Source organism: Mariprofundus ferrinatatus (assembly GCF_002795825.1).
Lineage (GTDB): Bacteria > Pseudomonadota > Zetaproteobacteria > Mariprofundales > Mariprofundaceae > Mariprofundus > Mariprofundus ferrinatatus.
The window spans coordinates 626310-683276 of record NZ_CP018800.1 but is presented as its reverse complement, the minus strand read 5'-3'; the positions used below and the strand labels follow the sequence as shown (position 1 = coordinate 683276).

The 56967-nt window shown below is 53.5% G+C and carries 59 protein-coding genes (2 of these 59 running past the window's edge); 32 read left to right on the top strand and 27 right to left on the bottom strand.

The annotated features are described in order from the left end of the window. Positions 1 to 772, bottom strand: partial view of a thiolase family protein gene (locus Ga0123462_RS03320; RefSeq protein ID WP_100264986.1) — the 5' portion only. The gene continues 557 nt to the left of window position 1, outside the view; 772 of the gene's 1329 nt are visible here — the first part of the coding sequence; its start codon is at positions 770 to 772; the stop codon falls past the left edge of the window. 205 nt (positions 773 to 977) lie between these two features. Between Ga0123462_RS03320 and Ga0123462_RS03315 the strand changes: the two genes are divergently transcribed. Further along, entirely contained in the window at positions 978 to 1316 is a 339-nt protein-coding gene (locus Ga0123462_RS03315; protein ID WP_100264985.1) for a hypothetical protein, read from the top strand. Between the two features lie 64 nt (positions 1317 to 1380). Here Ga0123462_RS03315 and Ga0123462_RS03310 read toward each other — a convergent pair whose 3' ends face one another. Beyond that, positions 1381 to 2034, bottom strand: coding sequence for a site-2 protease family protein (locus tag Ga0123462_RS03310; RefSeq protein WP_100264984.1), 654 nt, complete (start codon positions 2032 to 2034; stop codon positions 1381 to 1383). A 126-nt stretch (positions 2035 to 2160) separates the two neighbouring features. On the opposite strand from Ga0123462_RS03310, the gene Ga0123462_RS03305 reads away from it, so the two are divergent. After that, positions 2161 to 2811, top strand: coding sequence for a hypothetical protein (locus tag Ga0123462_RS03305; RefSeq protein ID WP_100264983.1), 651 nt, complete (start codon positions 2161 to 2163; stop codon positions 2809 to 2811). Here Ga0123462_RS03305 and carA read toward each other — a convergent pair. From carA to trmB, 5 genes are all read right to left on the bottom strand, one after another. After that, the gene (gene carA / locus Ga0123462_RS03300; RefSeq protein ID WP_100264982.1) at positions 2798 to 3916 is read right to left on the bottom strand and encodes a glutamine-hydrolyzing carbamoyl-phosphate synthase small subunit; all 1119 of its coding nucleotides are present in this window, start codon (positions 3914 to 3916) and stop codon (positions 2798 to 2800) included. The genes Ga0123462_RS03305 and carA overlap by 14 nt on opposite strands. Positions 3917 to 4014: 98 nt before the next feature. Next, complete coding sequence (locus Ga0123462_RS03295) at positions 4015 to 7311, bottom strand: DEAD/DEAH box helicase (RefSeq protein WP_100264981.1); 3297 nt, start codon at positions 7309 to 7311, stop codon at positions 4015 to 4017. Further along, on the bottom strand, positions 7304 to 9286 hold the full coding sequence (uvrB, locus tag Ga0123462_RS03290; RefSeq protein ID WP_100264980.1) for an excinuclease ABC subunit UvrB: 1983 nt from the start codon (positions 9284 to 9286) through the stop codon (positions 7304 to 7306). Before uvrB ends, Ga0123462_RS03295 begins: the two co-directional genes overlap by 8 nt. A gap of 102 nt (positions 9287 to 9388) precedes the next feature. Then, complete coding sequence (locus Ga0123462_RS03285; RefSeq protein WP_157821250.1) at positions 9389 to 9739, bottom strand: hypothetical protein; 351 nt, start codon at positions 9737 to 9739, stop codon at positions 9389 to 9391. Positions 9740 to 9867: 128 nt separating this feature from the next. Then, positions 9868 to 10569 carry a tRNA (guanosine(46)-N7)-methyltransferase TrmB gene (gene trmB / locus Ga0123462_RS03280; protein ID WP_100266469.1) on the bottom strand — a complete coding sequence of 234 codons (702 nt, stop codon included), beginning with the start codon at positions 10567 to 10569 and terminating at the stop codon, positions 9868 to 9870. Positions 10570 to 10670: 101 nt separating this feature from the next. Between trmB and Ga0123462_RS03275 the strand changes: the two genes are divergently transcribed. Together Ga0123462_RS03275 and Ga0123462_RS03270 are read left to right on the top strand one after the other, a co-directional pair. Next, positions 10671 to 10997: a hypothetical protein gene (locus tag Ga0123462_RS03275; RefSeq protein WP_100264978.1), complete on the top strand. Its 327-nt coding sequence runs from the start codon at positions 10671 to 10673 to the stop codon at positions 10995 to 10997. Positions 10998 to 11193: 196 nt separating this feature from the next. Beyond that, the gene (locus Ga0123462_RS03270; RefSeq protein WP_100264977.1) at positions 11194 to 11514 is read left to right on the top strand and encodes a heavy metal-binding domain-containing protein; all 321 of its coding nucleotides are present in this window, start codon (positions 11194 to 11196) and stop codon (positions 11512 to 11514) included. A gap of 12 nt (positions 11515 to 11526) precedes the next feature. Here Ga0123462_RS03270 and Ga0123462_RS03265 read toward each other — a convergent pair whose 3' ends face one another. Both Ga0123462_RS03265 and Ga0123462_RS03260 read right to left on the bottom strand, forming a co-directional pair. Then, positions 11527 to 12081, bottom strand: a complete 555-nt coding sequence (locus Ga0123462_RS03265; RefSeq protein WP_100264976.1) for a DJ-1 family glyoxalase III — start codon at positions 12079 to 12081, stop codon at positions 11527 to 11529. A gap of 1 nt (position 12082) precedes the next feature. Then, complete coding sequence (locus Ga0123462_RS03260) at positions 12083 to 13030, bottom strand: anthranilate phosphoribosyltransferase (RefSeq protein ID WP_100264975.1); 948 nt, start codon at positions 13028 to 13030, stop codon at positions 12083 to 12085. Between the two features lie 41 nt (positions 13031 to 13071). Between Ga0123462_RS03260 and Ga0123462_RS03255 the strand changes: the two genes are divergently transcribed. Together Ga0123462_RS03255 and Ga0123462_RS03250 are read left to right on the top strand one after the other, a co-directional pair. Further along, positions 13072 to 13773 carry a type 1 glutamine amidotransferase gene (locus Ga0123462_RS03255; RefSeq protein ID WP_100264974.1) on the top strand — a complete coding sequence of 234 codons (702 nt, stop codon included), beginning with the start codon at positions 13072 to 13074 and terminating at the stop codon, positions 13771 to 13773. A gap of 108 nt (positions 13774 to 13881) precedes the next feature. Continuing rightward, positions 13882 to 15738, top strand: a complete 1857-nt coding sequence (locus Ga0123462_RS03250; RefSeq protein WP_100264973.1) for a sensor domain-containing diguanylate cyclase — start codon at positions 13882 to 13884, stop codon at positions 15736 to 15738. Between the two features lie 73 nt (positions 15739 to 15811). Here Ga0123462_RS03250 and Ga0123462_RS03245 read toward each other — a convergent pair whose 3' ends face one another. The 5 genes from Ga0123462_RS03245 to Ga0123462_RS03225 all read right to left on the bottom strand — a co-directional run bounded on the left by Ga0123462_RS03245 (position 15812) and on the right by Ga0123462_RS03225 (position 18703). After that, entirely contained in the window at positions 15812 to 16294 is a 483-nt protein-coding gene (locus tag Ga0123462_RS03245) for a single-stranded DNA-binding protein (RefSeq protein ID WP_100264972.1), read from the bottom strand. A gap of 112 nt (positions 16295 to 16406) precedes the next feature. Next, entirely contained in the window at positions 16407 to 17123 is a 717-nt protein-coding gene (locus Ga0123462_RS03240; protein WP_100264971.1) for a DsbC family protein, read from the bottom strand. A gap of 59 nt (positions 17124 to 17182) precedes the next feature. Then, positions 17183 to 17737 carry a thioredoxin family protein gene (locus Ga0123462_RS03235; protein ID WP_100264970.1) on the bottom strand — a complete coding sequence of 185 codons (555 nt, stop codon included), beginning with the start codon at positions 17735 to 17737 and terminating at the stop codon, positions 17183 to 17185. Between the two features lie 25 nt (positions 17738 to 17762). Next, positions 17763 to 18149, bottom strand: a complete 387-nt coding sequence (locus tag Ga0123462_RS03230; protein WP_157821249.1) for a SirB2 family protein — start codon at positions 18147 to 18149, stop codon at positions 17763 to 17765. Further along, on the bottom strand, positions 18146 to 18703 hold the full coding sequence (locus tag Ga0123462_RS03225; protein WP_100266468.1) for a class II aldolase/adducin family protein: 558 nt from the start codon (positions 18701 to 18703) through the stop codon (positions 18146 to 18148). Before Ga0123462_RS03225 ends, Ga0123462_RS03230 begins: the two co-directional genes overlap by 4 nt. A gap of 124 nt (positions 18704 to 18827) precedes the next feature. Here Ga0123462_RS03225 and Ga0123462_RS03220 point away from each other — a divergent pair, with 124 nt between their 5' ends. Continuing rightward, entirely contained in the window at positions 18828 to 19709 is an 882-nt protein-coding gene (locus Ga0123462_RS03220; protein ID WP_100264968.1) for a delta-class carbonic anhydrase, read from the top strand. A 441-nt stretch (positions 19710 to 20150) separates the two neighbouring features. Next, positions 20151 to 21560 (top strand): diguanylate cyclase, encoded by a 1410-nt coding sequence (locus Ga0123462_RS03215; RefSeq protein WP_100264967.1) that lies wholly within the window; start codon positions 20151 to 20153, stop codon positions 21558 to 21560. Here Ga0123462_RS03215 and Ga0123462_RS03210 read toward each other — a convergent pair whose 3' ends face one another. From Ga0123462_RS03210 to Ga0123462_RS03200, 3 genes are all read right to left on the bottom strand, one after another. Next, positions 21561 to 22667, bottom strand: coding sequence for a sensor histidine kinase (locus tag Ga0123462_RS03210; RefSeq protein ID WP_198507385.1), 1107 nt, complete (start codon positions 22665 to 22667; stop codon positions 21561 to 21563). Between the two features lie 62 nt (positions 22668 to 22729). Next, positions 22730 to 23485: a response regulator gene (locus Ga0123462_RS03205; RefSeq protein WP_100264965.1), complete on the bottom strand. Its 756-nt coding sequence runs from the start codon at positions 23483 to 23485 to the stop codon at positions 22730 to 22732. Continuing rightward, the gene (locus Ga0123462_RS03200) at positions 23485 to 23997 is read right to left on the bottom strand and encodes a Crp/Fnr family transcriptional regulator (RefSeq protein ID WP_100264964.1); all 513 of its coding nucleotides are present in this window, start codon (positions 23995 to 23997) and stop codon (positions 23485 to 23487) included. The genes Ga0123462_RS03205 and Ga0123462_RS03200 overlap by 1 nt, the downstream gene beginning before the upstream one ends. A 188-nt stretch (positions 23998 to 24185) precedes the next feature. Between Ga0123462_RS03200 and Ga0123462_RS03195 the strand changes: the two genes are divergently transcribed. From Ga0123462_RS03195 to phoU, 7 genes are all read left to right on the top strand, one after another. Beyond that, on the top strand, positions 24186 to 25316 hold the full coding sequence (locus Ga0123462_RS03195; protein ID WP_198507384.1) for a hypothetical protein: 1131 nt from the start codon (positions 24186 to 24188) through the stop codon (positions 25314 to 25316). A gap of 172 nt (positions 25317 to 25488) precedes the next feature. Next, complete coding sequence (locus tag Ga0123462_RS03190) at positions 25489 to 26628, top strand: hypothetical protein (RefSeq protein ID WP_100264963.1); 1140 nt, start codon at positions 25489 to 25491, stop codon at positions 26626 to 26628. A gap of 270 nt (positions 26629 to 26898) precedes the next feature. After that, a complete protein-coding gene (locus Ga0123462_RS03185) occupies positions 26899 to 27948 on the top strand; it encodes a substrate-binding domain-containing protein (protein WP_100264962.1) in 1050 nt (349 codons plus the stop codon). 133 nt (positions 27949 to 28081) lie between these two features. Next, entirely contained in the window at positions 28082 to 29326 is a 1245-nt protein-coding gene (gene pstC, locus Ga0123462_RS03180; RefSeq protein ID WP_100264961.1) for a phosphate ABC transporter permease subunit PstC, read from the top strand. Then, positions 29319 to 30494, top strand: a complete 1176-nt coding sequence (gene pstA, locus Ga0123462_RS03175) for a phosphate ABC transporter permease PstA (protein ID WP_198507383.1) — start codon at positions 29319 to 29321, stop codon at positions 30492 to 30494. The genes pstC and pstA overlap by 8 nt, the downstream gene beginning before the upstream one ends. 7 nt (positions 30495 to 30501) lie before the next feature. Further along, the gene (gene pstB, locus Ga0123462_RS03170; RefSeq protein WP_100264960.1) at positions 30502 to 31293 is read left to right on the top strand and encodes a phosphate ABC transporter ATP-binding protein PstB; all 792 of its coding nucleotides are present in this window, start codon (positions 30502 to 30504) and stop codon (positions 31291 to 31293) included. Positions 31294 to 31303: 10 nt separating this feature from the next. Then, entirely contained in the window at positions 31304 to 32014 is a 711-nt protein-coding gene (gene phoU, locus Ga0123462_RS03165) for a phosphate signaling complex protein PhoU (RefSeq protein WP_100264959.1), read from the top strand. A gap of 81 nt (positions 32015 to 32095) precedes the next feature. On the opposite strand, the gene Ga0123462_RS03160 is transcribed toward phoU, so the two are convergent. The 9 genes from Ga0123462_RS03160 to ppk2 (Ga0123462_RS03120) all read right to left on the bottom strand — a co-directional run bounded on the left by Ga0123462_RS03160 (position 32096) and on the right by ppk2 (Ga0123462_RS03120) (position 41918). Further along, a complete protein-coding gene (locus Ga0123462_RS03160; RefSeq protein ID WP_100266465.1) occupies positions 32096 to 33322 on the bottom strand; it encodes an inorganic phosphate transporter in 1227 nt (408 codons plus the stop codon). 51 nt (positions 33323 to 33373) lie between these two features. Beyond that, positions 33374 to 34054 carry a TIGR00153 family protein gene (locus Ga0123462_RS03155; protein ID WP_100264958.1) on the bottom strand — a complete coding sequence of 227 codons (681 nt, stop codon included), beginning with the start codon at positions 34052 to 34054 and terminating at the stop codon, positions 33374 to 33376. Between the two features lie 208 nt (positions 34055 to 34262). After that, the gene (locus Ga0123462_RS03150) at positions 34263 to 34520 is read right to left on the bottom strand and encodes a hypothetical protein (RefSeq protein ID WP_100264957.1); all 258 of its coding nucleotides are present in this window, start codon (positions 34518 to 34520) and stop codon (positions 34263 to 34265) included. A gap of 121 nt (positions 34521 to 34641) precedes the next feature. Then, positions 34642 to 36465, bottom strand: a complete 1824-nt coding sequence (locus Ga0123462_RS03145) for a Na/Pi cotransporter family protein (RefSeq protein WP_100264956.1) — start codon at positions 36463 to 36465, stop codon at positions 34642 to 34644. Positions 36466 to 36568: 103 nt separating this feature from the next. Then, positions 36569 to 36841 (bottom strand): hypothetical protein, encoded by a 273-nt coding sequence (locus Ga0123462_RS03140; protein ID WP_100264955.1) that lies wholly within the window; start codon positions 36839 to 36841, stop codon positions 36569 to 36571. Between the two features lie 18 nt (positions 36842 to 36859). After that, positions 36860 to 38677: a Na/Pi cotransporter family protein gene (locus tag Ga0123462_RS03135; protein ID WP_198507381.1), complete on the bottom strand. Its 1818-nt coding sequence runs from the start codon at positions 38675 to 38677 to the stop codon at positions 36860 to 36862. A gap of 104 nt (positions 38678 to 38781) precedes the next feature. Further along, the gene (gene ppk2 / locus Ga0123462_RS03130) at positions 38782 to 39693 is read right to left on the bottom strand and encodes a polyphosphate kinase 2 (RefSeq protein WP_100264954.1); all 912 of its coding nucleotides are present in this window, start codon (positions 39691 to 39693) and stop codon (positions 38782 to 38784) included. A gap of 232 nt (positions 39694 to 39925) precedes the next feature. Then, positions 39926 to 40780 (bottom strand): polyphosphate kinase 2, encoded by an 855-nt coding sequence (gene ppk2, locus Ga0123462_RS03125; RefSeq protein ID WP_100266463.1) that lies wholly within the window; start codon positions 40778 to 40780, stop codon positions 39926 to 39928. A gap of 223 nt (positions 40781 to 41003) precedes the next feature. Next, positions 41004 to 41918, bottom strand: a complete 915-nt coding sequence (gene ppk2, locus Ga0123462_RS03120) for a polyphosphate kinase 2 (protein ID WP_100264953.1) — start codon at positions 41916 to 41918, stop codon at positions 41004 to 41006. Between the two features lie 169 nt (positions 41919 to 42087). Here ppk2 (Ga0123462_RS03120) and Ga0123462_RS03115 point away from each other — a divergent pair, with 169 nt between their 5' ends. The 15 genes from Ga0123462_RS03115 (at position 42088) to Ga0123462_RS03050 (ending at position 54898) form a co-directional block, all read left to right on the top strand. Then, on the top strand, positions 42088 to 43656 hold the full coding sequence (locus Ga0123462_RS03115; protein WP_100264952.1) for a Ppx/GppA phosphatase family protein: 1569 nt from the start codon (positions 42088 to 42090) through the stop codon (positions 43654 to 43656). Positions 43657 to 43794: 138 nt separating this feature from the next. Continuing rightward, positions 43795 to 43944 (top strand): hypothetical protein, encoded by a 150-nt coding sequence (locus Ga0123462_RS11315; protein ID WP_157821248.1) that lies wholly within the window; start codon positions 43795 to 43797, stop codon positions 43942 to 43944. A 52-nt stretch (positions 43945 to 43996) separates the two neighbouring features. Beyond that, positions 43997 to 45409 carry an exodeoxyribonuclease VII large subunit gene (xseA, locus tag Ga0123462_RS03110; protein ID WP_232726584.1) on the top strand — a complete coding sequence of 471 codons (1413 nt, stop codon included), beginning with the start codon at positions 43997 to 43999 and terminating at the stop codon, positions 45407 to 45409. After that, on the top strand, positions 45406 to 46257 hold the full coding sequence (locus Ga0123462_RS03105; RefSeq protein WP_100264950.1) for a M23 family metallopeptidase: 852 nt from the start codon (positions 45406 to 45408) through the stop codon (positions 46255 to 46257). The genes xseA and Ga0123462_RS03105 overlap by 4 nt, the downstream gene beginning before the upstream one ends. Before the next feature lie 34 nt (positions 46258 to 46291). Further along, positions 46292 to 46675: a response regulator gene (locus tag Ga0123462_RS03100; RefSeq protein ID WP_100264949.1), complete on the top strand. Its 384-nt coding sequence runs from the start codon at positions 46292 to 46294 to the stop codon at positions 46673 to 46675. A gap of 16 nt (positions 46676 to 46691) precedes the next feature. Beyond that, entirely contained in the window at positions 46692 to 47285 is a 594-nt protein-coding gene (locus Ga0123462_RS03095) for an SPOR domain-containing protein (protein WP_100264948.1), read from the top strand. Next, a complete protein-coding gene (locus Ga0123462_RS03090) occupies positions 47282 to 48877 on the top strand; it encodes a gamma-glutamyltransferase (RefSeq protein ID WP_100264947.1) in 1596 nt (531 codons plus the stop codon). Before Ga0123462_RS03095 ends, Ga0123462_RS03090 begins: the two co-directional genes overlap by 4 nt. Next, positions 48874 to 49371, top strand: coding sequence for a 2-amino-4-hydroxy-6-hydroxymethyldihydropteridine diphosphokinase (gene folK, locus Ga0123462_RS03085; RefSeq protein ID WP_100264946.1), 498 nt, complete (start codon positions 48874 to 48876; stop codon positions 49369 to 49371). Before Ga0123462_RS03090 ends, folK begins: the two co-directional genes overlap by 4 nt. Continuing rightward, positions 49365 to 50036: a deoxynucleoside kinase gene (locus tag Ga0123462_RS03080; protein WP_100264945.1), complete on the top strand. Its 672-nt coding sequence runs from the start codon at positions 49365 to 49367 to the stop codon at positions 50034 to 50036. The genes folK and Ga0123462_RS03080 overlap by 7 nt, the downstream gene beginning before the upstream one ends. An 8-nt stretch (positions 50037 to 50044) precedes the next feature. After that, on the top strand, positions 50045 to 50734 hold the full coding sequence (locus Ga0123462_RS03075) for a glycerophosphodiester phosphodiesterase family protein (protein ID WP_157821247.1): 690 nt from the start codon (positions 50045 to 50047) through the stop codon (positions 50732 to 50734). 91 nt (positions 50735 to 50825) lie between these two features. After that, on the top strand, positions 50826 to 51614 hold the full coding sequence (gene panB, locus Ga0123462_RS03070; protein ID WP_100264943.1) for a 3-methyl-2-oxobutanoate hydroxymethyltransferase: 789 nt from the start codon (positions 50826 to 50828) through the stop codon (positions 51612 to 51614). After that, positions 51611 to 52471, top strand: a complete 861-nt coding sequence (gene panC / locus Ga0123462_RS03065; RefSeq protein ID WP_100264942.1) for a pantoate--beta-alanine ligase — start codon at positions 51611 to 51613, stop codon at positions 52469 to 52471. The genes panB and panC overlap by 4 nt, the downstream gene beginning before the upstream one ends. Next, complete coding sequence (gene panD / locus Ga0123462_RS03060; RefSeq protein WP_100264941.1) at positions 52468 to 52845, top strand: aspartate 1-decarboxylase; 378 nt, start codon at positions 52468 to 52470, stop codon at positions 52843 to 52845. Before panC ends, panD begins: the two co-directional genes overlap by 4 nt. Before the next feature lie 21 nt (positions 52846 to 52866). Beyond that, the gene (locus Ga0123462_RS03055) at positions 52867 to 54480 is read left to right on the top strand and encodes an NAD(P)/FAD-dependent oxidoreductase (RefSeq protein ID WP_100264940.1); all 1614 of its coding nucleotides are present in this window, start codon (positions 52867 to 52869) and stop codon (positions 54478 to 54480) included. A gap of 28 nt (positions 54481 to 54508) precedes the next feature. Continuing rightward, positions 54509 to 54898, top strand: a complete 390-nt coding sequence (locus Ga0123462_RS03050) for a 3D domain-containing protein (RefSeq protein WP_100266462.1) — start codon at positions 54509 to 54511, stop codon at positions 54896 to 54898. Positions 54899 to 54908: 10 nt separating this feature from the next. On the opposite strand, the gene Ga0123462_RS03045 is transcribed toward Ga0123462_RS03050, so the two are convergent. Beyond that, the gene (locus Ga0123462_RS03045) at positions 54909 to 55682 is read right to left on the bottom strand and encodes a hypothetical protein (RefSeq protein WP_157821246.1); all 774 of its coding nucleotides are present in this window, start codon (positions 55680 to 55682) and stop codon (positions 54909 to 54911) included. A gap of 472 nt (positions 55683 to 56154) precedes the next feature. On the opposite strand from Ga0123462_RS03045, the gene Ga0123462_RS03040 reads away from it, so the two are divergent. Together Ga0123462_RS03040 and Ga0123462_RS03035 are read left to right on the top strand one after the other, a co-directional pair. Then, entirely contained in the window at positions 56155 to 56370 is a 216-nt protein-coding gene (locus Ga0123462_RS03040) for a hypothetical protein (protein ID WP_100264938.1), read from the top strand. 142 nt (positions 56371 to 56512) lie between these two features. Beyond that, positions 56513 to 56967, top strand: partial view of a DNA-deoxyinosine glycosylase gene (locus Ga0123462_RS03035; RefSeq protein WP_100264937.1) — the 5' portion only. It continues 61 nt past the right edge of the window; the window shows 455 of its 516 coding nt (coding positions 1–455); it begins with the start codon at positions 56513 to 56515; the stop codon falls past the right edge of the window.

Here is a 56967-nt window from a genome sequence, read left to right as displayed (position 1 = left end):
GTCTGGCCAGCGCCTCCATACTCTGGCCTGAACGAATACCTTCATCGCGGTGTACGGAAGCAAAGGATGGCGGGGCGAACAGATGCATCACCTCATCGTCGAACCAGCCACGATCCCATGCCGCCGCAGCCCGTTGATGGCTCTGCAGTGCGAACGCATCCTGCTCGGCGCGTGCAATGGAAAATTCCCGCGCCAACAGTTCAGCGGTCTGCCCCATACCCATCTTGACGGTCGGATCGGTGAGCCCTTCGAGCAGGGCAATGCGAGGTTTCAGCGGTGATTTCGCTATCTCAGCAAAAGCGGCAAGTTTCTGCTGCAGGTTGCGCGCCCTGGACAGCTTGGCCATGGCAGCCCGGAACTGGTCGTGAAATAGCAGCGGTGAATGTGTCATCGACTCCACGCCACCAGCCAGCACCACTTCGGCACGACCCGCCTGGATCTTCTCCGCCGCATCGGTGACCGCCTGCATACCCGAAGCGCAGTTGCGGTGAACCGTATGGGCAGGTGTTTTTCGCGGGATACCGGCTGTCAGGGCAATGACCCGCGAGATATTGGCCGCTTCGGCGGGCTGGATCACATTGCCGATAATCACCTGATCGATGTCATCACTTTTTACCGGTGAGCGGGCAAGCACCTCCCGAACTGCCATGGCACCCAGATCGACCGCAGAGAGCTGATCAAATGCGCCGCTGACCTTTCCCATCGGTGTGCGGATACCGGCCACGACAACCACCTCGGTCACACTGCTCTTTGATGACCCACGTTTCACCATACGAACTCCTTCGCCGCTCGGGAAAAGCTATACCCTATGTGTAGCTTACATGGTGTTGATCCGCAAGTAAGCCCCTGACCAACTCCTCTTTAAAAACGATCATATAAACAGTGACTTGGAACACATCTGGAGACCTGAACAGCCGCCATCATGAGCGACTGTCCTGCCGTTACTGGAAGTGACTTCCCTACCAAGGAGAACGTAAATGACAAACTCCAATAGAAAGAGCATCAGGTTCATGTCGGCCATCTTTTCTGCCGCAGCGATTATCCTGCTTGCATCCAGTAGTGCCTATGCAGGGCATTCAGAAAAAGTAAAAGTGTGCCACCTGCCTCCAGGGAATCCTGACAACGTGCAAAGCATTGAGGTTGGTGAATCAGCTGTGCAAGCGCATCTGGCACATGGTGATACGCTTGGTTCATGTGCACATGTAGATGAAGAAACCGAACATTCTGAATCTGCTGATGAAGCAGCAGCAGGCGGCGGCACCCCCAACGCCAAACCCATCAGGGTTTATAGTATTCGCTCAATTCAGGGCTGGTAATAATTCAAACCGAAGCACCATCGGACAGATGGTTCCTGATCGATAGTGCACTTTCAATTCACACTTATAAAACCAGATTGATCAGCCAGAAGGAGCTGCCCATTATCAGTGGGCCGATAACGCTCTGCAGTACACCTAAAACCAACAATACGATCACAATCAGGAAACCGTAAGGCTCGATGCGAGAGAGTTGCCAGGCCATCGGGCCAGGCAGAAGTCCAACCGCTATGCGACCGCCATCGAGTGGAGGCAGAGGCAGCAGGTTGAAGATACAGAGCACCATGTTGATGATTATCGAGGCCTGACACATCAGCGCCAGCGGCTCAATCACCCAGAACAGAGAATGTGGCAGCTGCACTACAAGAGCCAGAATCAGGGTAGAGAGAAGAGCCAGAATCAGGTTGGTGGCAGGACCCGCCAGTGCAACCCAGACCATGTCCCGCTTGGGGTTATTAAGCTTGCGGAAATCGATCGGCACCGGTTTGGCGTAACCGAAAAGAAATGGCGAGCCCATGATCACGAGTCCAAGCGGGATCAGCACGGTGCCGACAGGATCAATATGTTTGAGCGGATTGAGCGTAATGCGACCCATCCAGCGGGCGGTATTATCGCCAAGCTTCTCCGCTACCCAGCCGTGGGCCACCTCATGCAGGATAATGGCAAGAAGCACCGGCAACGCCCAGATGCTGATTTTCTGAATAATCCCGTCGATATCCATACTGTTACCGCTTCCCCCTCATCTTTGCAGCAGGCAGTAGACCAGAAATGTCCGGGAAATTCACCTCCCGATTCACCCGCACAGATCAATCGGGAAATTTTCTATATTGCCTGTAGTATCCATGCCATGAACAGAACCGTCCGGATCTCGCTCCTGCTTCTGCTTTCAGCCACCGCTTCCCTGATCTGGCTGAGGCCTGCACCAGCGCCTGTGCCTCCCACGGTACGTATCACCATACCGGTGTCATTGTCTGATAACAGCGCTCAGAGGGATAATGCCGACGGGCTCTGGCGGGTCGTCACACAGCGTGTGCTCACGCAAGATGCCATAAGGTCACTGCAAAACCAGCTAAAAGCAATGGGACTGACTCCGCTCACACTTCGTACAAAAGAGGATGTTACCCTGCACGCATTCGATGACCCGGGACATTACACAACCTATGAGGAGGCGGAGAAGGCCGGAAATATATGGAAGGGGCTCGGCATCCAGGCAGATGTCATCAAATCGCAGGAGGGCATCTACGTTGCCGGACTTGGTCGCTTCTATCAGAGCCATTATGCCGAAGGGCTTCTGATCCGCCTCAAGGAAACAGGAAAACCATTTCGCTACGAACAGCGCACCATTCCGATCCCGGTCTGGCGATTTACCTTTCCGGCAGCAGAAAAAACAGCTGCTGAAAAACTCTGGAAGCAACTCAGCGAGAGTGGCGTGATCATGCCTGTGCTGATTCCCGAAATCCGTTACCGGGAACTATACGGCGATATCAGCCCCGAATAACCTCAGCAAAACGATCAAACAGGTAGTCGGCATCCTGTGGCCCGGGGCTCGCTTCCGGATGATACTGCACCGAAAAGACCGGCTTGCCCTTCACTCGCAACCCCTCAACCGTGCCATCGAAGAGCGAGCGGTGGGTAATTTCGACATTCGCCGGAACATTATCGTCGCGCACAGCAAAACCGTGGTTCTGACTGGTTATCTCGATCTTACCGGTTGTCTCATCCTTGACCGGATGATTACCACCGCGGTGGCCGAATTTCAGTTTGAAGGTGGAGAGGCCAAGTGCCTGGCTTAACAGCTGATGCCCCATGCAGATGCCGAAGATCGGCACATCCGAGTCCAAAAGCTTGCGGATCTCTTCAACCGCATAGCCAACCGCTGCAGGGTCTCCCGGGCCGTTGGAGAGGAAGATTCCGTCAGGATTCATGGCAAGAATTTCAGAGGCAGATGTCTGGGCCGGCACAATTGTCACATTAAGGCCCCGATCGGCCAGCTTGCGGAAAATATTGCGTTTGCAGCCGAAATCGAAAGCAACGACATGCTTGTCTGCACCGGGAGAGGTAAACTCAGCCGCATCCAGATCATAGGTGCCACCCTGCTGCCACTGACTGGCCGCATCACAACTTACCTGACCGCACAGGTCACGACCCTCAAGCCCTTCCCATGCCTTCGCCATCGCCACTGCATCAGACTCGCTCATGCCATCGGATGCAATGACGCCATTCTGGGCGCCGTTATCACGCAGGTGACGGACAAGAGACCGGGTATCAATGCCGGAGATACCGACCACACCGTTTTTCTGCAACCAGCTGTCGAGGTCGCCTTCGGCACGGTAGTTGGATGTGATACGGGAAGGTGCGCGAACGATGCAGCCTCGAACCGAGATGCTTTCAGACTCCATGTCTGCATCGTTAACACCAACATTACCTATATGAGGGTAGGTGAATGTGATAATCTGATCGGTATATGATGGATCGGTGAGAATTTCCTGATAGCCGGTCATGGACGTATTGAAACATACTTCTCCGACTGTATTACCCGTCGCACCGAATGCTTCGCCGTGAAAAACCCGTCCGTCCGCCAGTGCCAGAATCGCCTTTGCCATCGCTAAAACCACCTCACTGTTAAGCCCGGCGCAGGGTACGAAAATTCGGAGCCAAAGTCGAGTTGAAAGGCGGCATGTGCATGAATCCGGAGCCCACCTTATGCCAATGGCGAAAAGAGATTGTCAAAATCCTGCGGTGACCAGAGTGCCCTCTGCTCTCCTTCGCGTGCCTGAACCGTACCCTCAGCCAACTGCCGCTTGCGCTCCTGCAGCTCGAGAATCTTCTCCTCTACCGTGCCTTCGGTAATCAGCTTATAGACAAACACCGCCTTATCCTGACCGATTCGATGTGCCCGATCCGTCGCCTGCGCCTCGGCAGCGGGATTCCACCATGGATCGTAGTGGATAACGGTATCGGCAGCAGTCAGATTCAAACCCACGCCGCCAGCCTTCAGGCTGATCAGGAAAAGCGGCACCTCGCCGTTCTGGAATGCCTCGATCGGCTGTTCCCGATCACGCGTCTGGCCAGTCAGCTTCACATATTTGATCCTGCGCTTTTTCATCTCCTTCTCGATCAGCTCGAGCATGGTGGTAAACTGGGAGAAGAGCAGCACCTTGCGCCCCTCTTCGATCATCTCCGGCAACATATCGAGCAGCATCTCAAGCTTCGCCGAAGGCGGGGCATCATCATGCCCGATACCCGCCACAAGACGGGGATCACAGCAGACCTGCCGCATTTTCAACAGTGCATCGAGCACAACAATCTGACTCTGTGCCAGCCCCATCGATGCCACGGCATCACGCACCCGTTTCTGCATCGCCAGTCGCACACTCTCATAGAGTTCGCGCTGAGCACCCTCGATCTCGATACTGCGAATCATCTCTGTCTTCGGTGGCAACTCCAATGCCACCTGTTCCTTGGTGCGACGCAGCATAAAGGGGCGAATGCGTACATTGAGCGCCTCCTGCCTTGCCATATCCCCCTGGATTTCTATCGGTTTCCTGAACAGTCGCGAAAAGCCACGCTGGTCATGCAGGTAACCGGGCATGAGGAAATCAAACTGCGCCCACAACTCTCCGAGATGGTTTTCCATCGGGGTGCCGGTCATGCATAGCTTGTGATGGGCATTTAGTTTTCGCACCAGTTGAGAGCCTTTGGCACGAGGGTTCTTGATATTCTGCGCCTCATCGAGAATCAGCAGATGCCACGGCTGCTCCACCAGCACATCGAAATCGCGGGCCAGCAGCGGATAGGTTGTGAGAACCAGGTCATATGAGGTCAGCTGCTCAAAGTGTTGGGCTCGTGTAGGGCCATGCACCACCAGCACCGAAAGATCGGGGGTGAATTTCGCAGCCTCGCGCCGCCAGTTGTGCATCAGGCTGGTCGGCGCAATCACCAGTGCCGGTGACTCAAGCCGCCCCTCCTCCTTCTCTTTGAGAATATGGGCTAGCGCCTGTACCGTTTTTCCGAGTCCCATATCGTCTGCAAGAATTCCAGCCAACTGCATCTCACGCAGAAACTGCATCCAGTTTAATCCTGCCAACTGGTAGTCACGCAGGTCCGCCTTCAATCCATCCGGCACGCCGCATTCGGGAATCGTTTCGATGTTCGCCAGCTGACTCATATGTTTTAGCCATGCACTACTGCTGATCTGCACTGGCACGCTGGCATTGCTGATACTCTCTTCCAGTGCCAGCAGCTGCGGTGCAGTGAGCTGCGCTGTTTCGATCTTGTCACCGGCAAACACGTCGAGCATAAAGCAGAGAATATTCGCCACCATCTCGCCCGGCGCAGAGAGCAAGCGTCCATCAGGCAGAGGCAGCGGCACCTGATCTTTACCCTTCAGTTCTCCCAGTGACGCTTTACTCAACAGTTCAGGCTGTTTACCTACCCATCGCCCCATGGCAGAGATCAGATCAACCTCTTCCCCATCGGCAAGGGTGACGGTAAGGCTCGCCTGCCCCATCAGGCCACCTGCCTTGCCGGAACTGCTCTGGTTGATATCAAGCTGCCAGCCGGTGGCATGTTCTATCTGGAAGGCGAAATTATCGGCAACATTGACCACAAACCCCTTCGCTTCGAGTTCCGGCACACCATAGAGCATCCATTCCGGCCAGTAATTTTCATCATCGAGTGTAAACATATGCTCTTCAAAATCGAACAATTCGGCCAACCTGTTCTCAGTCAGCGGCATCAGTCCGGCCATATCGAATGCCGCGCGTGCCCGACGTTCAACCTCCATGTCCCGGTGATAGTCGATCACGCGCTCTCCGCGAATCGTGCGAATGCTTTCGGCATCGAATCGACAGGGCGTTTTTTTACCATCGTAATCAAACCACAGTTCGGCAATATGACAGGCCTCCGGGGTACGGTACCCCCAGCGCTGAGCCAGCTTTCTGGTATAGAGCTTGATCACAGGAAGCGGCCTCACCCGCCGCTGCTCATGAATCAGGCGCACCGGTCCAGGCACATCTGCGGGCAACTGTTCCGATACCCTGGCCATCACATCATCATCACAGTCCAGCTCCACGGCAGGCATATTCAGCAGAATCTCAGCCACACTTGATGGCTGCCCTGTTTCAATCGGCCCTGAATAATGGTGCTCGAAGTCGATATACCATGGCGGTGAGGTTGGCACGATCACCTCATCATCTTCCAGATGCAGGGAGAGGTGCTGGTCACCTCGCCGGTTAAGCTTCCACTGCCAAACACCTGCACGCTTATCGCCGCGTTTCATGGCCGGCTGATCCTTATCCTTCCAGTGACAGCGCCCTGTGGAGAGTGCGCGCTTGAGAATACTTAGCCCCTCTTCTCCCTTGATACGGTAGCCGCGCAGGGATGCGAGTGAACGATCAGTCGCAACCTCCCTGAGAATTTTTTCATCAATTGATAGAATATATTTCGGCGCGCTGTACTGAAGAATATTGGCAGCCTCATATGCTACCGCCTTACCATAACCGCCTGATTTCAAAAGCCTTGCAGTAACAAAGTGCAGGCGCACATCCTGATCGCCATCCGGTTCAAGAATATAGAGCAGGCGCTGTTTGATGCTCTCCTGATATTCGCTGCTGGGTGAACCCTCCTCCTTCACACTCTCAAGTGCCCCCAGCCACTGCCCGAAGGCAAATGGAACAGCCGGAGGGATTGAAGCCTCTTCTGTCAAACCATCCAGTTCCTCCATCCAGGCAAACAGCACTGCCGCCACATGCCTGCAACTCTCGCCCATTGGACAGTTGCAGCGGCTCGTTATCCCATCCTCAGCTGAGAGGTCGACACACACCTGAAATGGCGCAATATCTTCGCCGCGCACACTCGCTTCCACATGCAATTCATCTTCACTCAGGTCGAAGTCGTTGATACGGCCCTGCTCGAAGAGCTCTTCGCCCTTCTCGGCGGCCGCCTCACCGACCCAACATCGGATCTTCTCTTCTGTAATCTCAGGCATCTCAGCCATAGCTGTGTTGCTCCTTTAGTTTCATCAGTTCATCACGATATTTTACTGCATCCTCAAAACGCAGATCAGCGGCTGCTTCGGTCATCAGCCGCTCAAGCTCACTGATTCGATGCTGTTTCTCGGCTTCAGTCGCCGGAGCGGGCTCGGCCACCTCCGGAATATGTCCGTAGTCCAGTTCATAAACGGAGCCCAGAATATCCTTGATCTCGGACTTTACAGTTTCCGGCGTAATTCCGTGCCTGCTGTTGTAGGCCAGCTGCTTTTCACGCCTGCGCATCGTTTCATGCATGGCCCGCCGCATCGAGTCGGTGATCTTATCCGCATAGAGGATGACGCGACCCTCACTGTTGCGCGCGGCCCTGCCGATCGTCTGGGTGAGCGAGCGTTCGGAGCGAAGGAACCCCTCCTTGTCGGCATCGAAGACGGCCACCAGCGCCACCTCCGGCAGATCAAGCCCCTCCCTTAGCAGATTGATGCCAATCAGCACATCAAAGGCACCGAGCCTGAGGTCGCGCAGGATCTCCATACGCTCTACTGTATCGATGTCGGAGTGCAGGTAGCGCACCCTCATACTGAGATTATTCAGGTACTCGCTAAGATCCTCGGCCATCCGCTTGGTCAGGCAAGTGGCCAGCACCCTGAAACCGCGTCCGATAACGCCGTTCGCAGCAGAGACGAAATCATCCACCTGCGAGATGGCCGGACGCACTTCAATCTCCGGATCGACGAGCCCTGTAGGGCGGATAATCTGCTCAACCACAACCCCTTCGCACTTCTCAAGTTCATAGTTGCTTGGGGTGGCAGAGACGTAAATTGCCTGCGGCACCACCGCCTCAAATTCATGGAACTGCAGCGGCCTGTTATCGAGTGCCGAGGGAAGTCGGAACCCGAAATCGACTAGTGTCTGCTTGCGCGAGCGGTCGCCTTTGAACATACCTCCGATCTGCGGCACCGTGACATGTGATTCATCAATCATCACCAGTGCATTGTTGGGCAGATAGTCGAGCAGTGTCGGTGGTGCCTCGCCGGGCGCGCGTCCTGTGAGATGGCGAGAGTAGTTCTCCACTCCGGTGCAGTAACCCACCTCCTGAATCATTTCGAGATCGAAGATGGTGCGCTGCTCAAGCCTTTGGGCCTCCACAAGCTTGTTCCTGTCATGCAGCTCGGCCAACCGCTCGGCCAGCTCATCCCTGATCGCATCCATCGCCCTGACCAGCTGATCACGCGGCGTCACAAAGTGGCTTTTCGGGAAAAAGGTGTACTTGTGCAGGCTCTCGATGCGACGACCTGTCAGCGGATCAAAACTGGATATGGCATCCACCTCATCGCCAAAAAACTCGACGCGTATGGCGAAATCCTCGGCATGGGCAGGAAACACCTCGAGCACATCCCCGCGCAGACGAAATGTGCCGCGATGAAAATCGGTGTCGTTGCGCTGGTACTGTAGCTCAACGAGCTTATTCACCGCTGCGCGCTGGTCGCTCTCCCTTCCAACCTCAAAGTAGAGCAACATACCCGCATACGCCTCGGGACTGCCAAGACCGTAGATACAGGAAACGGAGGCGACAATAATCACATCCTCGCGCTCCAGAAGTGCACGCGTAGCGGCATGACGCATGCGGTCTATCTGCTCGTTGATTGAACTGTCCTTCTCGATGTAGGTATCCGATTGCGGCACATAGGCTTCAGGCTGGTAGTAGTCGTAGTAGGAGACGAAATATTCTACCGCATTGTTCGGAAAGAACTGCTTGAACTCGCCGTAGAGCTGGGCGGCCAGCGTCTTGTTCGGGGCCATGATCAGGGTCGGCTTCTGGGTACGCTCGATCACGCAGGCCATGGTGTAGGTCTTGCCGGAACCGGTGACGCCCAGCAAAGTCTGATGTCTGTTACCGGCCTCAATGCCCGCAACAAGTTCGGCTATCGCCTGCGGCTGGTCGCCGCTCGGCTCATAATCTCCGGCAAGTTCAAAACGCATCGCGCGAGTCTAACCCCGAAGAAAAAGGACGCCACCCCGTATTAACAAAAAGGGCCCTCCGAAGAGGGCCCAATCTGCATGGCACTTATCAGGCACATTACATCATCTGTTCAAGAAGGGGTGTTTGACCGGATCTGTGCGGGTCTTCGCTTTTGGCAAGCTCTTTGGATCCACATGGTTCTGTACCTTTTTCGGTTGCTGCACATGGTCACGATCCCGCTCATTGTCTCTGCTGCGCTCACGATCCTTGTCCTTATCATCGTCGCGCTCCTGATCCTTGTAACCATCCTTGTCTTTGCGGCGCTCTTTATCCTTGTCCTTGCTTTCGTGTTTTTCCTTGTTCTTATACTTCTCGCTCTTCTCATAGCGCTGTTTGTCCGGATCGGCGGCGGCGGGTGCGATATTCACCGAGAGCGCGAACAACATTGCTAGAATTGCAGTTAAATATTTCATCGATTTACTCCTTGCTGGTTCAATAGTACCACTCAGGTAAGGCCGAGGTTAATCGCCACAGAAGAGAGGGAAAGAATTTTTTTCTCCGCTACAGGGTGCGAATATCGCAACCTGCCCGGCCAGAGGGCCTATGCCTTGACGTAGTGCAGGAACTGACTGATACGCCCCTCTTTAATACCTCGCTCTTCGAACTTGGTATGCGGACGATCCTCATCACGTTCGATAAAACCACCGACACCGGCCACGTTGGTTAGCCCCGGCGTGGCATCGAGAATGTCGCGCATCCACTCGGCGAGGTCCGGCTTGTCGGTGGCCAGCTTGATAAAACCTCCCGGTTTCAGCCTGGTCACCATCAGTTTGGCAAACGCCTTCTGGATAATACGCCGCTTATGGTGGCGCACTTTCGGCCATGGGTCGGGATGATTGATAAAGATACCATCAAGCTGCGCCTCATCCACCTGATGCTCCAGCACAAACTGCGCCGGCAGCTGGGTGATCCGGCAACGCTCAATAAATCCGGCATCATCCATGCGACATACCGCCTTGGCGACACCGGGAAGGTAGATTTCAACACCGACCAGCAGCCAGTCAGGATGTGTTGCGGCAAGGTGCACTAAAAAATCGCCATTGCCGAAACCGATCTCCATCACCAGCGGTGCAGCAGCTGGAAGATCAGCATCAGCAAGCCGTTTATCCTTCGGCAGACCGATTCTCGGCAGCCATTTGCTCAGGCGCGCCTCCTGCCCAACCGTTACAAAGCCGTTTTTGCGTCCATGAGTACGCATCTCGTGCTGGATATACTGATCCCTGAATTCACGTGTCAATCGCATGCGGCGCATGGTACGGCCCAAATACGATTAGCCAACATAAAACTGACTTGGTATGAGCGCCTCTCTGTGTAGCATGCGAAAAAACATCAAGGAGAATTCCCATGCTGAAAAAATCCATTATCGCTGCAATAGCGCTGTTTATGACTTCTGGCACAGCCTCCGCCACCGAATACGCCTACCTGATCGACCACGGCACACCCGGGGTAATCTCCAGCGAAAGTAAAATGGCGCGTATCGTCATCCAGGGATCGGGGGATTGCTCGAATATTCCCTACGAAATCATAACCGACGGCGTGAAATCACTCTCCGGCACCATGAACCTCAGCAAGCCGCTATCTCTGCCGCTTGATCTGACCACGGTCAATCTCTCCTGCAACAGCGAAGGGGTTACCGCCAAGATTAACCGCAAGGGCGAAGGCCTGTTTTAAGCGCTGACAAGCTCCATGACAACCATCAGGGCAACGATTATCAGTAATCCGACCAGAATCTGCAGACGTTCGAACCACTTTGCCATCCTGAACGCCTCCTTGGGCCAATTGTGGCAAATATAAGGTCCATGGTGACATCCTGATGGCATTGTCGTGGTAGAAACTGCAAGCACGATAGAATACGCAGGAGGTATCTATGCTGTTAAGCACCACCCCCACCATCCAGGGGAAAAACATCACAGACTATAAAGGGATCGTGGTTGGCGAAGCGATCCTCGGAGCCAACATCTTCCGCGACATGTTCGCCAGCATCCGCGATATCGTAGGCGGTCGCTCCGGCGCCTATGAGAAGGAACTGGCCAGGGCACGCGAAATTGCTTTAGAGGAGATGCAGCAGCGGGCCAGCGAGCTGGGCGCCAACGCCATTGTGGGCATCGACCTCGATTACGAGGTCATCGGCAAGGATGGAAGCATGATGATGGTCAGCGTCAGCGGCACCGCCGTCACGCTTTCATAAACGGAGAAGCACTCAGGCGACGATCGACTGGCGTACCTCTTCCGACTTTGACTCGTTGCAGAGCCTGGCAATCAGGCGAAGTGCGAACTCGACTGCGGTTCCGGCGCCGCGGCTGGTGGTGAGAAAGTCATCCTCGACCACGGCCTCATCGACATAGACAGAGGATGGTTGCAGCCGCTCCATCTCACCCCTGCATCCGGGAAAAGAGGTGACCCGCATACCGTCGGTGATGCCGTAAGCAGCGAGCGCCGTGGGGGCAGCACAGATGGCCGCAATTGATTTTCGTTCACTTCTTAAGCGTTCCACCACTGATTTAACATTGCCATCGTCACGAAGCAGATGTGCATTGGGCATCCCTCCCGGCAGCACCACCATATCCCAACCGTCATGCATTACATCGGCCAGTGCAGCATCGGCCGCAATGGTAATTTTGGAGCGCCCGGTGACTCCCCTTCCATCCAGACTGGCGGTCACCACTTCAATGCCGGCACGCCTAAGCAGATCGACTACCGCCACAAACTCGACCTCTTCTACACCTGTGGCAAACGGGACCAGTACTCTTGCCATGCTAAACCTCCTCACTCCAGCCTGCGGCGAGCGACTCGCCTGCCGCCCACTCAAACGCCTCGCACATGCGTCTGACCACGGCCGCTTCCCGCCTGTCAAACGCTCCGGAAAGCATAGTCAGACTCTGCCGCTTTAACAGCGATAACGTCATCGGCTCACGAGGATAGGCCTGCCCCCCTTCCTCATCGTAACTCACCCTGAAACTGTCTCCCCCCTGCTGCATTACGATCAGTTTCTGGCGATCGGCATAGAGCTCCGGCTCCCCTTCCGCCCCCATAAAGATAAGTGATCGTTTCTGGTCCAGAAGCATATTGGCACCGGCCATCAGCTCGCCATATGGGGTGTGAAAAAAACCGTTCAGCTGTCCGGCGCAACGAAGCGGATTAAGCAGGCGGGCCACGCTGTTGGCAAACGAGCGTACTCCGAGTCGCGGCCGCAGGTTATAAATACGGAACAGATCAGGAGACAGCTCCGCCAGGTCGATATAGGCCATGCCTTCCGATCGCAACAGATCAGCCGCCCCGGACAGCGTGTTGGCACGTGTCACCCCTGCACTTTGAAGTACCTGCCATGCCGTTACCCGGCCTTCAATATGCGCAATGCCATGCACTAGGATGGGAACTCCGGCATCGCGCATCTTGATGGCCGCGGCCAGATAGGCGTGGCCTCCCCTTCGCTTGCCGGCATAACAGGGGAGATCGACACTGTTTTCGGGAGCCGTGGCTTCGCCGAATCCTTTCACAGATGAACGCACGGCCTCGACAAAGCCGGCCAGCTCTGCGCTGCTCTCCCCTTTCATACGCTGTGCGACAAGGAAAGCCCCGAGTTGCAATTGATCCGCATCGGGCTGCAACAGCTGTGAAAAAACAGCTTTCGCCTCATCCTGGCCAAGATGTTGTGAACCGTATTTGCCACGCGCTACGCGGGCGATCAGAGGTGCGATATCCATGTGCGACTTGTACCACAACGACTAGCGAATAGGCTAGCAGCATGCATTTTCTGGTAATCCGACATCTCGATATCGAACCCTCCGCCCTGATCGGCGAAACGATTATGGCAGCGGGCCATCTGCTGAGTGCGATCAACCTCAACCGAGGAGAAACACTTCCTGATGCAAGTCACTTCGATGGTGTCGTGATCATGGGTGGCCCGCAGTCGGCCAATGATGAGATCGACTATATCAAGGCCGAACTTGCATGGGTCAAAGATGCGCTGGCAGCAGAGATGCCGATGCTCGGCATCTGCCTGGGTGCCCAGATCATGGCAAAGGCAGCCGGCGCTGAGGTTTACAGGTCACCGGTGCGTGAACTGGGCTGGTATCCTGTATATCGCACGCTCGACACTGCAGCCGATCCGCTGTTCGGTGACATGCCGGATGGGTTGACCATTTTTCACTGGCACGGAGAAACCTTCTCCATTTCGGATCGAATGTGCCTGCTTGCCACCCATCCCGATGTGCCTGCACAGGCTTTCAGGCTGGCTCCCAACCAGTATGGTCTGCAGTTCCATATCGAAGTACATGAACAGATCATCGATTCATGGATCGATTTTGGTGCAAGCGAGCGTGAGTGCCTCGGTACGGATGGCACAGAGAAACTCCACGCAAACACATCGAGGTATCTCAAGCCGATGCAGCGCTTCTGTATACAGATGGTAACCAACTGGCTGGATGAGATACTCAGCCAGCATTGACTCTTAGGACAACAATGACGGAGTCAGAGTGTTATTGTATGCTTCGTCAAGGTATAAAGAGGCTTTGGCAGATATTAAGGAAGTAAATTTCGTCAAAGGATTGACAGATTGGACAGACGCACACCTTCATTCAGGATATTCCGATATGCGGCTTTTTACTGCAAAGCCGCACTTCTGTGTCTCTGCCTTATTGCCGGGCTGTTCATCTCGATCCAAGCTCAGGCAGCAGCAACGCTGCAACTGCAGGCAAGCGAACCGATCTACTCCCTGGGAGACCGGGTAGAGTACCTTGAGGATCGGGATGGCACTCTTGAAATCTCTACAATTCTGAATGAGCCTGAACAGACATGGCAAAAGCACTCTGCCGACATTCCCAGCTTCGGTTTCAGTAACTCGGCCTTCTGGTTCCGCCTCACCATAACAGCCGACAAAACGGAGGAACGCCTGCTTGATATAAGCCATCCTTTACTGGATGAGGTTTCACTCTACCTGTTATCCAAAGGGCACCTTATCCGGCAGTTCCATACTGGAGACCTGAGACTCTACAAAGACCGTCCCTTGAACCATCTGGGCTTCGTCTTTCCGGTCACGCTAGAAGCGCAAAAGCCGCTTACCCTCTATCTGCGCGTAAAAAGTGCAGGCTCGGTGCAGGTGCCGATGAAGCTGTGGAGTGAAACCGCCTTTCACGACAGCGATGAAGTGGTCATGAGTGCTATCGGCATCTATTTTGGTGTCATAATCTCGTTGATTCTCTATAACCTCTTTCTCTATCTCAGGGTGTTTGAACCGGCCTATATCTACTATGTCCTCTATGTAATGATGTTCGGCCTGTTTATCGCTGGCCTTACCGGCTGGGGCTACAAGTTCCTCTGGCCGGAAGCGGTCGGTTTCCAGCAGTACGGCCTGGCCATATTTATCTGCATGGGAAGCGTTTTTGTCTGCCGATTTGTACATTATTTCCTCGACCTTCCGAAAAATGCGCCCCGCGTTGGAAAGCTGCTGGTCACAGCGGTTCTGCTGCTGCTGGGTATGCTCGCAGCGCTTCCGTTCACCTCCTACCACATCGTCGTACAGATGGCGCTGGCCATGACCATCATCATCTCGACAACATCGCTCTATGTGGGGGTGATGCTGTGGCGAAAGGGTGAGGTGATGGCACGCTATTTCACCATCGCCTGGGCAGCCTTCCTGGTTGCTGTCATCCTGGCCATTCTTGAGAAGTTTGCGATTCTGCCCCGCACATTCCTGGCCGAAGGTGTTCTCCCGCTTGGCATGGCACTGGAGGTTATCCTTCTGTCGATGGCACTGGGTGAACGGATCAACAGTGAAAAGCAACAGCGTATTCAAGCTCAGGAACATATTATTGTCGTACAGGAGAAGCATCAGCTGGAGCTGGAGCAGAAGGTAGAGGAGCGTACTATTGAGCTTGAGAAGGCCAATGCGCAACTACATCTTCTGGCTACTACCGACGGCCTGACCGGCATCTTCAACCGCCGCCATTTCCTCGAACGGGGAACCCACGACATCAAGGTTGCCCGTCGTTATAAGCGCCCCATCGCCATGATCATGCTGGATATCGACCATTTCAAACAGGTTAACGATACCTATGGCCATGATGCAGGCGATCAGGCAATCAGACATCTGGTAGGAATTTGTAATGCCCTTAAGCGTGAAACAGACCTCATCGGCAGGCTCGGTGGTGAAGAGTTCGGCATCCTGCTGCTGGAGACTTCAGCAGAGTCGGCATGTGAGATTGCAGAAAGGCTTCGCCAGGAAATCGAAAACTCACCTCTCGACTATGAGGGGGCGGAAATCCGTTATACGATCAGTCAGGGAGTCTGCACTGTATCAGGGGATGCGCAAAAGCTTGCCATTGAAGAGATTCTGAAAATTGCCGACAAGGCACTCTATGAGGCCAAGGAGTCCGGCAGGAACAGGGTGGTTAGCGTGCCCGGAAAGAAGTGAGACTCCAACCTTTCAGCATAATAAAAGGGGCCTGATAAGGGCCCCTTTTTCACTGTTTCAAAGATACTGAAACTTAAAACGGAATATCGTCGTCGATCGGCACATCACCGAAGTCCGGTGCACTGGCGAAGGGATCGTTGCCCTTTGGCGCAGAACCGCCACCGCCATGGCTAGGGAATCCGCCACCCTGTGACTGGCCGCCGGATCGCGCACCGCCACCTGTAGCGCCGGCACCGCCGCCCAGCATCTTCATCTCGTTGGCACGAATTTCAGTGGTGTACTGATCCTGCCCCTCTTTGTTGGTCCATTTGCGGGTTTCGATCTTGCCCTCAATATAGACGCGGGCGCCTTTGGTCAGATATTGATTGGCGATTTCGCCAAGGCGTCCCCAGAGCACAACGCGGTGCCACTCGGTCTTCTCCTGAGTCTCACCACTGCGGTTCTTGAACTTCTCGGTAGTCGCCAGACGCAGGTTGCAGACACAGGTGCCATCCTGTGTGTAACGTGTTTCCGGATCAGCACCCAGATTTCCAATCAAAATCGCTTTATTCAGCATATCATCCCTCTCACAAAAAACAGGTGTGTGACACTATGGCGACACCCTCGAAATGCAATCCTGAAATTCGCATATCAACCGCCGCACTGGAAAGAACAGACCGGCTATCTCTCTAGTGACTGGCCAGCCACTCTTCGAGCTGTTTGACACTTCTAGGCGCCCCGTTCATGCGGCGGCCATCGGTCGCAATAATGGCTGGCGTACCGTTGATATTCAGTTTCTGGCCCAGCGCTGCGATCTCCTCAACCGGTGTCTTGCAGGTTGCAGCGTCAGGCGTGTGATTTTCCAGCATGACCTTTTGCAGCATTTTGTGCCGGTCCCTGCTGCACCAGATTGCCTCGGATTTCTCTCTGGCCTTGGGGTGCAGGCTCTCGATCGGATAGAGGAAGGTGTAAACCTTCACCCCCTTCAACTCCTGGAGTGTTTTCTCAAGATGCCTGCAATAGGGACAGTCCGGATCGGTAAACACGGCTATTTTCTGTTTGGCTTTTTTATCTCCTGAGACAATCGCCTTATCCAGCGGCAGTGAATCCCAATCTACCCGGTTGATATATTCCAGTCGCGATTGGGTCAGGTTTTTCTGCTCCTGGATATCGAGGAGACTACCGCCGTCGATCAGGTAACGCCCGGTCGCATCGGAATAGACAATACTGTTTCCAATCTGAAGCTCATAAACACCCTCGATCGGAGTTGTGTTGATATTGATAACAGTGCTTCTGGAGAGAGCCTGACGGATTGCATCTGCAGTGCTGTTATCGACACCCGGTCCATCTGCCATGGCCAGGCCTGAGTAGATCATTGTGATCATCACCATGATTGCTTTTTTCATCAATAGACTCCTGTATGTCTGTCGGTGTGCACCTGCAGTCGCTCCGTATTTCAATCGAATTAACTCTCTTTCCATTTAATGGAACAGCCGATAGTCGGATGCTGCGGCTGTGGAGGGTTCTCGTCAGCAGCGAGCAACTCTGCCGCCGGAATCAGCTCCTCTCGGGTCACCTTCTCTTCGTCCTTCCAGTAATCATCAATACGGCCATGGTAAAAGAGCCTGCCATCAGCCCTGAACAGGTAGAGATCGGGCGTACACTGCGCCTCAAATGCCTTTGCAACCTGCTGTGTATCATCAGCCAGATAGGGGAAATCGATGCCCCACTCCGTTATCTTCTCCTGCATCGCCGGCACTCCGTCAGCGGGATAATCCGGATGAATGTTGGGGTTCACAGCCACGGTATTGATGCCCATCTTTTTCAGAGTGGCGGCATGCCGGATCAATCGTGGCCATACAGCAATTGCGTAGGGGCAGTGGTTACAGGTAAAAGCGACCAATAGCCCCTTCTCCCCGATCAATGAATTGAGATTCACTTCCCCGCCATCCACATTTTTCAGATTCAGGTCCGGCATCTGCCAGCCGGTATCTACATGTATTGAAGCAACCAGTGCCATAATTCACACCCCTATGTATAAAAAATCAGAACCATCCCTGCCAGGGCATAGCGTTTGTTGTCCGCGCCACAGCAACGACATATGCAAATACGCAGAGCGCAGCAACAAAACAGCTTCGTTTCACTACCCTTCTGCGCCCGTATTTCAGCGCTACGGCTCCCAGCAGGATATAGGCCAGCAGTCCGCCAATCTTGGCTGCCAGCCAGTGGGAATCAAGCGGTGAAATTCCGAGGATAAATGCCATGCCGATACCGCTGAAAAGAAACACGGTATCGACGCTGTCCGGCAGCGTCCGCCTGAAGAATCGCACCTTCAACGGCCTGCCGATCCACATCATCACACCGCGCCATACAAACAGCGAGATAGAGATCAGCGCACAACCGGTATGCACCGGGAAAAGAACAGAGATCATATCGTTCCTGCCTGACGGGCTATAAATGCAGTTTTGGCGGAGAGTTCCAGTGAGCAACTCCATTTATAAGCCAGGTTGAGCGTTTCGCCCCAGGCATAGACGCCGTGGCCGCGCACGATGCAGATTGGATGATCCCTGAGTGTTGCGGCGACTTTCGCGGCCGCCTCCTGGAAATAGGTCGCATAGGGTACGGTAATCACAGGCACCCTGGGGAAATAGAGCTGCCCCTCGAAATCGGGCGGCACGAAATCCTCGCCGTTCAGTGTCAGCGCAACAGCATGCGGGCAGTGGGAGTGGATAATCGCCTGCGCCTTCGGGTTTTGACGGTAAATATCTCGGTGCAGGTTGGCATCGCCTGACGCCCCCTCCGGCAGTGCGCCATCAAGGCTACAAGAGATTAAATGGTGTTCCTGCAAAGTGTCGGCGCAAGCGCCCGTCGGCGTCACCCAGAACATCCCGCCATCCCTGCCAGAGATATTCCCTGAGTGGGAGTCATTATACCCATACTGGCGAAGCCAGTGATAATATTTTACCAGCTCAACACGTTGATCCATGCGCTCTCCTGACAGGGGGGGGGAATTTTTTCACTTTTATCCGGCTTGCAGATAACAAGATCTGTACTATATTCCATCCTCATCGGCAATTCAGCCGATTTATTTATTTCGGGAGGAAACAATTATGAAACACATTGCACTTGCAATGGCTGCCGGCTTCATGCTGGCATCTCCGGCTTTCGCCAGTGATCATGGCCACGACAGCCATGGTAAAACAGAGGCTCACGCTCCGGTTGGCGACGATGTAATCGCTGCTCAGCGCGCGGCACTTGCCAAAAATACCAAAGGCGCAGGTTTCGGTCCACAGTCACCACGTGATATCGACTCAGCTGCAGGCAACAATGCCCGCGTTTTCAGCGCTGCACCTGCGCACACTGCGATGAACCTGTGCAACATCCATTTCCACAAGAATGCTGAGCACAAGGGTGGCGAGTTCACCACTTACGCTGGCAACGGCGATGGCCACGGTTACCTGAGCGGCTTCAAGTACAACGGCCAGCTGAGCGAAGCTGAACTGGCTCCTGTTAGTCATGAGATCTGCCCCAGCGCACACGGCAGCCTCTACCCGGGCGATACCATCGAGGTTCACTACGTGCACTCGACTGCAGATATCACCCCCGGGCCAACACTGGGTTCATGCCTGAGCGAATCTATCGGCAACCCGCAGCTGCGTGTTGAAACTCAGGTTTACGTACTGGTTAACGATAAAAAGGCTGCCGACTTCGGCAAGCTGACTGCCATTTCAGGCAAGGGTAAAGGCGCACAGGCTACCGGCATCCCAAGCAACACCGGTACTCCTGTTCAGTACACCGGCTCAACCACCGGCCCTGGCTACAACGAGAAGGGTTCACCTTACCAGGTTTCCTGGAGCGTTCGCCCTCAGGTAGCCAAGGTTAACATCGACTCCGTTGGCAAATGGTGCAAAGGCAACGTTTTCAATGAAGACCATGCACACGGTGTTCGCAACCTGGTACAGAACCCGGATCTGCTCTCTGCAATCAAGTAAGATCTGATTCGCTGATATCAGGCTGGATATTAAAGCCGCCTCCTTCGGGAGGCGGCTTTTTCTTTGCATACCCATCGCCGTTGAATGCATTTTAACCACAATGATATTACTTGACCTTTTTACTCGGTTACTGTATATTGATTGTCTGATTGGCCTAGGAGGCTGATATGCAATTCAAAGAATTTGAAAAAGAGTTCAACCACCTGATCAATGATAACAACAATATGTCGACACTGATCCTGGAAGTTGCGCTTGCCGGGGCAATGGTCCTCGTAGCCTCCCTGTAACCGCCTCTTTATTTCTCACCCAGAACGGCGCGTTATCTCATCTGCGGCCGATCCCTGAATCGGTCACCACCCCATCCATTAAGGGGTGTTTTCTTTGCCGCCACCTGCTTCCAAACACAGGGCAAAACCACTTCTGCTGTGCTAAACTAATAGCATGATAAAAGGCTTTTCCATCGTCACCAAGGTCAACCTTGTGATTCTGATTGTGCTGGCTATCGCTGCAGCGCTGGTATTTTTTCTGGCGAACAAATATGAGCAACAGCATGTCAATGAGATGCTCCACCATGAGGCCGAAGGTTTCTTCAAGCAGTTGCAGATAGCCCGCCACTGGAATGCCCGACAGGGCGGTGTATATGTATTCAAGAGGCCAGGAATGGAGGCCAACCCCCACCTCTACAAAACGGGCCCCTCATCGGGCAAAGGACCTGTCATTGAGCCGGAGATCACAGATAGCAAGGGGCGCAAACTGATCCTGAAAAACCCGGCATGGATGGCACGCGAAATTTCAGAACTCTCCAGATCGGAACACGGCATCATCTATCACCTTACCAGTCTCACGCCGATCAACCCAGATAATGCCCCGGATGAATTCGAACGGATGGCACTGAAATCCTTTGAGGCTGGGGATTCAGAGGCACATAAATTATACAAGAACGGAAGCGCCCCCTTCTTCCGATACATGGCCCCGTTGAAGACCGAGGAGAGTTGCCTGGCCTGTCATGGGTTCCAGGGCCATAAGGTCGGCGACGTACGTGGTGGCATCAGCGTTGAGATTCCGATACAGAGTTATCTGGCCCATATTGAACAACAACAGATACGCCTTGCAGGCTACATTCTGGGCATCTACATTCTTATCGCTTTCAGCCTGACATTTACGGTAAGACACATTGTTTCCAACCCGATGAAAAAAATCATCGAATTCACCAAAGGTCTGGAGATCGAAAGTGAGGAGCTTCTCCCCAATAAACTGGATGATGAGATCGGCATCCTTGGCCGTTCACTATCGGAAACCAGAAAGCGCATCCAGCGCCAGCAGATGGCACTACGTGAAAAGGCAGAAGAGCTGGATCTTTCACGGCGTACCGACCCTTTGACTGGAGCCAACAACCGCCAGCACTTCCTTCTCGAAATGCCAAAAATCATCGCCCGCGCCAATCGTGAGAATTCGCCCACCAGTATCCTTATGGTGGATATCGATCATTTTAAAGAGATTAACGATCATTACGGCCACTCGATTGGCGATAAGGTACTGCAACAGATGGTTGAGCATATGCTGCATGAAACCCGTAGTTACGACATGCTCGTGCGTTATGGAGGCGAGGAGTTTCTGGTGGTCATGCCGAATACGGAAAACAATGATGCGGCCGTCATTGCAGAGCGTATCCGAAACAGCATGGAATCGTGCCAATGCGTTACAGCTGGAGATAAAACGATCTCTTACACAGTCAGCATCGGTGTATACACCACGCTTCAGGAGGAGATTGATCAGATGCTGATCAAGGTGGATGATGCGATGTACAAGGCCAAAGAGGAGGGGCGCAACAGGGTTTATAACGCCCTCTGACTACTCCACATTATCAGGCTCTGTTGGCAGAGTGATCTTCACGGAGAGACCTTGAGGAGCGATATTGGCCAGCTCCAGCTTGCCATCATGCACCTCCAGCATCTCCTTGACGATTGCCAATCCCAGCCCGTGCCCTCCATCTTTCAATCGCCTTCGAGCCTGATCTACCCGGTAAAAACGTTCAGTGACCCGATGAATATCCTTTTCCGGAATGCCCGGGCCCTGATCCACAACCGAAATTACAACATTCTCTCCGAGCATCGACATCTCGATACGGATTACGCTCCCTTCCGGGGAGTAGCGCTGGGCATTCTCCATGACATTGATCAGCACCCTTTCGAAATCGTGCTCGGCAATCAGTACCGGCCTCATCGCTTCATCTGCACTCAGTTCAACTGAAAGCTGTCTGGCCAGCAAACGCGGTGCGAGCAGATCCTTTACCCTGTGGAATACAGCTATCGGATCTGAAGCGATCATATCGTGACGGTGCGCAAATTCGATCTGATCCAGTGTCAGCAGGGAGTCGAGAAGCTGATTCACATACTTCGCCTCATCGGCAATCACTTTGGATGCCTCCATCCTGAACTCGGCATCATGCCCGAAGCTTTCAAGACTGCGTGCATAACCAAGCAGCGAAGTGAGCGGCGTTTTCAGATCGTGCTTCAGGTTTGAGAGAAACTGTCGCTGCTGTTTCTCCTGCCTGTTCCTTTCTGTCACATCCATGCAAAGCAGCAAGGCCTGATCCCTACCCAGAAAGGCGAGCCTTGGTGCAAGAACCCGGTTGCCTGCTTCGATATCGGGTAGCGGCATCTCATTCTGCTGCTCTTTCAACGCTTTTGAAAATGCCCGGTACCAGTCCGGATCGCGTATAAACACGAGCATCGACTGTGGAAGCTCCGGCCCCCTGTCTATTCTGAACAGTTCAGTTGCCCTGTGGTTTGCCGAGAGCACGCGGCCGAGGGAATCAACACGCAATACCGCTTCACTGACCGATGCGAGGAGAACATCAAGACGCCTGCCGCGATCAATCAGAGATGCGTGTAACCCTCCGGAGGTCTCCTTTAAAGCAGCCACCTCGGCCTTGTATTCATCCAGTTCACTGCGCATTCGTTGCGCTGAGACAACCCAGACCGCAATTATTCCGATAATCAGTAGGATAAGTCCTGCAATCATTCGGCGGGAGAGATAAAGCGATAACCCATGCTGCGCACAGTTTCAATGCATTTTTTTCTGCCGATCTGTTTCAAAGCCTTGCGTAACCGCTTCACTGTTACATCCACTGTTCTGGCCTCAACAAAAACATCCCGTCCCCAGACATGGTCGAGAAGGTATTCCCGGCTGCGGGTTTTACCGGGTTTATCCATCAGGATTTTCAGCAGTTTGTACTCCATCGGACGCAGTTCAATGCGCTGATCTCCTTCAAACATCGCATGCGTATCAGGATCAAGCTGAATCGGGTTGTTACGTACACTTCCTGTCTCAACAAAGCGGTTGCGCCGCAACAGCGCCTTGGCGCGGGCAATAAGTTCGGCAGGCTCAAATGGCTTGGCAAGATAGTCATCCGCCCCTTCATTCAGGCCATGCACACGCTCCGATGGCTGGCTGAGGGCAGTTACCATCAATACCGGAATCGTGGCATTGGTTGCGGATTTCCTGATCTTACGCAGCACTTTCATGCCACTTACGCCAGGCAACATACGGTCGAGAACCACCAACCGCCATTTGCCATCACGAATGCAATCCAGTGCACTGCTGCCATCTGAGCAGCTATAGGTGGAGAATCCGGCTGCCTGCAGATGCAGGTTCATCAGTCGAGCAATCGACTCATCATCCTCAACAATCAGGATATCGGCCCCTGCTTTATATGTCTCTTTATCAGCCATCAACTCGTGATACTGAAAGGAGTGCTCATCAACCTCAAGCATCAGTATCGCCCTGCCGTTACATATTCATGCATGGTGGCATATTCATGCTCGAATCTGAGTGCCTTATCGGAGAGCAGGTGAAACATGAAATGTAGCATCCTGTTGCCCAGTTCCGGTTCCTCGAGGGTAATCACATCGAACTGCTCACGCCCTATCCGGAGCACTTCAAGGTCGGTAATGGCAGTTACCGTGGAAGCGTGGCTGCGCCCCTGGTCCAGGAAAGAGAAAAGGCCGAACGTATCCCCCTCTTTCAGCTGTGAATAGACCTTGTTGCCGGACAACGATGCCGATGCCTTACCCTTGGTAATCAGATACATCAGCTGACTGGAGGGGCTATCTGCCTCATAAATGGTCGTACCTGCTGAGAAGCTGCAACTGTCGAAGCAGGCGAAGAGGTCAATACGATCCTCTTCGCTCATTTTACTACAGACCGACAGATCGTGAAACCGGCGATATTGAGAATTTGAAATAATCGATGCCTCAAAGGCATGGTTTAATTGAAGTGTGCTCATTCACACGTCCTCTCTTTGTTATCGTTTAGTGAGGCACAATATGAAAATCCTTTGTGACAGGGTCGTGACATGAAAAAAGTGTCATAAATGACTTATATGTCATTGATATGTCATATAAGGCAATTAGGATGCCGCCCAACTCCGCAAGGGGGGGATCACATTGATGCACATTTGCACAGGAGAAAACATTGAAAGCAACTATTAAAACGATTACAGCAGCAGCAATGATTGCCGCTGCAACTCCTGCCTTTGCCGGCGGAGTTACCGTTGCCGAGGAAGGCGAGAGCAAGCTGAAGCTGGAAGCTCTTATGTACCTGAACACCTACCATCAGAAAGCTGATACGACTACTGCAGCAGGTACCACAACAACTAAAAGTATTGGTATGGCTGTTGACCGCGCCTACTTCACCGCCAAGTACTTCTTTAACGATGACTGGATGATGCGCATTACGCTTGATGCTGGTAACGACCAGAGCCTTGGCGGCAAGAAGCAGAACGTATTCCTGAAGGCTGCCTACGTTGAAGGAAAACTGGTTGACGATGCAGTCGTGCTGCGTGTCGGCCAGTCCCACACCCCGTGGATCGACTACGAGCAGGGCCTGTGGAAACACCGCTACGTCTCTCAGGTGATGACCGACCGCTACAAGTTCGATGACTCCTTCGATCTCGGCCTCGGCCTGAAGGGCACCCTGGCTGACGGCCTGATTCAGTACTTCGTCACCGAAACCAACGGTTCAGGCTATGCAGATGCCAAGCGTACCGCTCACCTCGACCTGAATGCCCGCATTGGCCTCTATCCTGTTAAAGGGCTGACCATGGACTTCCAGTTCCGTGACGGCCGTCGCGCCACGCGTGTCTCTCCAACCACTAAAGGCATCAAGACCAGCCTGATGCAGGCGATGCTCTCTTATGGCACCAGCGACTTCCGCATCGGAGGCAACTATATTATCAACAAGGACAAGGCAGTCGGCACAACAACTGCCACCATCAGCCATGGCGGTGCAGTCAGCAGCGCTTACGCCTTCAACACCCTGGTTAGTGGTGACCAAGTGAAGAGCAACGCCTACGGTCTGTGGGGCTGGGTCAACCTGCCTGCTAACTTCGGTGTTTTCGGTCGTTACGAGAACATGAACATCAAGCTCAATGCCGGCGGCAAAGAGAAGATGACCCGTTACATGGCTGGTATTGAGTACACCGAGATCAAGGGTGTGAAGTTTGCGCTTGTAGCTGATGCCAACAAGCTGACCAACCGCGGCGGTGTAACTGCCAACACCCGTAAGGATTTCCGTTACGGTCTCTACTCCGAGGTGTCGCTGTAACCCATCCGTAACCCGGAACTTGAAAGGCCCGCATTATCGCGGGCCTTTTTTTTGTTTATGACAATTCTATGACAGGGGCTGCAAGCCCCCTTCGTGCCACAGATTTGTCACATACCCCTCCTAGTTTGCGCCGCAACCCAATCATTCGGGACTTAACAAACAGGAGATTAAATTGAAAGCATCAATGAAGACAATTGCAGCAGCTGCAATGGTAGCTTTCGCAACTCCAGCTATCGCTGGCGGTGTGAATGTATACGACGACGGCGAAAGCAAACTGAAACTCGAAGCACTGTTCTATCTGAACACTTTCCACCAGACAGATGACCGCGTGACTGCCGGCAACAGCGTTAAAACCAAGACCGCAGGCCTCGCCGTAGACCGCGCCTACTTCACTGCCAAGTACTACTTCAACAACGACTGGATGATGCGTCTGACTACCGATATCGGCCATGAAAGCACCCTGAGCAAGCAGCAGAACGTTTACCTCAAGTACGCCTATGTAGAGGGCAAGCTGGCCGGCAAGGCTGCCGTACTGCGCCTCGGCCAGTCGCACACCCCGTGGATCGACTATGAGCAGGGCCTCTGGAAACACCGCTACGTCGCCAAGGTGATGTCCGACCAGTACAAGTTCGACACCTCCGCCGACCTCGGCCTTGGCCTGAAGGGTAAGGTTGCTGACGGCATGGTTGACTACTTCGTGACCGCCACCAACGGCTCAGGCTATGGTAACGGTGCCCGCACCGCCGGTGCCGACTACAGCGGCCGTATCGGTATTCACCCGATCAAGGGTCTTGATTTCGACCTGCAGTACCTGACTGGCTACCACGGCTCCAAAACCTCGGTTACCGGCGTAGCCCCGGCTGCCGTCAAGTCCAGCCTGACCCAGGCGATGCTCTCCTACGGCACCAAGACATTCCGCATTGGCGGCAACTACCTGATCAACAAGGATAAGGCGGAAGGCGCAGGCGTCTCTACCACCCATGGCGGTAACGCAAGTGCCTCTTTCAAGACTGCTGTGAACAGTGATGAGGTGAAATCCACCGGTTATGCACTGTGGGGCTGGGCCAAGTTTGACCAGTTCGGCGTCTTCGGTCGCTTCGAGAACCTGAAGAACCAGTTCACCAGCGGCGGCATTGCCAATGCAACCAAGGAGAAGGTAGACCGTTATGTGGTAGGCGTGGAGTACAGCCCGATCAAGAACGTGACCTTTGCACTCGTCGGTGATTCAACCAAGCTGAAGAACCGTGGCGGCAACATCACCGTCACTGACAAGGACACCCGTTACGGTCTCTACTCCGAGATCAAACTGTAATAACAATCCTCGAAAGTCAGTGCAAACGGAGAAGGCCGGGCATCTGCCCGGCCTTTTTATACAAACAAAATAAGTAGTTACAATGCATTATGACATATGCGTGACATTTGTGTCGCTTTCGTGTCACCCAGCCATCGGCTCCCCGTTGTCACACATCTGACATATATGAACCCCAGCCTTTGCCTCGTAATCAGAAACCGAAAGGCTGAAGCATCTCTTCAGATTTCAAGCAGTACAGACCTCTATCAAGAACAGGAGCATATTATTACAATGAAAAAAATGATCTTGGCCACCGCAGCGTTCCTGCTCGGCGCCACTGCAGCACAGGCCGGCGAACAGATCCATATCGTCGGCTCATCCACGGTTTATCCCTTCTCCAGCTACGTAGCTGAAGAGCTGGGTGCCACCACCAACCTGAAAACCCCGGTTGTCGAGTCCACCGGCTCCGGCGGCGGCATGAAACTCTTCTGCGCCGGCAACGGTTCCGACACCCCCGACTTCACCAACGCATCACGTCGCATGAAGGATAAAGAGTACACCACCTGTCAGGAGAACGGCGTCAAGTATATCACTGAAGCCGTTATCGGTTACGATGGCCTGGCCATTGCACAGTCCAAGAGCGCACCGGCATTCAACATCACCCGCAAAGAGATGATGCTGGCTGTAGCTGCCGAGGTTCCAAACAAGGAGGGCAACGCTCTTATTGCCAACCCATACCACTACTGGGATGAGATCAACCCTAAATTCCCACACCGTAAGATCACCGTGTATGGTCCACCAACCTCTTCCGGCACCCGTGACGCTTTCGAGGATATGATCCTTAAAGGGGTCTGCAAAAAGATGGATGTTTACACCAACCTCTACAAGGCAGACAAGGTCAAGAACAAGAAGTACAAGAAGTACCACGGGATCCGTCAGGATGGCGTCTATGTTCCATCAGGTGAGAATGACAACCTGATCGTGCAGAAGCTGACCAAGGATACCGAGGCGTTGGGCATCTTCGGCTACAGCTATCTGGTGGAAAATGCAGACCGCATCGGCGCAGCTACCATCGAAGGCATTGCACCGGCACCTGAGACCGTTCAGGACGGCTCCTACAAGCTCTCCCGTTCGCTCTACTTCTACATCAAGCACGCCAATCAGAAACATGCCGATGGCATGATGGATTACGCCAACCTGTTCATGAGTGAAAAGATGATCGGTGATGATGGAATGCTCTCTGAGATCGGCCTGATTCCACTGCCTGAAGCGATGCGCGAGACCTACCGCAACAACGTAAAAAACCTGGTACGCATGACCGCTGACACGCTGAAGAAGTAATAAATCATCTGATCCGGTCGGGCACTTCCGACCGGATCAGATCCTTTTCAGTTATTTCGAAACAGGGATCGGTTTTTCCGGTTCCTGTTTCCATGCAACTGAAGCCCCGCGAAACTCAATGGAGCCAACATCTATGACTACTGCAGACATCTTCTTCTGGTTTGCCGCCGGCCTGCTGCCCCTGGCTGCCATGGCCTATATCATCAGCCGCAACCGGGCCGTTGCAGCAGAGAAGCTTGGTGCACGACTGCATTCGCGTCCCGGCTACTACGGCATGCACGGCGTTATTGGGCTTGCACTTCCGGCCATGGCCGTGGGTCTGATCTTCAGCATCTCGCATATTATCGGCCTGATCAGCGTCCCGGGGCCAATGCTTCTGGCCACAGCCTTTGCTGTTGGCGTGGGCGGATTCGCCATTGCCCTGAAACAGATCAAACCTGAATTCCGGGCTCGTCAGCGGGTAGAGAAGATGATGAGCCTGATGCTCCTGCTCTCAGCCACCATCTCGGTATTGACCACCATCGGTATTGTTCTCTCGGTCATCTTTGAATCGGTTCGCTTCTTTCAGGTCATCTCATTCTGGGACTTCGTTACCGGCACCACCTGGCAGCCCGACACCGCATTCCTGATCGGCGCAGGGCGCGATACCGCAGGCGTAGCACCTCCTGAATTCGGTTCAGTTCCGATCTTTGCCGGCACTTTCATGATCACCGCTATCGCCATGTTTGTTGCCGTACCGATCGGCCTTTTTGCCGCCATCTATATGTCTGAATATGCATCAGATGCGATGCGCAACAGGCTCAAACCAATGCTTGAGATTCTGGCCGGCATCCCCACAGTTGTTTACGGCTTCTTTGCCGCTATTACCGTCAGCCCGCTTATCGTCAAAGCCGCTGAAGCCGTCGGCCTTCAGGCAGATTTCACCAACGCACTGACCCCGGGCCTGATCATGGGAATTATGATTATCCCGTTTATGTCGTCGCTCTCCGATGATGTGATTCGGGCTGTGCCGCAAAGCTTGCGCGACGGTTCCCTCGCACTTGGCACCACCAAGGCGGAAACCATTCGCCACATTGTACTTCCGGCGGCGATGCCTGGCATCGTATCGGCCTTTCTTCTGGCGGTATCTCGCGCGGTCGGAGAGACCATGATCGTGGTGATGGCGGCAGGCCTCAGGCCTAACCTGACACTCAATCCTCTTGAGGGGATGACCACGGTAACGGTGAAGATCGTTGAGGCACTCACAGGCGACCAGGAGTTCGACTCGGCATTCACCCTCTCAGCCTTCGCGCTGGGACTTGTCCTGCTGATCATCACGCTGGCACTGAACATTGTCTCCTCGATTGTCGTCAGAAAATTCAAGCAGAGGTATGAATAAGATGCAGCTCACCGACATACAGATCTCTCGCAAACGAAAACGCGAACGTGCCGATAAGCGTTTCCGCCTCTATGGCCTCGGCGCATTGGTGCTCGCACTTGCATTCCTGCTCTTCTTCTTTGTCGATATTATCAGCAAAGGGCTGCCCGCTTTCGAGCAGGCCGAGGTACTGGTTGAGGTCGAATACAGTCAGGCAGCGGCAAGCAACTACAATAAAGCGATACCACGCGAATACAAATCGGTGGTCAGCCGCGCCTGGCTGAGAACCATCCCGCTGACGCTGCAAAACAACCCTGAACTGATCGGACAAAAACAGAAGATCTGGGTTCTCGCCGACGGTCGCGTTGACCAGTATCTCAAAGGCAACGAGGGGCACCGCTTAAAGGAGAAAGATCAGCGCTTTGCAGATGAACTGAAACAGAACGGACTGCTGCGCCTTGGATTTAACAGCGGTTTCTTCACCACCGGAGACTCAAAACTTCCCGAAAATGCAGGCATTCTTGCTGCGGCAGTCGGTTCGGTACTGGTATTGATTCTGACCATGCTGCTGGCAGTACCTGTGGGGGTGATGACGGCAATCTATCTCGAGGAGTTTGCCACCGACAACCGCTTCACCCGGCTGATCGAGGTCAATATTAACAATCTGGCGGCCATTCCATCGATCCTTTACGGACTGCTGGGGCTTGCGATCTTTATCAATTTCATGGGCGTACCCCGATCTTCTGCGCTCGTCGGTGGCTTGACACTGGCACTGATGACGCTGCCGGTGATTATCATTGCCACCCGCGCCGCCCTCAGGGCTGTTCCGGAGACCATTCGTGAAGCGGCTTACGGGCTGGGGGCTTCGCGCCTGCAGACGGTACTGCATCATGTGCTGCCGCTGGCCATGCCCGGCATATTAACCGGCTCGATTATCGGCCTGGCGCAGGCGATGGGCGAAACAGCGCCGCTGCTGATTGTCGGCATGATGGCCTACATCCCCGATACAGCCGAATCGATTATGCAGGCGACCACGGTACTGCCTGCTCAGATCTATACATGGTCAGGCGAATCACTGCGCGCATTCGAAGAGCGCACTGCAGCCGGCATTATGGTGCTGTTGACCGTACTACTCTCTCTGAACGCACTGGCAGTTCTGCTCAGGCGCCGTTCAGAACGAACCTGGTGAGGAAATCATGAACGCATTCAACCCGAAAAAACCGGTCAGACCGGAGAACAAGCTGACTGTCCGAAACCTGAAACTATGGTATGGTGATTTTGAGGCGCTGCACGGCATCGATCTCGATATCCCGAAAGGTAAGGTGACCTCATTTATCGGCCCCTCCGGCTGCGGAAAATCAACCTTTCTTCGTTGCATCAACCGTATGAATGATCGTATTCCCGACTGCAGAGTCGAGGGAGAAATCTTGCTCGAGGGTCAGGATATCTATGATCCGGCCATCGACGTGGTGCATCTGCGTACCCATGTCGGCATGGTCTTCCAGAAGCCCAACCCCTTCCCAAAAAGTATCTATGAAAACATCGCTTATGCGCCACGCATCCACGGTATGGTCAAGGATGGAGAGGAGATGGATGCACTGGTAGAGAGTGCCCTTCGTCGTGCCAGCATTTGGGATGAGGTGAAGGATAAACTGCAGCAGCCCGGCACCGCCCTCTCAGGCGGACAGCAGCAGCGCCTCTGTATCGCCCGCACCATCGCAGTGCAGCCCGATGTGATCCTCATGGATGAGCCCTGCTCCGCCCTCGATCCGATCGCAACGGCCAAGATCGAGGAGCTGATCGATGAGCTTAAAGACGAATACACGATTGTAATCGTCACCCACAACATGCAGCAGGCCGCACGCGTCTCCGACTATACGGCCTACTTCTACCTTGGTAATCTGGTCGAGTATGGTGACACCCATACCATCTTCACCTCACCGACCAACCAGCAGACCGAAGATTATATTACCGGACGATTCGGATAAGGAACTGATCATGAAAGAGCATACCAATAAAAGATTTGAAGACGAACTGAACGAGCTGAAAAACAAGATTCTGGCCATGGGCGGACTGGTCGAGAAGGCCACACGACGCTCCATCAACTCGCTGGTAAAACATGACGCCAAACGCGCCCATAAGGTGATTGAACGCGACCATGCCATCAATGCGCTCGAGGTCGAGATTGATGAGATGACGAGGACCATGCTTGCCCTGCGCCAGCCTGCTGCCAGTGACCTTCGTCTGATCATGACGACCATCAAGGTGGTTACCGATCTGGAGCGTATGGGAGATTTAGCAGAGGGAATTGCAGAGTACATGCTGCAGACCGAAGAGCATCCGGTTATCCAGATATCTTCACTTGAGTCACTCGCGGATCATGTTCTTCAGCAGGTAAATGATGCTCTGGACGCCTTTGCCAGACGCGATCTGGTAGAAGCTTTAGCCTGCATTGAAAAAGATAAAAAGATTGATGCTGAATTCAAATCGATGCAGCGCGAATACCTGACCTACATGATGGAGGATCCGCGCCAGATCACAGCAGGGCTGCTCTCCACCAACATTGCCAGAAACCTTGAGCGTATTGGTGACCACGCAGTCAACATTGCCGAGATGGTAATCTACATGATTAAAGGTCATGACATTCGTCATGTCGATCATGAAACCGCCGCCGCCATTGTCAGTGGCCGGCTGAATGAAGGTGTGTGACCGGCGCTTTCTGACCGCAGTTGCAAATAAAAAAGCAGGGGCATAGGCCCCTGCTTTTTTTCATCATATTCACTTCCCTTCTTAGCTAAATGCGCCTTTGAAGAAGAAGAAAAACAGAATCGACAGGAGCGCACCTGCCGGAAGCGTTATGATCCATGACAGGAAAATCGTCTGGATCACACCGACATTCAGTGCACCGATACCACGGGCAAGACCAACACCGATCACGGCACCTACCAGTGTATGCGTGGTGGAGATCGGCATGCCTGTACCTGAAGCCACAACAACCGTAGCCGCAGCAGCAAGTGTAGCGGCAAAACCGCGACTTGGAGTCAACTCACTGATGCCCGACCCGACTGTTGCAATCACTTTGTGACCGTAGGTTGCAACGCCTATGACGATACCAGCACCACCAAGCAGCAGAATCCATACAGGTGTAGCCGACTTGGATGCAATTTCACCAGCGCTACTTACGATCCCCACAACAGCTGCTACCGGACCGATCGCGTTGGCTACATCGTTGGAGCCGTGTGCGAAGGCCATCGCAATGGCTGTAAAGATCATCAATACACCGAAGATCTTCTCCATATTGGCAAAGTGGAACTTCTTATCAGCCTTGGCAGTGAACTTGAGACGCTTGATCATCACCGTACCGATCAGCGCAACGATGACTCCGACGAGTCCGGCATAGATAAGGTCCTGCTCGAATGGCAGTTTCACACCGACATGCTTGAGACCCTTGAGCATCGTCACCATAGCAATGGTGAAGCCAACAAGGAAGATGTAGTAAGGCACATACTTCTTCGCATTGGCAAGCGGATCCTCGGTATCGATAATCAGTTTCTGAAGACTCCTGAACAGAGCAAAGGCGATCACACCAGCCATCAGTGGTGAGGTCACCCAGCTCAGTGCAATGGTACCTACCTTGCCCCACATAACCGCTTCCATACCGATACCGACGGCACCAAAACCGACGATGGCACCGACAATAGAGTGCGTGGTGGAAACCGGCCAGCCCATGCGGGTTGCAACCAGCAACCAGATTCCGGCAGCAAGCAGGGATGCCAGCATACCGTAAACCAGAAGCTCAGGCGTAGTTCCCAGTGAAGAAACATCTACAATTCCCTTACGGATGGTTTTGGTAACCTCACCACCCGCAAGAACAGCACCGGCACACTCAAAGATTGCAGCAATAATCACTGCCTGTTTGAAGGTCAGTGCACCAGAGCCGACCGATGTTCCCATGGCATTGGCAACATCATTCGCACCAATACCCCAGGCCATGAATAGGCCGAATACCACGGCCATGCCAATTAATAAAGTTGAATTTGCAACAAGAATATCCACGATTTTCTCCCCTTATCGTGCCAGCAACAGTTCGAGTCGAGCACCAACACGCTGCGCAGAATCTGCCACAGCGCCAAGTTCCCGGACCATGCGGTACAGGAAAACAGCATCAACAGGATCCATACTCTTCTCAATCACAAACAGTGCATTATTGATCTGAGTACCAATTTTATCAGCCTCATATTCGATTTTATGCAGCTCATCGATCATCTCCTCAACACTGGTCACCTCGCGGCCACGGAAACCGACCTCCACCAGTTCATCAAGTTCATTGACGATCCTTTTCGCCTGACGGGAGGCCGCTATATTCACAAGCACAAACTGCGTCAGAAGCTCTGCTATCTCATCGGGAACCTGCATCTTGCGGCCATTCACCATGCTGGTTACTTCCTTGACCCTATTAGCGAGATGATCCTGATGGGTCACAATGTCCAGAATGCGCTCACGCGGCATCGGCATAAAAAGAGAATTGGGCAGATTGATACGCAGCTCATGCTTCAGGGTATCCGCATCAACCTCAATTCTGTGAATCTCACGCTCCAGAACGGCGACCTGATCGTAATCTTTATCAATCACAGCCTTAAAGAAAGGCTCAAGCTTTTTGACAGCCTCGTGAACTTTGCTGATATGCTCCTGCAGCGGTTTCACCGGAGAGCCGGCAAACATATTTGAAATCGGACTTCTTCTAACCATATTCACTCCCAATAATTGGCCTCATGGCCTGTTCCGTAAAAACCGTTGCATTATACATTTCATTTATGACATTCATGTGACATTTAAGGCATGGGCATGACATATGTGACATGAATCCTCACTTCCATCGCATCTTGATTATGGCACAAAAAAAGCGCCCGGAATTACGGACGCTTTCACTCAAAATTTACTCTGTTGCCGGATCAAATCACTGCTTATTCCCTTCTCTGATCCTGGTGAGGAGCAGGGCTCCTTTTTGTCGTTGCAATTGTACGATGCTTAACTCCTGACCAAGCAGTTCTCGCTCCTCGTCATCGATCTCAGCACTGATCTTAACTTCAAGCTTACGCTCCCTCTCTTCAAGGTTCTTCAGAACCCGGACCAGTCCTTTCTCCTTCTCCTGCAGTCGCTCCCTATCGGCATCAAAAAGTGACTCGAGTTGCTTCAACAGTTTTTTCAACTTCATCCTGAACTCCTCTCTATGGTCAATCTCCAGCCTGAACGAGTCGACCACTATAGGTGGGAAGAGGATATTAACAGTCAATTATGACATTTATGTGACGCAAAAAATGAAACAGCAATATTACCTACTCTCTTTCATCTCCACTGCGGTTTCCGGACAGTACGGAGTTAATTTCATCTCGATTCAAAGCAATCATATGCTCTGCTGCATTGTGCGAACTCTCTTCGGATTTCAGATAGTTATGGTTCACCTCAATCAGGTTATGGATGATACTGTAGGTGTAGTTGCTATCCGTCATCAGCGAGACCGCCATCTCTGCTGAAACATCACCTTCACGAATCAGCTCATCAAGCCGCTGATGTAACAGCCCGGCATTTTTTTCCAGTGTCAGCTTCAGTGCATCAAGTGAAAGGATGGATGCACTCGATAGATCCTGGTTCCGAATCCTCTCGAGCCGGCGCAGAACTTTTGCAATACGCTGTCGAAGGCGATTGTACTCACCTGCGATAGCAGGATTGTCTGAAGCGATATACTGCAACATATTCTTCTGCAGATGTTTCACATCTTTCAAGGCGATCAGTATCGACTGATTGGCCTTGCGAATACGTGAAATCTGCCTCGATGTTTCAGCATCAAAAGAGAGGCCGTTGGTATAATCCAGAATGGCTCCACAAAGGTACCTGATCTCATGCTCATAGACATCATCAATATCAAAATCTACGGCCTTATCATGTTCCCTGATAACTGTTTTCAGCTTGGTACTGGAGAATACATCATCCTTCTCCAGTGAAAGCCCCTTGGCGATAATGTCAGTTGCCTTGTCATAGATCCTGGCTGTCTCCATTCGCAACGCCTCAAGCGCTGTATCACCAAACTCCATTGATGACTCATTAAGGTATTTTGGTTGAGCGTGCTGATCCGGCTCCGATTTGAAAATCGTGTTCACCAGCTGTACCAGTCGCCCGATCAGCGGCACCATGATGATGACGCCAGCCACATTAAAAATGGTGTGAAAAATTGCCAGTTTCAGCGTGTAGTCGTTATCCGCCAGACCAATCGCAGAAGCGATCGCATCAACAATGCCGATAATCGGTTGCATCAGTATAATAAACACAACACCTGCAGCCACCTTGAAAATCACATCGGCCAATGCAAGTCGTTTGCCTTCAACATTTGACGAAAGGGCGCCAAGTACGGCTGTAATGGTCGTGCCAACATTGGCGCCGATCGCCAGCGCCAGCGCATTTTCATAGGTAAGCTGATTGACCGAAAGGGCAGTGATAATCAGCACCAGTGTCGCATGGCTGGACTGCATAATGATCGTGGCAACGATACCAATCAGGGTAAATACCAGGATGCCTGCCATCCCGTCCATCGCATAGGCTGTCAGATCGATGCTGTTCTGGAAGGCCTCAAAACCCTCTTTCATATGGTGGATGCCGAGGAAGAGGAACCCCAGGCCAACCAGAATATACCCGGCTCCTTTCAACGACTTTGATCGCTGGAAAATAAGCATCACACCAAATACCAGCATCGGCATGGCATAGGCCGATATCTTCACCTTCAGGCCGAAGCCGGCAATCAGCCATGCGCCGGTAGTCGTACCCACGTTTGCACCAAACACAATGCCAAGCCCCTCAACGAGCCCGATCAGTCCGACACTGAGAAAGGAGATCGTAATCACTGAGACCAGCGAACTCGACTGCATCACCGTGGCTGCAGTAAAACCAAACGTCAGGCTCTTCCACATCCTGTTGGTACTTTTCTTGAGTATCTTCTCAAGCACACCGCCTGTGAAGGCCCGGAATCCCTCCTCAAGTGCCAGCATGCCAAACAGAAATATGGCTACGCCCGCAGAGATCTCTTTAAAATCGGGACTGATCCAGAAGCCGTAAGCCAGAATCAGCATGATTGAAGGCAGGATCACTTTCCGCAGTGTGTTTCTCATATATTTATATCCTTAGCTATTATTCTCAGTAAAAAAAACGGTGCCCGCAAATCCGGACACCATGTGTATTCCACGAAACCTAGAGACAGTCGAGCGTGCTGATTTATCTGTTCTTTCTTTCACGCACAGTGGAGAGAAGTGTAATACCCTTTTTACGCTGTGAATGAACCACATCAAGCTCCTGTTCAAGCATCTCGCGCTCATCCGCATCAGTTTCAGAAGCAATCAACTCCTTGAGATGATTCTCTTTCTTCTTGAGCTTCTTCAGCACCTTGGAGAGTCCTTCATCTTCCTGCTGCAGTTGATCAGCCTCGGCATTCAGATAGGTCTTCAGTTTCTTCAGCAACTTCTTCTTCAATGCTTTATTAAATTCCATTGTCGCTCCTGCTTTCACTCATTCCGCACTATTCTGGTTATCTGCTAACACGGAGCTGATCTCCTCCCTGTTCAGGGCAATCATGTGCTCTGCATCAGACTGATCAATCTCTTCCGACTTCAGGCAGTTGTGGTTCACCTGGATCAGGTTATGAATGATACTATAGCTGTAGTGGCTGTCATTCATCAGTGAAATTGCCATCTCCGCTGAGATATGCCCTTCACGAATCAATTCATCCATTCGCTCATGAAGCAGCCCCATATTCTTCTCAAGCGTCAGCTTCAGAGCATCAAGTGAAAGGATAGAGGTACTGGAATGTTCATCACTCCTGATCTTCTCCAGCCTCCGGATTGCCTTGGCAATTCGCTGCCGCAGACGATTATACTCACCGCTGATATGTGGATTCCCTGAATTGATATACTTCAGCATATTTTTCTGCAGGTGTTTCAGGTTCTTCATTGCAATCAGCACCGACTGGATGGCCATTCGGATACGGCTGACCCGCCTCGCCTGATGCTCTGTGACATTCAACTTGTTGGAGAAATCGAGCACAGCACTGCAGAGGCTCTTGATTTCGTGCTCGTAGACATCCTCAATATCGTAACTGACGACCTTATCATGTGCTCTAATCACATGTTTCAACTTTTCGCCAGATAGAATCTTCGCCTTATCCAGAGACAACCCCTTGGCAATCACCTTGGTTGCTTTGTCGTAGATACGGGCAGTCTCCATCCGCAGCGCCTCAATTGCAGTGTCACCGAACTCGATAGCTGAATCATTGAGATATTTCGGCTGCGCGTAGCTGTCTGGCTCGGACTTGATGAACCTTTCAAGGAAATTCACCAGATGATTGATGAGCGGAATCATCACCATAACACCGACCAGATTAAACAGCGTATGGAATACGGCCAGCTTCAGGGTGTAATCATCCGCCCCAATCCCGACGGACTCACTAACAAAATCCACTGCGGCCAGAAACTGGTGGATAAAGATGATCGCGATCAACCCTGTAACCACATTAAATATCAGATGCGCTCCGGCAAGTCGTTTGCCCTGCTCATTGGAGCTAAGTGATCCGAGAATAGCGGTGATCGTGGTGCCTACATTGGCACCGATCGCCAGTGCCAGCGCATTCTCATAGGAGATCTGCTGTGCTGCGAGTGCGGTAATAATCAGTACCAGTGTGGCATGGCTCGACTGCATCACCACGGTAGCAAAAATACCGATCAGCGTGAACAGGAAGAGACCGGGATAACCGGCCACTGCATATTCGGCCAAATCGATGGCGGATTTGAAGGTTTCAAATCCCTCCTTCATATGATGGATGCCGAGGAAAAGGAAACCGAGACCTGCCAGAATATAGCCAACACCTTTCAACTGACGGGATTTCTGGAATATCAGAATAACACCAAAGACCAGCATCGGCATTGCGTAGGCCGATATCTTCACTTTCAGACCGAAACCTGCCACCAGCCAGGCGCCTGTTGTCGTGCCGAGATTGGCGCCGAAGATAATGCCAATACCCTGAGCAAGCCCGATCAGCCCCGCCCCCAGGAATGAGATCGTAATGACTGAGACCAGCGAGCTGGACTGCATAATCGTTGTTGACAGCACACCGAAGCTCAGGCTCTTCCACAGCTTGTCGGTGGTGCGTTTGAGCACCTTCTCGAGAACGCCGCCGGTAAAGGCCTTAAACCCCTCTTCAAGGGCCAACATGCCAAACAGGAAGATGGCCACACCGGCAGCAATCTCCTTGAAATCCGGACTGATCCAGAAGCCGTAAGCCAGAACCAGAAGGATGGTTGGCAATATGATTTTACCCAGATTTCCTTTCACGAATTAGTTATTCCTTTTTAATATAAATATTGGAACTCTGTCATAAATATCGAGAAGGAAAGTTGCTCCCTTCCCGATTCCAGAAGAGCGACCTGTCAGCCACATCAGCCGACAAACTTTCCACTCCTGAGCCGCTGTTTGTTCATCAACTCAATCTCTCTTGCTCCGGAAATAACCACTCCGTCATCCGGGACAAAATCAAGTTCCTCACTGTAATCATCATAATCCACAGAATTGAGGATGGCCTTGATAGCATTGAGCCTGCATTTGTGCTTATCCATTGATCGGATCACCGTCCACGGTGCGGATGAGGTGTGGGTGCGCTTAAGCATCTCATATTTGGTTTTGGTGAAATCGTCCCAGCGCTCCTGCGCTTGCATATCCACCTCGGAAAGCTTCCACTGCCTTAAAGGATCATTCTTACGTCGATCAAAACGATCCTTCTGGGCATCCTTGGTAACACTGAAATAGATCTTCACCAGAATGGTACCCTGGCGGACGATCTCTTTCTCAAAACCGACAACGCCGCGCATGAACTGCTTATACTCTTCCGGGCTGCAGAAACCGAACACGGGTTCGACCATGGCGCGGTTGTACCAACTGCGGTCGAAAAGAACCACCTCACCACCATGAGGAAACTGCGATATGTATTTCTGGAAAAACCACTGGCTACGCTGCTCTTCTGTTGGTTTGCCCATGGCAATGATGCGATAATGTTTTTCATTCATATAACGGGTAACACGGCGAATGGTGCCACCCTTGGCTGCGGCATCGCGTCCTTCAAAAAGGATAATCATGCGCTGCTTAGTTCTGTCGAGATGCTGCTGAAGCTTGATCAACTCTGCCTGATACGGCTTGAGCTCTTTCTCCTGCAGATATTTGGTGATGATGCTTTCTACTTTACTGTCGCTTAGTCCATGCGCTTCTATGAGGGACTCATAGCTTCGTGGGTTTTCTTGCGGCATGACCTCCGGGCCCTCATCCAGGGTGACCTCAGGGTTTGCCAACCGATTCATTTCTTTCTACTCCTTTCAGATAATTTCCGTCTGGCATAAGCTCATCGCCAAAACGACAGGGCATTATACACAAAAGAGCACACAATGGAATATGCATATTAATACTGGCCGATACTTAAACTCAATCCCCACATGGTCTCCGTATTCATGGGGATTTCCATGAATACCCCCCACCCCACATAAGGCAGGAGCGGCCAAAATCACCCTCTAAGATTTGTTCAAAGAGCTTTTTTCAACCCCTCTTTTTACCCTTAATCAGGCGATCTCTCTGCATCAGTTCGATCTCACGGGCACCGGAAATCACCACATTATCATCAGGCACATAATCGAGTTCCCTGTTCACCTTCTCATAATCCACCGCGTTGAGAATCACCCTGATCGCATTCAGCCGCGCCAGATGCTTATCGGTAGAGCGAATCACCGTCCAGGGCGATGATGCGGTATGGGTGCGCCTGAGCATCTCATACTTCACATGATCAAAATCGTCCCAGCGCTCCTGCGCCTGCACATCCACCTCGGAGAGCTTCCACTGCCGCAGCGGATCATCCTTTCGGCGCTCAAAACGTTTCTGCTGCATCTCCTTGGTTACACTGAAATAGATCTTCACCAGGATCGTACCCTGGCGAACCAGATCTTTCTCGAATCCAACCACGCCCTTCATGAAATTTTTATATTCGGTATCCGTGCAGAAACCGAATACCGGCTCAACCATCGCCCTGTTGTACCAGCTGCGATCAAACATCGCGATCTCTCCGCCACGCGGAAACTGCTCAACATACTTCTGGAAAAACCACTGTGTACGCTGATGCTCGGTCGGCTTACCAAGCGCAATAATGCGATAGTGTTTCTCATTCATGTAGCGGCTGACACGTCGGATCGTGCCTCCCTTGCCTGCCGCATCCCTGCCCTCAAAGAGGATGATCATGCGCTGACTGGTCTCTTCGAGATAACGCTGCAGGTTGATCAACTCAGCCTGGAACGGCTTAAGCTCCTGCTCCTGAAGGTACTTGGTCAGAACCTTTTTGATTTTCTCATCATCCAGAGCGTGTTTATCGGCCAACGCATCAAAACATCGTGAACCCGACATAGCCTCCTTCTGTGATCCTTCACTCTGGATAGCTTCCTGTGGTGCTGTCGTGTTCATGCCTGATTCTCCGTAACTTATGATGAAATAGCCTCGTCAAAGGGGGGTAGCATTATACACAAAGCAAGCCTCTTTGGAATATCAGAAACGATGTTTTATACGAGACTGGATCTCGATTAAACCGGAAAAGGGTGAAAAAGCCGCCCTTATACCCAGGCCCCTGCCATCACTCTTTTTTCTTCCCTTTAGAGCGCAGCTGCGCCTTCTGCATCAGTTCGATTTCACGGGCTCCCGAAATCACTATACTGTCATCGGGCACGTAATCGATATCCTGATTCACCTTCTCATAATCGACCGCATTGAGAATTACCTTGATTGAGTTCAATCTGGCCAGATGCTTATCTGCAGAGCGGATAAGCGTCCACGGTGCGGCACTGGTGTGGGTGTTTCTGAGCATCTCATACTTCACTTTGTCGAAATCATCCCAGCGCGCCTGCGCCTGCACATCCACCTCGGATAGCTTCCACTGGCGCAAAGGATCGTCCTTTCGGCGCTCAAATCGCTTTTGCTGCATCTCCTTGGTCACACTGAAGTAGATCTTTACCAGAATCGTACCCTGACGAACCAGATCCTTCTCGAAACCGACCACACCTTTCATAAAGTTGTTGTACTCCTGCTCGCTGCAGAACCCGAATACCGGCTCCACCATGGCACGGTTATACCAACTGCGGTCGAACATGACGATCTCGCCACCACGCGGAAACTGCGAGACATACTTCTGGAAAAACCACTGCGTGCGCTGCTCTTCGGTCGGCTTACCGAGTGCGATTACGCGATAATGTTTTTCGTTCATATAGCGTGTAACCCTGCGAATCGTACCTCCCTTGCCTGCCGCATCCCTGCCCTCAAAGAGGATAATCATGCGCTGCTTGGTCTCTTCGAGATAACGCTGAAGGTTGATCAGCTCTGCCTGATACGGCTTGAGTTCCTCCTCCTGAAGGTACTCGGTAATGATCTTCTCAACCTTACTGTCGCTAAGCCCGTTTTCCTTCACCAGGCCATCGTAACATCTGGTCAGGGTATCTACGCCCGTTCCCTCTTCTGACTCATGGGAAACAGTAGCGTTTATCTCAACATTCATTATGCACTCTCCTGCATCTGGAATAATCGCGACCGTAGAGAGCGCGAAAAATCGGTTAGATGATACACCCTCCATACAGTCAGCGGAAGCGACACGCATGAGGAGATCGAATTCAGGAAAGCCAAAATATCCCTTGGCGATTTCCCTGCCATGACGGCAGCATGTGCTCATGGAGATTATTAACCTCATAGCAGACAATGAGTTGCCCGAACATAGTGCTCTGGTAGCCGCCATCGATGTCGGTTCCAATGCCATGCGTCTGGGCATTGCCATGCAGGATTCAAGCGGCACTGCTACACTGATTCAGCGTTACAGGGAACCTGTTCGTCTCGGCCATGATGCCTTTACCAGTGGCGTTTTCAGCGAACAGACGATGGAGGATGCCATTGAGGCATTCCGTCAATTCCGTCGAATTCTCGACCAGCACCATATAGAGAGGTTCCGTGCTACGGCAACGAGCGCCATGCGTGATTCCAAAAACGGCAAGCTGCTCGCCAAACGGATCAGAGAAGAGACCGATATCGACCTGCAGCTGATCAGCGGTGAGGAGGAGGCGCGCCTCGTGCACTACTCCATCACTCGGCGCGCTGACCTCTCAAGCAAGCTTGCCGTGCTTATTGATATGGGCGGCGGCAGCGTTGAGGTCACCCTCTGTGATGATGGTGAGGCCATTTCGGCACAGAGCTTTAAAATCGGTACAGTTCGCCTGCTGGAGATGCTTGGTCAGGAGGGCGACTTCAACACACTGCTCTCAGAATACCTTGATGGCACACGCAAAAAAATCCGCGAACAGATCGGTCGCAGTAAGGCCGATATCTGTGTGGCTACCGGCGGCAACGCTTCTGCCATCGGAGAGCTCGCTTTTCAGATACTCAGCACTGAATCAGCCACCTCGATCAGCCGCAAACAACTGAAAAAGCTGATCAAAAAACTCTCCAGGCTGAGCTTTGAGGAGCGCATTCGGGATTATGGATTAAGGCCGGACCGCGCTGATGTGATCCTGCCCGCAGCCATGGTATTCCACGAGATCATGCTTCTATCCGGCGCCAAAGAGATGGTCATGCCCGATGCCAGCCTGCTTGATGGCATCGTTCTCGATATGGTCGACTCAGAAGACCAGACATTCCATTCACAGAGACGCAACCTGATTGCCTGGGCCCGTAGCCTGAAAAGCAAATACCATGTCGACCGCAAATATGCCAAAGAGGTTGCAGATCTTGCACTGACACTCTTTGATCAGAGCCGTGACCTGCATGCACTGAACCACCGCGACAGGCTGCTTTTGGAGATCGCAGCACTTGTCCATGAAATCGGCATGTATGTGCGCGTCGGAGGTCATCACCACCATGCCGCATACCTGATCTCGGTCGCCCCTCTTCTCGGGCTGAGCGACAACGAGAAGGCTACGCTGACTCAGCTGGTTCGATACCAGCGAAAGGCAGCCCCTTCAGACACGCACAACGGCTTCGCGGAACTGAGCAAAAGCGCACAGCTGAAGGTGTGGCAACTCAGTGCGATACTTCGACTGGCCATTGCGCTGAACAAGGAACGTCGCAACAGAATCAGCACACTGATGATGGAGATCGGGGAAGAGACCCTCTCCCTGCACATGGAAGGAAAAGGAGATATGCTGCTCGAACGCTGGGCCGCATTACAAACGGCAGACTATTTTGAACAGGCATTCGGGCTTCAGCTGCATATCGATCTGGCTCAGGAGGTTCTGCAGCCGCAAGGCTGAAAGATTCTCCTGCCCGACAAAGCAGCCAAATGACAGCTCTTTCACATTCATTGGCAGTGCTGTCACCCTCCTGCCACAGAGATGTCATCACCATTACACATTCGTCCCCAGCATATCTCCCGGATAAAGGAGGAGCCTATGTATGAGGAATATGAAATTGACCTCTGTCAGATCATAAAGCGTTTTATGCCGGTAGATGAATCATTCTCAGACTTCGACTGTCTCGCCAAGGATACATGCGAAAGTGACACCGTGTCTGTTTCGTACCGTCTGCTTGAGGAGCTATAAAGGCAGGTCAATCAGATATTGACCCCACTCACCCTGACGACACAATAACCGGGTGCCAATATCTCCAGAGAGTCCCGTATTTTCAGTCACCGAACTGACCGCCCGTATCAAACAGATGCTGGAGCAGGGCTTCGCACATATTGAAGTGAGCGGCGAGGTCTCGCGCCTTACCCGCCCAGCTTCCGGCCACCTCTATTTCACCATCAAGGATAGCCATGCGGCAATCTCAGCCGTGGTATGGCGTTCTGCAGCCCTGCGTCTGAAAACCCTGCCTGAAGAGGGAGGGGAATTTATCTTCTCCGGCCACCTCAGCGTTTATGAACCGCGCGGCAGCTACCAGCTTGTTGTTACACAGGTGAAAACTGCAGGAGCAGGACGCCTGGCTGCCGAGTTTGAAAAGAGAAAACAGGAGTATGCTGCACGCGGCTGGTTCGACACGGACCGTAAACTTTCACCTCCCCAGTTTCCCAAACATATCGGCATCGTCACCTCACCGACCGCCGCCGCATTCGAGGATGTGAAGAAAGTACTGGCCACACGCCCCGCCTGGCTGCAGATGACCCTGTCACCATGCCTGGTGCAGGGAAGCAGTGCCCCACCCACCATTGCCAATGCCATTGCCCGGCTTACCTCCATGGCTTCGCCGCCCGACCTGATCCTGCTGGTTCGCGGCGGCGGCAGCATTGAGGATACCTGGTGTTTCAACGACGAGTTGGTGGTGAATGCGGTCGTGGAGTGCCCGATCCCGATCATCTCCGGCATCGGCCATGAGATCGACACCACACTTGCCGACTTTGCCGCAGACCTGCGCGCCGCCACCCCCTCCAATGCTGCCGAAATCGCCTGCCCATCCAGGGATGAGCTGCGTGAACGGCTGCCTAGGCTCGCATCACTGGCCGGCCTGCTCTCACAGCGGCTCAGCAGATCCCGCCGCGACCTTGAATCAATGCGCAGAAGGGAGAGATCCGCATGGCAGCGCAACATGGATACCCGCCACCATGCCGGCGAACGGATGCGATCACGCCTTTCTCATGTCGCGTATCACAGTGTCCACCGCCTTCGTTCACCGCTGCGTACTATCGAAAAACGGCTTGCCCCTCTGCAACCGGGAGAACGGCTACAGCAGCAGCGTCGCGACTGGTCGAACCTGAACATTAAACTGAGGCAGTCGTTGCAGGATATTCTCCGGCAACAGAAGCTGCGACTGGACCGGCATCTACGAGAGATGATGCTGGAAACGCGCCGAATTGAGCAGAAACGCCACCGTTTCGAGCTGCTCTGCGGCAAACTCACCGAACTCGATCCAACGGGCGTACTCCGTCGAGGATATAGCATGAGTTTTGCTGCTGATGGAAAACTGATTACCTCCACATCCGACCTTGCAGCCGGCGACACACTGCATGTTCAGTTCCATGATGGTAGCGCTGAAACCAAAGTGAAGTCGGTAAAGAGGATCAAACCATGAAACGATTGTTCTACACCCTGTTGATGATCGCCTGCTGGGGCGGTACGGCTCAGGCCGCTTCATGGCAGGCCGTTCAGGGAGAAGTGGTGACGGTAGAGGCAACTATTGATGCGGAAAACCCTCGCCTCTGGTGCTTCGGTAAAAGGTGGCCGGTTAAAAAACTTGAAAATGGCAAGTGGAGGGGATGGATCGGCATCGACCTGAAAACAAAACCGACCCGTTACCCGATTGAGTGGTCGAACGGTAAAGCTGTGGTTTCCAGAGACAGCCTGACGGTCACCCATGGTGAATTCCGCATCTCCCATATTCAGGTGGAGAAAAAAATGGCCGAGTTTGACCCGAAAACGCTTGAGCGTATCCGGCGCGAGGTAAAAGAGTTGAAGGCGACCTATAGCGAGAAAGTGGATGCGGCCCCTGCAATCAGACTGTTCGGCAAGCCGACAAAAGGGATCGAGTCCACACCTTTCGGGGCACAGCGATATGTGAACGGTGAACCGCGCTCCCCTCACTCCGGGGTCGATATTGCAGCACCCGCCGGAACTGCGATTGAAACACCGCTGGCAGGCAAGGTCCTGATGGTCTCCGACATGTACCTTAACGGCATCACAGTAGCCATCGGACACGGAAATGGTTTAGTCTCTGTTTTTTCGCACATGCAATCTGCAAATGTGGAAAAGGGGCAATGGGTAGAGACCCGCCAGATGATCGGCAAGGTAGGCTCAACCGGGCGGGCAACCGGACCACATCTGCATTGGGGAGTGCGCTTCAGGATGGCTCGCGTGGATCCGCAAAGCCTGCTATACTCAGATGAACGATCCCAGCCCATGGAAGGGACTTTTGAGCAGTAAAGGTTCGTAATGCCAAGAGAAAGAGAGAAAGGAAATGGAAATTAAAGCACTCATAATCGATGATGAAGACAGTGTTCAGAGTATTCTGACTGCATTTTTGAATCGCTACGTCAGCGAAAAAGGGATGCAGAGCAGCATTACCAGTATGAGTGATCCTGTGAAAAGCCTTTTTGAGCTGACAACCCACGGTGGTGAGTATCAACTGATCCTGCTGGATGTGCGCATTCCGAAGCTCTCCGGCGATGAGATCTACAGTTCGCTTGAGCAGGTTAATCCCGACATCCTCGGGCGCATCCTGTTTGTCACCGGCTATCCCGAAGATCTGCATGACCGTTTCCCCGATAAGAAGTTCAACATCCTGCAGAAGCCATTCCGCTACAACAGCTTCTCGGACAAGCTGGATGAGCTGTTTCACTGACTGCTGAACGCCCGATATGACAGAACAGAACAACTGGAAAGCTTCGCTGACCGAGCATCGTACAGCCTGGATTGTCGCCAGCTGTTGCCTGCTGGTTATCCTGACCGCCGCAATCAAGCCCGATCTCTTTGAGTTTCCTCAACATGAGAGTGTAGGTGAAGAGCCTGCTGTGCCTGCAAGCATGGAAGAGATTATTGCCGAACAGATCGCACCGCCGATTGAGGATGAAGCTGAGGCCGTGGTGGTTGAGACCGCAAGAGAGATTACCCCCCCCAAAGCAGTCATTACACCCTCCAAACCCGTTGTGGAAAAAACACCTGCCAAGCCCACACCTGCTCCCTCCAAAGCCGAACCCGCCACCAAACCGTCTGCACCCGCGGCAGGCTATTACGTCCAGATGGGTGCTTTCGGCGAGAGGCCGCGGGCGCAGGGTCTTGTAGACCAGCTCAAGCTACAGGGGTGGAGTGCGGTGATCGCCCCCAAACCGGGCGGCCTGCATGCAGTATGGGCCGGACCGGAAAAAGATCGGGGCAGTGCAGAACGGCTTCAGAAAGAGATCGAAAGAAAACTGAAAACCAAGGGTTTTGTCGTCCAGCAGAAAGGCGCATGAGCAACTGCAGCACGGGCATGGTGGCAGCCGGCCATGCAGCCACAGCAGAAACAGGTGCATCTATTCTGAGATCAGGCGGCAATGCGGTTGATGCAGCCGTCGCCGCCATCGCCACATCATTTATTGCGGAACCGGCACTCACCGCACCCGGTGGTGGCGGATTCCTGTTAATTGCCGATGCAGCGGGCAGATCGATTCTCTACGATGGTTTTGCACGCATGCCAACCGGCAAGAGAGTGACAGGTGTTGAGCCTGAACTGAAAGCTGTGCCGATCGACTTCGGTGATACCGTGCAGAGCTTCCATATCGGCCAGGGTTCGGTCGCTACGCCTTCCCTGCTGCCCATGCTGTTCCGGGCACATCGTGAAAACGGAAAACTGCCGCTTCGCGAAGTTCTGGCTCCGGCTCTTGATGCGGCGAGAAACGGGGTTCGCCTGAATGCTCTACAGGCCTCATTCATCTCGCTTCTCAGGCCGATTTTAACCGACACGCCATCCTGCAGAGCGCTGCATACCTCTCACACCTCCGGTGATCTGTGGCGTGAAGGGGAATCATTTCGCAATCCCGAACTCGCCAATACCCTGGAAATGCTCGCGATCGACGGAATCGAAGAGATGTCCCATGGCGATCTGGCGAAAGCAATCGTCAAATCCTGCTCGCCGTACGGCCTGCTCTGCATGGATGATATGAGATCCGGGCAGGTTCAACTTCGCAAACCGCTCGGTATTCACCTGTTTGGCGGAAGATTAATCACCAATCCTCCCCCCTCTTCCGGCGGCCTGCTGATCGCCTTCGCCGCCACCATGCTCGACCGCCTTTACCGTCATCCGGAAACAGCTTCGCTTCCCTGGCCGGTTCTTGCTGCAGAAGGGATGAGATCGGCAAGTCTGCTTCGCCAGAATGGCTTTGATTCGCGCGTTCATGAGTCCGATATCAGCGACAGCATACTCAATGAAGCCCATATCGAGGCAGCAGCTGCAAAGATCCGGAACCGCCTGCGCAACCTCGATAGCGAAGTGATCAAAGAGCCGGACAACCGCCACGGCAGCACCACCCACATCAGTGTTATCGACAAGCATGGCATGGCCGTTTCACTGACCAGCAGTAACGGTGAAGGTGCAGGTATTGTCGTGCCGGGCACCGGCATTCACCTGAACAACATGCTCGGTGAAGAGGATATCAATCCGCTCGGTTTCCATGCCCTGCCGGGAGGCGCCACACTCTCCTCAATGATGGCACCCTCAATCTTTATCGAAAAAGGCAAGCCTTCACTGGTACTTGGCAGCGGTGGCTCCAACCGGCTGCGTGGTGCCATCCTGCAGGCGCTTCTGCGTCACCGCCTGCTCGATCAGGATATTGAAGCAGCTGTACATGCACCGCGCCTCCATAATGAGAGCGGTGAACTCGATATTGAACCGGAACTCCTTAATGATCACGAACGCCACCTGCTGATGTCACTTGGCTGGAAACTACGTGACTGGAAACGGCAGAGCGTTTACTTCGGAGGCGTTAACGCCATCACCCGCAAGCCAAATGGCAGCCTGAACGGAGCAGGTGATCCGCGCCGTGGCGGCGCTGTAGCTTTCGCATGAGTCGCGCATTTATCGCATTCGGCGGCAACCTCGGAGATGTGAAAAACGCTTTTATCTCGGCCCGCAATCAGATCGATGCATTGCCGCAGACGCATGTTGTGGCCTCATCCCTTCTCTACCGCACCCCGCCTGTAGGGCCTGCAGGGCAGCCTGATTATCTCAATGCAGTAGTCTCCCTTGAAACGGAACTGGCGCCATTGCCCCTGCTGGAAGCGATGCAGGCAATCGAAACCGGGCATGGCAGGGTACGCAGTGAGCAGTGGGGAGCACGCACCCTTGATCTCGATATCATCGCTATAAACGGCGAGATAATCGATTCAGAACAGCTCGCCGTACCGCACCCGCTGATGTTTGATCGCCAGTTCGTGTTAAGACCGCTTTGCGATCTGGCTCCGGAGTGGCAACATCCAGAGTTGAAACAGACGGCAGCCGAGCGCCTGCAGGAAATTATGGCAGCAGGTGAGCCGCCGCTACCCGGGGGGGAAGCATGGTAACAGTGATGGAGAGACGCTTTGGCAGGAGGCCACTGAATCAGTGTCACATTGCTGTCGAAGGCGCTATCGGTGTCGGTAAAACGACACTGACCCGCAAGCTTGCCGAGAAGCTTGAGGCATCCACCTTCTTTGAACAGGTTGACGATAACCCATTCATCGAGCTCTTCTATCAGGATCCCTCACGTCATGCCCTCTCCGTCCAGCTCTCTTTCCTCTTTTCGCGCCTCAAGCAGTGGCAGACACTGCACCAGCAGGATCTCTTTACGCAGGGCATCGTCAGCGACTACATCTTTGCCAAGGACCACCTTTTCGCCACGGTCACCCTCTCCGATGAGGAGTTGGCGCTCTATGAGCAGGTCGCCAAACTGGTTACGGTCGACCTGCATAAGCCCGACCTGGTCATCTACCTGCAATCCGATCCGCGCGTTATCATGGATCGTATCCGTGGCCGCAACCGGCCGACCGAGCGCGGCATCCAGTTCGACTATCTGAAGCGGGTGATTGCCGCCTACGACCAGTTTTTTTTCCACTACCAGGAGACGCCTCTGCTGGTCGTACAGACCGACCGCATGAATTTTGCCGACAGTGAAGAGGCGGTCGATGCGCTGATCAAACGCATCGGCAACATGCAGTCGCAGACCGAATTCTGGGCAAGCTACGCCTGAGTGACCCCGTGACCTCCGATCCCGCAAGCTATCTCGTAGCACATCGCGGCGATCAGGAATCCGCATGCGAGAACACGCTCGCCGCGTTCGAAGCGGCAGCAAAAGCAGGCGCCCGTTATATCGAGTGTGATATCCAGTTTACCAGAGATATGGTGCCGGTGGTCTGTCATGACAACCGAATCGATAGTGAGAAAATATCAGAGCTCGTCCTGACTGATCTTCCTGGCTATATCCCGACCTTCGAGGCATTGCTTGCGTGGCTCAGCAAAGCCCCGCACATCACGCTGTTTCTTGAGATCAAGCCCCCTATTCTGAAGCGCAGGTCTGCCGGCGCTGCTGCCAAATTTCTGCATGCGATGATTCCCGGTTCACTCCAGCAGCAAATCATTCCAATCAGCATGTCTGCCAGGCTGGTCGAGGCGTGCAGCCTGAGCTTCCATACACCGGTTGGTTGGGTGATGGAGGGGGGGCGTACGCCCAACGTCACCTTGGGCTGGCTCTTTTTCCCCTGGCAACAGTTGCAGCAAATTCGTAACTGGCCTGACAGGAAGGTGAGAACTGCAGCCTATACAGTCAACGATGCGCTGCAGGCGGCAGCACTGCATGCAAACGGTGTCGATCTGATCGAAACGAACCACTTTTCCCGTCTGATCGCCGAACTGTCATACAGCGCCGCATCAACCAACAAAAAACCGTAAACTGCGCCGGTTTGCCTCAACCCCTGCAAAAACCTAACATACGCCGATCCTGAAAGACGGTACCCACGGGACCGAAGCGGAAAGGAATGCGATGACAAACAACTCACAGGTCACGGCAGCGACGCTTTTGCGCGCCAAGCAGCGTGACGAGAAAACAGTTTGGCTGACGGCGCTCGATGCCACCTCAGCTGCCATAGCCGAAGCTGCCGGAGCCGAAGTGCTGCTGGTCGGCGATTCGCTCGGCATGGTCTCTCTTGGTTTTGACAGCACCCTCCCAGTTACACTTGATCAGATGATCCACCACACTGCAGCTGTCGTACGCGGCAGAAAAAGTGCGTGGGTGGTTTGCGATCTTCCCTTCGGCAGCTACCAGAAATCACCCGAGCAGGCGTTCGATGCGAGCGTGGCGGTGCTGCAACAGAGCGGCTGCGATGCAGTGAAAATCGAGGGTGGCGCACATATGGCTGACACCATCCGCTTTCTGGCTGAGCGCGGCATTGCGGTTGTTGCCCATATCGGACTTACCCCGCAGTCGGTGAAGAAGTTCGGCTCCTACGGTAAACGCGGCAAGAGTAAGGATGAGCAATCGCAACTCCTGCGCGATGCGAAGGCTGTGACTGATGCAGGCGCAGTTGCGCTGGTCCTGGAGAATATACCCGCTGAACTTGCCTCATCGATAACTGCATCCGTAGCGATTCCCACCGTCGGTATCGGTGCCGGCGTCAACTGCGATGCCCAGGTGCTGGTATTCAACGACCTGGTCGGCCTGTCAGAATCCAATCCCCCCTTTGCGCCCGCCTACGCCGATGTTCGCAGGGTAATGGGTGATGCGATCTCCAGCTGGGTAGCCGACGTCAAATCAGGAAACTTTCCAAAATGAGAGTCGCACACACATCGGCCGAGATCCGTCGCCAGCTGGCCCGATACCGGGGCCGCAAAACCATCGCTTTCGTACCCACCATGGGCTGCCTGCACGAAGGGCACCTGAGCCTGATAAGGAAGGCGAAAGATGAAGCGGATATCGTCGTGGTAAGCATCTACGTCAATCCGCTGCAGTTCGGTGCAGGCGAGGATCTCGACAAATATCCACGTACCTTCGAGGCAGATGCCTCACTCTGCGAGGCAGAGGGCGTCGATTATATCTTCCATCCGGCCACCCTCTATCCCAGGCGTGGGCCCAGGGTGACCCTGAAGGTGGAGAAGCTTTCCGACTGCCTCTGCGGAGCGTCACGGCCTGGCCACTTCGATGGTGTGGCTACGGTAGTGAACCTGTTATTCAATATCGTGCAGCCCGATATAGCCATCTTCGGTGAGAAGGACTGGCAGCAGCTGGCGATTATCCGCCGTATGGTACGTGATCTGCAGATGCCGGTAGAGATTATCGGTTGCCCGACCATTCGCGAGATGAACGGCCTGGCAAAGAGCAGCCGTAACCGCTATCTCTCAGAATCAGATCATCTGACTGCAACAGCCCTGTCGCAGGCTCTGATTGCCATGCAGAAAGTGGCGGCGGATGGCGAGAGAAGTGTCGACATGCTGATGGCGACTGCCGAATCAATTCTGGCCGAAGCCGGAATCAAAACCGAATACCTTGAGGTTCGCAGTGCCGCCTCTCTGAAAAACAGACGCAGGCTTAACAGACAGCCTGCACGCGCTTTTATTGCCGCAAAGGTTGGCAATGCACGCCTGATCGATAATATGCCGCTCCCGGTAGCTGGAATGGAGAACAACCTATGAAACTCACCATGCTGAAATCGAAGATTCACCGTGCCACGGTGACCCATGCTGAGCTGGAGTACGAAGGCTCCTGCGCCATCGACCAGAATCTGCTGGATGAGGCCAATATCCTCCCCTTTGAACAGCTGCATATTTATAATATCGCCAATGGCGAGCGTTTCACCACCTATGCGATCACCGCCCCGCGCGGATCGGGCACCATCGGTGTCAATGGTGCAGCTGCCCACAAGGCGAATCCCGGCGACCTGTTGATCATCTGCACCTATGCCGAATTGAAGGCCAAGGAAGCGGAACATTTCAAGCCGAAGCTGGTCTATGTCGATGCGGAGAATGCCATCAGCCATACCAGCCACGGGCATCTCGCCGCGGCCTGACCGGCATCACCCAACGCATCAGTGTTATATGCCGTCAACAACTTCAAGGTTGAACTGAACGAAAGCAAGAGTGCGGTTGCAGTACGCCTGATAGCACTCCTCGGCATCCATGAAGATGAGTTGCTGGCCAGCCGATGCGTCCGACGCGCGGTAGATGCGCGCAAAAAATCTCACATCCATTTTGTCTGTACCTATGAGGTCGAACTGAGCCGGGAGCCGGCCGAGTTACCTGCTCAGGTGTTCAGCATCGATCGGAGCTCACTGGAGGCGGTCAGGCCCGAGATATTCTGCAAAACCGCATCCACAAACCAGCATGTCGTTGTCATCGGTGCAGGCCCTGCCGGTCTCTTTGCCGCACTTGCTCTGGCGGAATCAGGTTTGAGGGTGACGCTGCTGGAACGAGGTAAGCCGGTGGAGACGCGCATGCGTGATATCGGGCGCCTGCGTTCGCGCGGTGAACTGGATCCCGAGAGCAATATCTGCTTCGGTGAAGGCGGTGCCGGCACCTATACCGACGGCAAGCTCTATACCCGCATAAAACACCCCTACCTTCGCTGGGTGCTGCACACCTTTGTTCGCTTTGGGGCGCGTGAAGATATCCTTGTCGATGCTCACCCGCATCTGGGAACCGACAAACTGGTTCGCATCGTGCGCAACATGCGCCACCACCTGCTCGACCTTGGCGTCGACTATCGCTTCGAGACCCGTGTTGACAATCTGCTGCTCGCAAACGGCAAGGTCACCGGCGTGCGAACCCATCAAGGCGAAGAGATCAGTGCCGAACATGTCATCCTTGCCACCGGCCACTCGGCACGCGACACCTTTGAACGGCTGCAGCAGCTGGGTATTGCCATGGAAGCGAAATCGTTCGCCGTCGGCGTGCGCGCTGAACACCCGCAGAGCATCATTAACCATAGCCAGTACGGCCGTGCTGCCGGCCATGAAAAGCTGGAGGCGGCGGAGTACAAGCTCACCCATCAGGTGTCCGACCACTATCTCGATCAGCGTGGTGTTTACAGCTTCTGCATGTGTCCGGGTGGACTCATCGTACCCTCGCCTACCGAAGCAGGAGGCATGGCGGTCAATGGCATGAGCAACGCCAAGCGCGGGGGCAAATGGGCCAACTCCGGCATTGTCGTGCAGGTGACTCCCGATGATATCCGCCGGCATGGGTATAAACAGGATCCGCTGATGGGCATTCACTTCCAGCGCGAGCTGGAAACCGCCACCTTCAGGGCTGCCGGCAACAGCTATGCAGCGCCTGCCATGCGGCTGATCGATTTCGTAAACGATCGCCCGACCGGCAAACTTGCCGACACCCGCTTCAAGCCTGCTGCCGTACCGGCGGACCTCAGGAAGATATTCCCGGAGTGGTTAAGCCAGCCGCTGGCAGAGGGGATCATGGCATTCGGTCGCAAGCTGCGCGGCTTTGTCACTATCGAGGCCAATCTTTTCGGTTCAGAGACCCGAACCAGCTCACCCCTTCGCATCACCCGCGATGCTCAGATGCAGAGCATCACGCTTAAAGGGCTCTATCCGGTCGGTGAAGGTGCCGGTTATGCCGGAGGCATCGTCAGTGCCGCTGTTGACGGGCTCAAGGCCGCAGAAGCCATTATTGCGCAGCATCACAGATAGGGAACCTGCTCATGGTAATGTTGGCCGCATGAAGCATTTCAGGAAACTATTTCTCGCGCTGCTTTTCGTCTCTCTCGGCAGCTGCAGCGTTGCCCACTCCGGTTCCGGCAGCAAACATACGCTGAAGGTAACAGCCAGCGCCTATAACTCGGTAAAGGCGCAAACGCACGGAAACCCCGCCATCGGTGCCTGGGGTGATAAACTGAGGCCCGGCATGCGGGTGATCGCCGTCTCGCGCGACCTGATCAAGATGGGGCTCAAGCACAACACGAAGGTAAAGATCGAGGGGCTTCCCGGCTACTACATGGTCAAGGACAAAATGCACAAGCGCTGGAAACGCAAGATCGACATCTACATGGGCACCGATATCAAAGCCGCCCGCAAATGGGGCAAGCGCAAGGTCAAAATCAGCTGGTAAGCTTTAAGTGCTAATACTTAGGCTTTCGCGGCGAGACAGAGCCCTCGCAGGAGAGGATGCGTTTGAGCTCGCACAACTCGCAGCGCTCGACAAAGAACTTGTGGTGTTCGGGATAAACGGCCCCCTCACGGTCGAGATGCTTGATGGGGCACCACTGCGATTCGATCTGCTCAAGGATGTTGGCCAGTACCAGTATTAATGCCTGCTGGTAGCGCAGACTCAAATAACCTGCCCTGCCGAAGATGGTAAAGCCATTACCGAAACCACCCTCGTCCATCTTGTCATACGCCTGGCTCATGCCAAGCCTGTGCAGCCCGAGAGCAGTGGCGATGACCACGTTATACATAAGTACGATAATAGACATCGACATTGCAGTGAGAAATGCCGCAGCAAAATAGGTGATTGATGGCAGGAGTCCGCGTTTCTCTCCCTCATGCCCGGAAACGCTGGATATTTGGGTCAGCAGCACCCCGAAAGCAACACAGATACCGTTGGCATATCCGCAGTAGATGCAGTGGAAACGCCCGGTATAAGAGAGGCCCGTAAGCTTGTGTCGATCGATGATGATGTAGTTGCGCAACTTGACCTGCTCCACTCCGAGCAGCAGGCAAATCATCGTATTGTAGAGCAGCATCAGGCAGACAACATGCAGGAAAATAAAGAAGGGAATCAGCAGGTACATGGCCAGTGCTGCAGGAATAATTCGCAGCAGGCCCACGCGCTCGATATTGCCTGCAAAGATCGGATTGCGCTTTCCTATCAGATCAATGAGACGTTGGTGCACACCGTATACCTCTTGCTTAAGATTGATACCCGCCGGGAGCATATGCAGCGCACAGGCAAATGGGAACAACCAAGTGTGGATTATTATATTAGCAAACATTAATAGGTTTTCATTGTCAATTAACCAGCCTCTAACCGGGAGTCTCTAATGTTTGCCATGTCCGGAGGTGACACCCTCCCCTCCCTCCCTTAGTTCCTCCGGACAAAGTTCAAATAAAAGGGCCCCTTCCGGGGCCCTTTTTCTTTTCCAGCCAAATTAAAATTGACGTCCTTTCTCACTCTATCAGACGGCTTTCCCGTTTGCCCCCTGCCCGGCTCTCCGTACCGGACAAAACAGGGCACCACTGGGTTGATACTATCGCTCTTACATTCTGACCGTCTTAGAACGGCCAACTTAGGACGTTCGACAAATAAGGCAGTAGGAACTATATTTATAGTGTACGGGGGAGTGTGTGTAATGCCGCGGAGGTGCTATGCGCTGCTACGATTATTTTGGATGCAATCAGACCGAGTGTCCCATGTACGGCAAGGCAGACGGGCCTCAGTGCTGGGAGATTGATGGAACGCTCTGTCATCATCATGTGATTGAAGAGGTGAGGCAGGAACTCCTCGGCATGGAGAAAAAGGAGTCGTGCAGGCTTTGCGGCTGCCTCTATTACAGGGCAGCGAACCCCAAACAATTCGACTGATTGAATGACCGGAGTTGGCCGGAAGCCGCCACTCGTAGATATTTTTCGAGTTCATACTGCATCCCCGAACAGATCTTGGGCTGGCTGATTAGACAAGCGGTCGCCACTTGCCGGAGAGATGATTCAGTGAAACGGTTCGGGGATGACTGAAACCGGATTCCCATATTCCGCAAACCGCGATGCAAAGGTGCTGATTCTGGGCTCAATGCCGAGCAGGAAATCGCTGGCAGCGGCTCAATATTACGCCCACCCACAGAATGGATTCTGGCCAATTATGGGTGAGCTGTTCGGCTTTGATCCCTCGCTTGCCTACGAAGCCCGGTTGGAAAGTCTGCGCGCGAATGGCATTGCACTCTGGGATGTAGCATACCAGTGCGTGCGCCCTGGCAGCCTCGATAGCGCAATTGAGATGGAATCGGTGGTCGCTAACGATTTTGCCACCTTCCTGGCTGCGCACCCCCATATCCGTGTCATCTTCTTCAACGGGCGCAAGGCGGAAGAACTCTTCCGGCGGCTTGTTCTGCCACGATTGCCGGCACCGTTACACGATATCGAGCGGCAGCTGCTGCCATCGACCAGCCCCGCCAATGCTTCGAT

What these genes read in the sequence shown, in the direction of transcription:
- Ga0123462_RS03315 (WP_100264985.1), top strand. Translation starts at nt 978, where the DNA reads ATGACAAACTCCAATAGAAAGAGCATCAGGTTCATGTCGGCCATCTTT.
- Ga0123462_RS03310 (WP_100264984.1), bottom strand. Translation starts at nt 2,034, where the DNA reads ATGGATATCGACGGGATTATTCAGAAAATCAGCATCTGGGCGTTGCCG.
- Ga0123462_RS03305 (WP_100264983.1), top strand. Translation starts at nt 2,161, where the DNA reads ATGAACAGAACCGTCCGGATCTCGCTCCTGCTTCTGCTTTCAGCCACC.
- carA (WP_100264982.1), bottom strand. Translation starts at nt 3,916, where the DNA reads ATGGCAAAGGCGATTCTGGCACTGGCGGACGGACGGGTTTTTCACGGC.
- Ga0123462_RS03295 (WP_100264981.1), bottom strand. Translation starts at nt 7,311, where the DNA reads ATGGCTGAGATGCCTGAGATTACAGAAGAGAAGATCCGATGTTGGGTC.
- uvrB (WP_100264980.1), bottom strand. Translation starts at nt 9,286, where the DNA reads ATGCGTTTTGAACTTGCCGGAGATTATGAGCCGAGCGGCGACCAGCCG.
- Ga0123462_RS03285 (WP_157821250.1), bottom strand. Translation starts at nt 9,739, where the DNA reads ATGAAATATTTAACTGCAATTCTAGCAATGTTGTTCGCGCTCTCGGTG.
- trmB (WP_100266469.1), bottom strand. Translation starts at nt 10,569, where the DNA reads ATGCGATTGACACGTGAATTCAGGGATCAGTATATCCAGCACGAGATG.
- Ga0123462_RS03275 (WP_100264978.1), top strand. Translation starts at nt 10,671, where the DNA reads ATGCTGAAAAAATCCATTATCGCTGCAATAGCGCTGTTTATGACTTCT.
- Ga0123462_RS03270 (WP_100264977.1), top strand. Translation starts at nt 11,194, where the DNA reads ATGCTGTTAAGCACCACCCCCACCATCCAGGGGAAAAACATCACAGAC.
- Ga0123462_RS03265 (WP_100264976.1), bottom strand. Translation starts at nt 12,081, where the DNA reads ATGGCAAGAGTACTGGTCCCGTTTGCCACAGGTGTAGAAGAGGTCGAG.
- Ga0123462_RS03260 (WP_100264975.1), bottom strand. Translation starts at nt 13,030, where the DNA reads ATGGATATCGCACCTCTGATCGCCCGCGTAGCGCGTGGCAAATACGGT.
- Ga0123462_RS03255 (WP_100264974.1), top strand. Translation starts at nt 13,072, where the DNA reads ATGCATTTTCTGGTAATCCGACATCTCGATATCGAACCCTCCGCCCTG.
- Ga0123462_RS03245 (WP_100264972.1), bottom strand. Translation starts at nt 16,294, where the DNA reads ATGCTGAATAAAGCGATTTTGATTGGAAATCTGGGTGCTGATCCGGAA.
- Ga0123462_RS03240 (WP_100264971.1), bottom strand. Translation starts at nt 17,123, where the DNA reads ATGAAAAAAGCAATCATGGTGATGATCACAATGATCTACTCAGGCCTG.
- Ga0123462_RS03235 (WP_100264970.1), bottom strand. Translation starts at nt 17,737, where the DNA reads ATGGCACTGGTTGCTTCAATACATGTAGATACCGGCTGGCAGATGCCG.
- Ga0123462_RS03230 (WP_157821249.1), bottom strand. Translation starts at nt 18,149, where the DNA reads ATGATCTCTGTTCTTTTCCCGGTGCATACCGGTTGTGCGCTGATCTCT.
- Ga0123462_RS03225 (WP_100266468.1), bottom strand. Translation starts at nt 18,703, where the DNA reads ATGGATCAACGTGTTGAGCTGGTAAAATATTATCACTGGCTTCGCCAG.
- Ga0123462_RS03220 (WP_100264968.1), top strand. Translation starts at nt 18,828, where the DNA reads ATGAAACACATTGCACTTGCAATGGCTGCCGGCTTCATGCTGGCATCT.
- Ga0123462_RS03215 (WP_100264967.1), top strand. Translation starts at nt 20,151, where the DNA reads ATGATAAAAGGCTTTTCCATCGTCACCAAGGTCAACCTTGTGATTCTG.
- Ga0123462_RS03210 (WP_198507385.1), bottom strand. Translation starts at nt 22,667, where the DNA reads ATGCGCAGTGAACTGGATGAATACAAGGCCGAGGTGGCTGCTTTAAAG.
- Ga0123462_RS03205 (WP_100264965.1), bottom strand. Translation starts at nt 23,485, where the DNA reads ATGCTTGAGGTTGATGAGCACTCCTTTCAGTATCACGAGTTGATGGCT.
- Ga0123462_RS03200 (WP_100264964.1), bottom strand. Translation starts at nt 23,997, where the DNA reads ATGAGCACACTTCAATTAAACCATGCCTTTGAGGCATCGATTATTTCA.
- Ga0123462_RS03185 (WP_100264962.1), top strand. Translation starts at nt 26,899, where the DNA reads ATGAAAAAAATGATCTTGGCCACCGCAGCGTTCCTGCTCGGCGCCACT.
- pstC (WP_100264961.1), top strand. Translation starts at nt 28,082, where the DNA reads ATGACTACTGCAGACATCTTCTTCTGGTTTGCCGCCGGCCTGCTGCCC.
- pstA (WP_198507383.1), top strand. Translation starts at nt 29,319, where the DNA reads ATGAATAAGATGCAGCTCACCGACATACAGATCTCTCGCAAACGAAAA.
- pstB (WP_100264960.1), top strand. Translation starts at nt 30,502, where the DNA reads ATGAACGCATTCAACCCGAAAAAACCGGTCAGACCGGAGAACAAGCTG.
- phoU (WP_100264959.1), top strand. Translation starts at nt 31,304, where the DNA reads ATGAAAGAGCATACCAATAAAAGATTTGAAGACGAACTGAACGAGCTG.
- Ga0123462_RS03160 (WP_100266465.1), bottom strand. Translation starts at nt 33,322, where the DNA reads ATGGCCGTGGTATTCGGCCTATTCATGGCCTGGGGTATTGGTGCGAAT.
- Ga0123462_RS03155 (WP_100264958.1), bottom strand. Translation starts at nt 34,054, where the DNA reads ATGGTTAGAAGAAGTCCGATTTCAAATATGTTTGCCGGCTCTCCGGTG.
- Ga0123462_RS03150 (WP_100264957.1), bottom strand. Translation starts at nt 34,520, where the DNA reads ATGAAGTTGAAAAAACTGTTGAAGCAACTCGAGTCACTTTTTGATGCC.
- Ga0123462_RS03145 (WP_100264956.1), bottom strand. Translation starts at nt 36,465, where the DNA reads ATGAGAAACACACTGCGGAAAGTGATCCTGCCTTCAATCATGCTGATT.
- Ga0123462_RS03140 (WP_100264955.1), bottom strand. Translation starts at nt 36,841, where the DNA reads ATGGAATTTAATAAAGCATTGAAGAAGAAGTTGCTGAAGAAACTGAAG.
- ppk2 (WP_100264954.1), bottom strand. Translation starts at nt 39,693, where the DNA reads ATGAATCGGTTGGCAAACCCTGAGGTCACCCTGGATGAGGGCCCGGAG.
- ppk2 (WP_100266463.1), bottom strand. Translation starts at nt 40,780, where the DNA reads ATGTCGGGTTCACGATGTTTTGATGCGTTGGCCGATAAACACGCTCTG.
- ppk2 (WP_100264953.1), bottom strand. Translation starts at nt 41,918, where the DNA reads ATGAATGTTGAGATAAACGCTACTGTTTCCCATGAGTCAGAAGAGGGA.
- Ga0123462_RS03115 (WP_100264952.1), top strand. Translation starts at nt 42,088, where the DNA reads ATGGAGATTATTAACCTCATAGCAGACAATGAGTTGCCCGAACATAGT.
- Ga0123462_RS11315 (WP_157821248.1), top strand. Translation starts at nt 43,795, where the DNA reads ATGTATGAGGAATATGAAATTGACCTCTGTCAGATCATAAAGCGTTTT.
- Ga0123462_RS03105 (WP_100264950.1), top strand. Translation starts at nt 45,406, where the DNA reads ATGAAACGATTGTTCTACACCCTGTTGATGATCGCCTGCTGGGGCGGT.
- Ga0123462_RS03100 (WP_100264949.1), top strand. Translation starts at nt 46,292, where the DNA reads ATGGAAATTAAAGCACTCATAATCGATGATGAAGACAGTGTTCAGAGT.
- Ga0123462_RS03095 (WP_100264948.1), top strand. Translation starts at nt 46,692, where the DNA reads ATGACAGAACAGAACAACTGGAAAGCTTCGCTGACCGAGCATCGTACA.
- Ga0123462_RS03090 (WP_100264947.1), top strand. Translation starts at nt 47,282, where the DNA reads ATGAGCAACTGCAGCACGGGCATGGTGGCAGCCGGCCATGCAGCCACA.
- folK (WP_100264946.1), top strand. Translation starts at nt 48,874, where the DNA reads ATGAGTCGCGCATTTATCGCATTCGGCGGCAACCTCGGAGATGTGAAA.
- Ga0123462_RS03080 (WP_100264945.1), top strand. Translation starts at nt 49,365, where the DNA reads ATGGTAACAGTGATGGAGAGACGCTTTGGCAGGAGGCCACTGAATCAG.
- panB (WP_100264943.1), top strand. Translation starts at nt 50,826, where the DNA reads ATGACAAACAACTCACAGGTCACGGCAGCGACGCTTTTGCGCGCCAAG.
- panC (WP_100264942.1), top strand. Translation starts at nt 51,611, where the DNA reads ATGAGAGTCGCACACACATCGGCCGAGATCCGTCGCCAGCTGGCCCGA.
- panD (WP_100264941.1), top strand. Translation starts at nt 52,468, where the DNA reads ATGAAACTCACCATGCTGAAATCGAAGATTCACCGTGCCACGGTGACC.
- Ga0123462_RS03050 (WP_100266462.1), top strand. Translation starts at nt 54,509, where the DNA reads ATGAAGCATTTCAGGAAACTATTTCTCGCGCTGCTTTTCGTCTCTCTC.
- Ga0123462_RS03040 (WP_100264938.1), top strand. Translation starts at nt 56,155, where the DNA reads ATGCGCTGCTACGATTATTTTGGATGCAATCAGACCGAGTGTCCCATG.